The 49,938-nt window shown below is 66.4% G+C and carries 48 protein-coding genes and 2 pseudogenes; 30 read left to right on the top strand and 20 right to left on the bottom strand.

Annotation, left to right across the window (positions count from 1 at the left end; all coding sequences use genetic code 11):
• Positions 1 to 233: pseudogene (locus DPV74_RS11275) on the top strand (hypothetical protein); the annotation flags it as partial.
• 106 nt (positions 234 to 339) lie between these two features.
• On the opposite strand, the gene DPV74_RS11270 reads toward DPV74_RS11275, so the two are convergent.
• A complete protein-coding gene (locus tag DPV74_RS11270; protein WP_119337160.1) occupies positions 340 to 1,704 on the bottom strand; it encodes a polyhydroxyalkanoate depolymerase in 1,365 nt (454 codons plus the stop codon).
• A gap of 277 nt (positions 1,705 to 1,981) precedes the next feature.
• Here DPV74_RS11270 and DPV74_RS11265 point away from each other — a divergent pair, with 277 nt between their 5' ends.
• The 6 genes and pseudogenes from DPV74_RS11265 to DPV74_RS11240 form a co-directional block, all read left to right on the top strand.
• Positions 1,982 to 2,644, top strand: coding sequence for a glutathione S-transferase family protein (locus tag DPV74_RS11265; RefSeq protein ID WP_059693869.1), 663 nt, complete (start codon positions 1,982 to 1,984; stop codon positions 2,642 to 2,644).
• A 237-nt stretch (positions 2,645 to 2,881) separates the two neighbouring features.
• Positions 2,882 to 4,126: a Crp/Fnr family transcriptional regulator gene (locus DPV74_RS11260; RefSeq protein WP_119337159.1), complete on the top strand. Its 1,245-nt coding sequence runs from the start codon at positions 2,882 to 2,884 to the stop codon at positions 4,124 to 4,126.
• A gap of 14 nt (positions 4,127 to 4,140) precedes the next feature.
• Positions 4,141 to 4,905: a flagellar motor protein gene (locus DPV74_RS11255; RefSeq protein ID WP_059693871.1), complete on the top strand. Its 765-nt coding sequence runs from the start codon at positions 4,141 to 4,143 to the stop codon at positions 4,903 to 4,905.
• A 39-nt stretch (positions 4,906 to 4,944) separates the two neighbouring features.
• The gene (locus DPV74_RS11250) at positions 4,945 to 5,613 is read left to right on the top strand and encodes an OmpA family protein (RefSeq protein ID WP_119337158.1); all 669 of its coding nucleotides are present in this window, start codon (positions 4,945 to 4,947) and stop codon (positions 5,611 to 5,613) included.
• A gap of 158 nt (positions 5,614 to 5,771) precedes the next feature.
• Entirely contained in the window at positions 5,772 to 7,634 is a 1,863-nt protein-coding gene (locus DPV74_RS11245) for a methyl-accepting chemotaxis protein (RefSeq protein WP_119337157.1), read from the top strand.
• Positions 7,635 to 7,676: 42 nt separating this feature from the next.
• Positions 7,677 to 7,862: pseudogene (locus tag DPV74_RS11240) on the top strand (IS256 family transposase); the annotation flags it as partial.
• 102 nt (positions 7,863 to 7,964) lie between these two features.
• Here the strand turns inward: DPV74_RS11240 and DPV74_RS11235 are convergent.
• From DPV74_RS11235 to DPV74_RS11225, 3 genes are all read right to left on the bottom strand, one after another.
• The gene (locus tag DPV74_RS11235; RefSeq protein ID WP_119337156.1) at positions 7,965 to 9,206 is read right to left on the bottom strand and encodes an amidohydrolase family protein; all 1,242 of its coding nucleotides are present in this window, start codon (positions 9,204 to 9,206) and stop codon (positions 7,965 to 7,967) included.
• 13 nt (positions 9,207 to 9,219) lie between these two features.
• Positions 9,220 to 10,536, bottom strand: coding sequence for an MFS transporter (locus DPV74_RS11230; protein ID WP_059684561.1), 1,317 nt, complete (start codon positions 10,534 to 10,536; stop codon positions 9,220 to 9,222).
• A 123-nt stretch (positions 10,537 to 10,659) separates the two neighbouring features.
• A complete protein-coding gene (locus tag DPV74_RS11225) occupies positions 10,660 to 11,571 on the bottom strand; it encodes a LysR substrate-binding domain-containing protein (RefSeq protein WP_119337155.1) in 912 nt (303 codons plus the stop codon).
• Positions 11,572 to 11,946: 375 nt separating this feature from the next.
• Here DPV74_RS11225 and DPV74_RS11220 point away from each other — a divergent pair, with 375 nt between their 5' ends.
• The 5 genes from DPV74_RS11220 to DPV74_RS11200 all read left to right on the top strand — a co-directional run bounded on the left by DPV74_RS11220 (position 11,947) and on the right by DPV74_RS11200 (position 14,458).
• On the top strand, positions 11,947 to 12,150 hold the full coding sequence (locus DPV74_RS11220; RefSeq protein ID WP_027790965.1) for a cold-shock protein: 204 nt from the start codon (positions 11,947 to 11,949) through the stop codon (positions 12,148 to 12,150).
• Between the two features lie 280 nt (positions 12,151 to 12,430).
• Complete coding sequence (locus DPV74_RS11215; protein WP_059684558.1) at positions 12,431 to 12,655, top strand: hypothetical protein; 225 nt, start codon at positions 12,431 to 12,433, stop codon at positions 12,653 to 12,655.
• Between the two features lie 319 nt (positions 12,656 to 12,974).
• Complete coding sequence (locus DPV74_RS11210; RefSeq protein WP_027790966.1) at positions 12,975 to 13,385, top strand: TIGR02594 family protein; 411 nt, start codon at positions 12,975 to 12,977, stop codon at positions 13,383 to 13,385.
• 259 nt (positions 13,386 to 13,644) lie between these two features.
• A complete protein-coding gene (locus tag DPV74_RS11205; protein ID WP_027790967.1) occupies positions 13,645 to 14,268 on the top strand; it encodes a LysE family transporter in 624 nt (207 codons plus the stop codon).
• A 7-nt stretch (positions 14,269 to 14,275) separates the two neighbouring features.
• On the top strand, positions 14,276 to 14,458 hold the full coding sequence (locus DPV74_RS11200) for a hypothetical protein (RefSeq protein WP_060173085.1): 183 nt from the start codon (positions 14,276 to 14,278) through the stop codon (positions 14,456 to 14,458).
• A 50-nt stretch (positions 14,459 to 14,508) separates the two neighbouring features.
• On the opposite strand, the gene DPV74_RS11195 is transcribed toward DPV74_RS11200, so the two are convergent.
• The 5 genes from DPV74_RS11195 to DPV74_RS11175 form a co-directional block, all read right to left on the bottom strand.
• A complete protein-coding gene (locus DPV74_RS11195; protein WP_119337154.1) occupies positions 14,509 to 15,945 on the bottom strand; it encodes an efflux transporter outer membrane subunit in 1,437 nt (478 codons plus the stop codon).
• Positions 15,946 to 15,961: 16 nt separating this feature from the next.
• On the bottom strand, positions 15,962 to 17,536 hold the full coding sequence (locus DPV74_RS11190) for a DHA2 family efflux MFS transporter permease subunit (protein ID WP_119337153.1): 1,575 nt from the start codon (positions 17,534 to 17,536) through the stop codon (positions 15,962 to 15,964).
• A 13-nt stretch (positions 17,537 to 17,549) separates the two neighbouring features.
• Positions 17,550 to 18,644: an HlyD family secretion protein gene (locus tag DPV74_RS11185; RefSeq protein WP_059693878.1), complete on the bottom strand. Its 1,095-nt coding sequence runs from the start codon at positions 18,642 to 18,644 to the stop codon at positions 17,550 to 17,552.
• Positions 18,645 to 18,712: 68 nt separating this feature from the next.
• Positions 18,713 to 19,144 (bottom strand): MarR family winged helix-turn-helix transcriptional regulator, encoded by a 432-nt coding sequence (locus DPV74_RS11180; RefSeq protein WP_119337152.1) that lies wholly within the window; start codon positions 19,142 to 19,144, stop codon positions 18,713 to 18,715.
• Between the two features lie 81 nt (positions 19,145 to 19,225).
• Positions 19,226 to 20,146: a LysR family transcriptional regulator gene (locus DPV74_RS11175; protein ID WP_060173088.1), complete on the bottom strand. Its 921-nt coding sequence runs from the start codon at positions 20,144 to 20,146 to the stop codon at positions 19,226 to 19,228.
• Positions 20,147 to 20,237: 91 nt separating this feature from the next.
• On the opposite strand from DPV74_RS11175, the gene DPV74_RS11170 reads away from it, so the two are divergent.
• From DPV74_RS11170 to DPV74_RS11160, 3 genes are all read left to right on the top strand, one after another.
• Positions 20,238 to 20,666 carry a MarR family winged helix-turn-helix transcriptional regulator gene (locus DPV74_RS11170; RefSeq protein ID WP_119337151.1) on the top strand — a complete coding sequence of 143 codons (429 nt, stop codon included), beginning with the start codon at positions 20,238 to 20,240 and terminating at the stop codon, positions 20,664 to 20,666.
• Positions 20,667 to 20,851: 185 nt separating this feature from the next.
• Entirely contained in the window at positions 20,852 to 22,099 is a 1,248-nt protein-coding gene (locus DPV74_RS11165) for an aconitase X (RefSeq protein ID WP_119337150.1), read from the top strand.
• Positions 22,092 to 22,541, top strand: a complete 450-nt coding sequence (locus DPV74_RS11160) for an aconitase X swivel domain-containing protein (protein WP_060083376.1) — start codon at positions 22,092 to 22,094, stop codon at positions 22,539 to 22,541. Before DPV74_RS11165 ends, DPV74_RS11160 begins: the two co-directional genes overlap by 8 nt.
• Before the next feature lie 20 nt (positions 22,542 to 22,561).
• Here DPV74_RS11160 and DPV74_RS11155 read toward each other — a convergent pair whose 3' ends face one another.
• From DPV74_RS11155 to DPV74_RS11145, 3 genes are all read right to left on the bottom strand, one after another.
• Positions 22,562 to 23,149, bottom strand: a complete 588-nt coding sequence (locus tag DPV74_RS11155) for a hypothetical protein (RefSeq protein WP_240439958.1) — start codon at positions 23,147 to 23,149, stop codon at positions 22,562 to 22,564.
• A gap of 11 nt (positions 23,150 to 23,160) precedes the next feature.
• A complete protein-coding gene (locus DPV74_RS11150; protein WP_060173090.1) occupies positions 23,161 to 23,706 on the bottom strand; it encodes a hypothetical protein in 546 nt (181 codons plus the stop codon).
• 97 nt (positions 23,707 to 23,803) lie between these two features.
• Positions 23,804 to 24,886 carry an AraC family transcriptional regulator gene (locus DPV74_RS11145; protein WP_119337149.1) on the bottom strand — a complete coding sequence of 361 codons (1,083 nt, stop codon included), beginning with the start codon at positions 24,884 to 24,886 and terminating at the stop codon, positions 23,804 to 23,806.
• A 75-nt stretch (positions 24,887 to 24,961) separates the two neighbouring features.
• On the opposite strand from DPV74_RS11145, the gene DPV74_RS11140 reads away from it, so the two are divergent.
• Positions 24,962 to 26,995, top strand: coding sequence for an NADPH-dependent 2,4-dienoyl-CoA reductase (locus DPV74_RS11140; RefSeq protein WP_119337148.1), 2,034 nt, complete (start codon positions 24,962 to 24,964; stop codon positions 26,993 to 26,995).
• Positions 26,996 to 27,019: 24 nt separating this feature from the next.
• Here DPV74_RS11140 and DPV74_RS11135 read toward each other — a convergent pair whose 3' ends face one another.
• Positions 27,020 to 27,430, bottom strand: coding sequence for a DUF2471 family protein (locus DPV74_RS11135; protein WP_027790981.1), 411 nt, complete (start codon positions 27,428 to 27,430; stop codon positions 27,020 to 27,022).
• A gap of 138 nt (positions 27,431 to 27,568) precedes the next feature.
• A complete protein-coding gene (locus DPV74_RS11130) occupies positions 27,569 to 28,462 on the bottom strand; it encodes a LysR family transcriptional regulator (RefSeq protein WP_021157299.1) in 894 nt (297 codons plus the stop codon).
• A gap of 86 nt (positions 28,463 to 28,548) precedes the next feature.
• Between DPV74_RS11130 and DPV74_RS11125 the strand changes: the two genes are divergently transcribed.
• A complete protein-coding gene (locus tag DPV74_RS11125) occupies positions 28,549 to 29,334 on the top strand; it encodes an NAD(P)H-dependent oxidoreductase (RefSeq protein WP_027790982.1) in 786 nt (261 codons plus the stop codon).
• Between the two features lie 205 nt (positions 29,335 to 29,539).
• Here the strand turns inward: DPV74_RS11125 and catC are convergent, their stop codons facing one another.
• The 3 genes from catC to DPV74_RS11110 are packed head-to-tail and all read right to left on the bottom strand — an operon-like array spanning position 29,540 to position 31,942.
• On the bottom strand, positions 29,540 to 29,830 hold the full coding sequence (gene catC, locus DPV74_RS11120; RefSeq protein ID WP_027790983.1) for a muconolactone Delta-isomerase: 291 nt from the start codon (positions 29,828 to 29,830) through the stop codon (positions 29,540 to 29,542).
• A 43-nt stretch (positions 29,831 to 29,873) separates the two neighbouring features.
• Positions 29,874 to 30,776, bottom strand: coding sequence for a catechol 1,2-dioxygenase (gene catA, locus DPV74_RS11115; protein WP_027790984.1), 903 nt, complete (start codon positions 30,774 to 30,776; stop codon positions 29,874 to 29,876).
• 32 nt (positions 30,777 to 30,808) lie between these two features.
• Positions 30,809 to 31,942 carry a muconate/chloromuconate family cycloisomerase gene (locus DPV74_RS11110; protein WP_027790985.1) on the bottom strand — a complete coding sequence of 378 codons (1,134 nt, stop codon included), beginning with the start codon at positions 31,940 to 31,942 and terminating at the stop codon, positions 30,809 to 30,811.
• 91 nt (positions 31,943 to 32,033) lie between these two features.
• Between DPV74_RS11110 and DPV74_RS11105 the strand changes: the two genes are divergently transcribed.
• Positions 32,034 to 32,924: a LysR family transcriptional regulator gene (locus DPV74_RS11105; protein WP_021157296.1), complete on the top strand. Its 891-nt coding sequence runs from the start codon at positions 32,034 to 32,036 to the stop codon at positions 32,922 to 32,924.
• Positions 32,925 to 33,166: 242 nt separating this feature from the next.
• Here DPV74_RS11105 and andR read toward each other — a convergent pair whose 3' ends face one another.
• Positions 33,167 to 34,126, bottom strand: coding sequence for an anthranilate 1,2-dioxygenase regulatory protein AndR (andR, locus tag DPV74_RS11100; RefSeq protein ID WP_027790986.1), 960 nt, complete (start codon positions 34,124 to 34,126; stop codon positions 33,167 to 33,169).
• A 213-nt stretch (positions 34,127 to 34,339) separates the two neighbouring features.
• Here andR and andAc point away from each other — a divergent pair, with 213 nt between their 5' ends.
• The 5 genes from andAc to DPV74_RS11075 all read left to right on the top strand — a co-directional run bounded on the left by andAc (position 34,340) and on the right by DPV74_RS11075 (position 39,151).
• Positions 34,340 to 35,611, top strand: coding sequence for an anthranilate 1,2-dioxygenase large subunit AndAc (andAc, locus tag DPV74_RS11095; protein WP_119337161.1), 1,272 nt, complete (start codon positions 34,340 to 34,342; stop codon positions 35,609 to 35,611).
• A 17-nt stretch (positions 35,612 to 35,628) separates the two neighbouring features.
• A complete protein-coding gene (gene andAd, locus DPV74_RS11090) occupies positions 35,629 to 36,114 on the top strand; it encodes an anthranilate 1,2-dioxygenase small subunit AndAd (protein WP_034196026.1) in 486 nt (161 codons plus the stop codon).
• A gap of 20 nt (positions 36,115 to 36,134) precedes the next feature.
• Complete coding sequence (gene andAb / locus DPV74_RS11085) at positions 36,135 to 36,461, top strand: anthranilate 1,2-dioxygenase ferredoxin subunit AndAb (RefSeq protein ID WP_006479527.1); 327 nt, start codon at positions 36,135 to 36,137, stop codon at positions 36,459 to 36,461.
• Positions 36,451 to 37,671, top strand: coding sequence for an anthranilate 1,2-dioxygenase system ferredoxin--NAD(+) reductase (gene andAa / locus DPV74_RS11080; protein WP_119337147.1), 1,221 nt, complete (start codon positions 36,451 to 36,453; stop codon positions 37,669 to 37,671). The genes andAb and andAa overlap by 11 nt, the downstream gene beginning before the upstream one ends.
• A gap of 193 nt (positions 37,672 to 37,864) precedes the next feature.
• The gene (locus DPV74_RS11075) at positions 37,865 to 39,151 is read left to right on the top strand and encodes a DUF445 domain-containing protein (RefSeq protein ID WP_059684715.1); all 1,287 of its coding nucleotides are present in this window, start codon (positions 37,865 to 37,867) and stop codon (positions 39,149 to 39,151) included.
• A gap of 56 nt (positions 39,152 to 39,207) precedes the next feature.
• On the opposite strand, the gene DPV74_RS11070 is transcribed toward DPV74_RS11075, so the two are convergent.
• Positions 39,208 to 39,507 (bottom strand): addiction module antidote protein, encoded by a 300-nt coding sequence (locus DPV74_RS11070; RefSeq protein ID WP_119337146.1) that lies wholly within the window; start codon positions 39,505 to 39,507, stop codon positions 39,208 to 39,210.
• 3 nt (positions 39,508 to 39,510) lie between these two features.
• Positions 39,511 to 39,828: a type II toxin-antitoxin system RelE/ParE family toxin gene (locus DPV74_RS11065; RefSeq protein WP_162923015.1), complete on the bottom strand. Its 318-nt coding sequence runs from the start codon at positions 39,826 to 39,828 to the stop codon at positions 39,511 to 39,513.
• A gap of 360 nt (positions 39,829 to 40,188) precedes the next feature.
• Here DPV74_RS11065 and DPV74_RS11060 point away from each other — a divergent pair, with 360 nt between their 5' ends.
• The 7 genes from DPV74_RS11060 to DPV74_RS11030 form a co-directional block, all read left to right on the top strand.
• Positions 40,189 to 41,829, top strand: coding sequence for an acetolactate synthase large subunit (locus tag DPV74_RS11060; RefSeq protein ID WP_027790992.1), 1,641 nt, complete (start codon positions 40,189 to 40,191; stop codon positions 41,827 to 41,829).
• 29 nt (positions 41,830 to 41,858) lie between these two features.
• Positions 41,859 to 43,292 (top strand): aldehyde dehydrogenase family protein, encoded by a 1,434-nt coding sequence (locus tag DPV74_RS11055; RefSeq protein ID WP_119337144.1) that lies wholly within the window; start codon positions 41,859 to 41,861, stop codon positions 43,290 to 43,292.
• A gap of 255 nt (positions 43,293 to 43,547) precedes the next feature.
• Positions 43,548 to 45,131 carry a Na+/H+ antiporter gene (locus DPV74_RS11050; RefSeq protein WP_119337143.1) on the top strand — a complete coding sequence of 528 codons (1,584 nt, stop codon included), beginning with the start codon at positions 43,548 to 43,550 and terminating at the stop codon, positions 45,129 to 45,131.
• Positions 45,132 to 45,615: 484 nt separating this feature from the next.
• A complete protein-coding gene (locus DPV74_RS11045; RefSeq protein ID WP_119337142.1) occupies positions 45,616 to 46,749 on the top strand; it encodes a hybrid sensor histidine kinase/response regulator in 1,134 nt (377 codons plus the stop codon).
• A gap of 123 nt (positions 46,750 to 46,872) precedes the next feature.
• The gene (locus DPV74_RS11040; protein WP_060194941.1) at positions 46,873 to 48,549 is read left to right on the top strand and encodes a methyl-accepting chemotaxis protein; all 1,677 of its coding nucleotides are present in this window, start codon (positions 46,873 to 46,875) and stop codon (positions 48,547 to 48,549) included.
• Positions 48,549 to 49,061, top strand: coding sequence for a chemotaxis protein CheW (locus DPV74_RS11035; RefSeq protein ID WP_217445240.1), 513 nt, complete (start codon positions 48,549 to 48,551; stop codon positions 49,059 to 49,061). The genes DPV74_RS11040 and DPV74_RS11035 overlap by 1 nt, the downstream gene beginning before the upstream one ends.
• On the top strand, positions 49,058 to 49,938 hold an 881-nt coding region (locus DPV74_RS11030; protein WP_162923014.1), incomplete at its 3' end, for a protein-glutamate O-methyltransferase CheR. The genes DPV74_RS11035 and DPV74_RS11030, both read left to right, overlap by 4 nt.

Below are 49,938 nucleotides of genomic sequence, written 5' to 3'. Positions count from 1 at the left end.
CGGCCTCCGCTGCTGCTGCATCCGGCACCGCGCCGGCGAAGAGCGCGGCCGCGACGACTGCGGCGGCAGCGCCGGGCGGCGGCCCGGGCAAGGTGTGGGTCAACGACAGCACGAAGGTCTATCACTGCTCGACCGACAAGTATTACGGCAAGACGAAGCACGGCAGCTACATGTCGGAAGCCGATGCGAAGGCGAAGGGCTACCACGCGTCGCACGGCAAGGCCTGTTCGTAACGCAGGCCGACGCGCGAGCCCGCTTCCTCGCGCGTCGTCCGCACGCTGCGGCCACTCACGCCCCGCCAACCCCGGCGGGGCGATTCGTTTTCAGCGCCGTCCGGTTTCAGCGGGCTTGATCCGACGCCGCGGCGGTCGTATCGGTCGCGCCGTCGTGCGCCGCTGCGCGTGCATCGAGCAGCGCGCGCAGCGTCACGTAGTGCGTGCCGTCCGCGTCGCCTTCCGCGCCCGCGGTGCGATCGTACGGCTCGTTGTCATGGATCGTCGCGCGCACGATCGGATAGATCTGCGTTTCCCAGCGGCTGCCGTTGAACACGCCGTAGTGGCCCGCCCCGGTCTGCACGTGGTGCGTCTTCAGGTACGACGGCAATCCCGAACACAGCTCCTGCGCGGCGACCGTCTGGCCGACCGCGCAGATATCGTCCTTCTCGCCCTCGATCGTCAACAGCGCGGTGCGATGAATCGCCGCCGGCTCGACGAGCCGGTCGCCGACCGTCAGCTCGCCGCGCGCGAGCGCGTATTGCTGGAACACCTTCTCGACCGTTTCCAGATAGAACTCCGCGGTGAGATCGGCGGTGGCGAAGTATTCGTCGTAGAAGTGCCGCAGCGTGTCGGCTTTCGCCGGGTCGCCTTTCGCGCGCTCGTAATACAGGTCGGCAAACGACGCCGCGTGGCGATCGGGATTCATCGACATGAACGCGCCGACCTGCACGAAACCCGGATACACGCATCGCTGCGCGCCGACGAAGCCCGCCGGCACGACGCTGATCAGGTTCCGCGCGAACCATTCGATCGGCTGGCTCGTCGCGAGCGCGTTGACCTTGGTCGGATTCACGCGGCAGTCGATCGGCCCCGCCATCAGCGTCAGGCTCGCGGGCTGCGCCGGATCGCCGCCGGCGGCCATCAGCGCAACCGCCGCGAGCGCGGCGACGGTCGGCTGGCAGACCGCGAGCACGTGCGCGTCCGGCCCGATCTGGCGGATGAAGTCGATCACGTGCATGACGTATTCGTCGAAGCCGAACCGTCCGGCCGTCAGCGGGATGTCGCGCGGGTTGTGCCAGTCGGTGATGTACACGTCGTGGTCGGCCAGCATCGTATGCACGGTGCCGCGCAACAGCGTCGCGAAATGCCCGGACATCGGCGCGACGATCAGCACGCGCGGCTGGGGCGCGACCGGCAGCGCCTTGCGGAAATGCAGCAGCGTGCCGAACGGGCTGGCTGCGGCGGCTTCATCGACGATCGGCACCGTTTTGCCGTCGACGACGACCGACGCGATGCCGAACGGCGGACGCCGGTGCGAGAACGCGCAGCATTCGAGCAGTTCGCACAGCGCGTCGAGCATGCGGCCGGTCGGCGTCGCGGTGGAGGGCGGCCACAGCGACATCGTCGCGCGGGCGGCCGCGGCCCATGCGCGCGCCGGGCGCACGCATTCGGCAGACCATTGATAGAACGGATAGGCAAGCAGATTCATGGCCTTTGCTCGTTGTGCCGCGTTGCATCGAACGAGGCAAGCCATGTGCCAGCCCGCGGCTGGCACGCGCGTTGCACGCGGTTCGGAAGCGCGGCGCCGCAGGCGGCACGCGAGAACCGGCAGCCGCGTGCGATGCGTTGCGGCGCCGGTCTGGCGCCGCGACAGCGTGCGTTGCCGCGCCGGTTCGGCGAATCCGCGGCACCGGCATGGTGCGGGTGAGCCGCGTGGCGTCCGTTTTCGGTGCAGGGGCACGAACGGTTTTGGACAGGGGAGCGACATGGAAGTCACCGGACAGACGACGCTGACCATCAGCAGCCGCAATTACTCGTCGTGGTCGATGCGCGGCTGGCTGCTCGCGAAGCTGAGCGGGCTCGTGTTCGAGACGGTCAGCGTGCCGATCGATGCCGCGTCGCGCGCGGAGTTGCTGCTGCTGTCGCCGTCGATTCTCGTGCCGTGCCTGACGCACGACGGCAACACGGTGTGGGACACGCTCGCGATCGCCGAATACCTGAACGAGATTCGGCCGCAGGCGCGGCTGCTGCCCGAGGACCGGCGAGCGCGCGCGCATTGCCGATCGATCTGCGGCGAGATGCATTCCGGTTTCAGCGCATTGCGGTCCGCGTTGCCGATGAACCTGCGCGCGCATTTCCCCGGCTTCCGGATCTGGTCGCGCGCGCAGCACGACATCGAGCGGATCGTGACGATCTGGCGCGAGTGCCTGGCCGCGTACGGCGGCCCCTGGCTGTTCGGCGCGGAGATCGGGATTGCCGACGCGATGTATGCGCCGGTCGTCACGCGCTTCCTGACCTACGACGTGAAGCTGGAGCCCGATATCGCCGAGTACTGCATGCAGGTGCTCGCGCATCCGTTCGTGACGGAGTGGATCGATGCGGCGAAGGCGGAGCACGAAGACATCGACGAACTCGACATGGAGTTCTGACGCGCGGGATCGCACGTCGCTTTCAATTGCACTACACGCACCGGCATCGAAACGAACGTTTCGATCCGGCGGCGTAACGCGCAAACGTTTTACCTTGATTTCGGTTCGACGCGAGGACGAATGCCCTAAAGGATGTTGAGCGCGATGACGTAAACGAGTCACGGGGACGACTCGCGATCGCATGCTTCCGACGTGCGACGCGCAGTCCGCAACAATCAGCGCAGCAGGGGAATCGACTTGAATCGTCAGCAATCGTGGACGCGTACGGCGGCGCCCGGGGAAATCATTTATTCCGAGGGTTTTGCGGGCGAGCCCGTCATCTTTCTGATCACCGACGGCAAGGTCGAACTGTCCACGCGATGCGACGACAAGCGTGTGGTCGTCGCGACGCTCGGTCGGGGCGAGTTCTTCGGTGAATCGGCGTTGCTCGCGGCCGAGCCGCGTGCCCATACCGCGAAGGCGCTTTCATTCTGTCAGCTGACGGTCGTGCCGGCCGGCATGCTCGACGAGGAAATCGAGCGTGTGTCGGCGCTGCTGCGTCATATCGTGCGCACGATGATCCGCCGCGTGAAGCGCAAGGACGACCAGCTCGCGACCTATACGCATGCCGACTTCATGCCGGGCGTGCTGTCGTATGCGCATGTGCTGGCGCTGATGGCGGGCGCCGATGCGCGCGAAGCCGGCGACGCGTGGACGCGCCGGCCGATGCAGGCGCATGCGGCCGAAACGTCGGTGCCGCTCGCCGAAGTGATCCGCAAATGCCGCGCGATCGCCGGCCACTCGCGGCCGCACGTGCTCGCGATGCTGCGACGCATGGAGAAGCTCAATCTCGTCACGATCGAAGCAGCGCAGGCGGACCACGCCGGCGGGGCGGCCGATTACGCGGCGTCGTCGGATGCGCGCCAGGTCGTCACGTTCGACGCCGCGCGCGTGATCGATCGCGCGCAACAGGTGGCCGATCACGATCTCGACCTGTCGATCAACAGCGAACTCGAACTCATCGAGCTCGCCGATCTCGAATCGCTGATCGGCGTCGAGAAGTCGATGCTGCTCAACAAGCTGTCGAACGGCGAGATTGCCGACGAAGTGTTCGCGTTCCGCAAATCGAAGGTACTCAGTTACGTCGAGCAGAAGGGCGTCGCGTACTTCTCGCGGCGCAACGCGCGTCGCGGCGGCGACGTGCGCGCGCTGGAGGATCTCGTGTGGATCGACCAGCGCACGCTGTTCGACGTCATCAGCGCGTTCGACACCTACGATCTCGCGAAGCTGATCGCGAATCTCGACGATCGCGCGGTGGCCGACAAGCTGTTCTCCGTGATGACCGAGGCGCGGCGCAACGAGGTGTCTTGGGTGATGCGTCGCGAGCTCAAGCTCGATCCGGTCGAGATCGAGGACATCGAGCGGCGCGTGCTGGATGCCGTGCGTGCGGCGAAGGCGCCGGCGGCGGGCACTGCGCCCGTCGCATCGGCATCGGATGCATGACCAAGGGGGCGCGCATGGATCTGTTGACCCTGGCGGGTGTGGTGCTGGGCGGCGCGGCGATCGTGTTCGGCTTCGCGCTCGAAGGCGGGCATTTCCCGATGCTGTTCCAGTTCGAGGCGCTCGTCATCGTGCTCGGCGGCACGCTCGGCGCGGTGATGATCCAGAACACCTGGGCACGCTTCTTCGACGCGGTGAAACAGTTGCGGCTCGCGTTCGTGCGGGCGCGCGAGGTCGATCGCAAGAACCTGTCCGACCTGCTCGAATGGGGCGACCGCGCGAAGCTCGACGGGCTGCTCGCGTTCGAATCGATGGACGTGAGCGGCATCCATCCGTTCGCGCGCCGCGGGCTCGAACTGCTGGCGAACGGCGTATCGACCGCCGTGCTCGAGGACGCGTTGCAGCGCGAACTCGATGCCTACGAACGCAGCCGCCTGGCGGCCGCGCGCGTGTGGCAGCAGGCGGGCGGATATGCGCCGACGTTCGGCATTCTCGGGTCGGTGCTCGGGCTCGTGCAGGTGACGAGCCACATGCTCGAACCGGCGCAGCTCGGGCCGGGCATCGCGGTCGCGTTCATCGCGACGCTGTACGGGCTGGCGTTCGCGAACCTCGTGTTCCTGCCGCTTTACGGCAAGCTGCGTGCGCAGATCGACAGCGAGCTGCGGTTTCGCAAGCTGTATCTCGACGGTTTCCTGGCGATATCGCGCAAGGAATCGCCGCATACGATCGAAACGCGCCTGGCCGGCGACGTGCGCGGGCGCGCGGCGGAATCGCTTGCGTGACGAGCGTGTGTCGGACGACCAACCGGGATTTCCAATCGCATGACTGCTCGAACTGACGGTGCCTCCGCGGCCGATCGCGACGACCACGAAGTCGAAGGCGCGCAGTCCGGCCGCTGGCTGATTTCGTACGCGGATCTCATTACGACGCTGATGGTGCTGTTCCTCGCGTTGTACGTGCTCCAGCTCGCGAAATACAACGCGCTCGACGCGCGGTACCAGACGCTTGCGCGGCAGGCTGGTGGTGCCGCGAGCGTTGCCGATGCGGCTACGCCCGATCGTGCGCCGCCGTGGCTCGCGTTGCTCGATTCGTTGAAGTCGAACGGCCGGATTTCGCTGGTGAAGGCGCCGCATGGTGTCGAGATCGGCATCGACGCGAAGATCCTGTTCAACGTCGGCGATGCGCGCTTGCTGCCTGATTCGTCGCCGGTGCTGAACCAGATTGCGCAGGCGCTGAGCGAGCACGCGACCGGCGACATCCTCGTCGAAGGGCATACCGACAGCCTGCCGATCGCGAACGCGAAATACGAATCGAACTGGGAGCTGTCGTCGGCGCGTGCGGGGAGCGTCGTGCGCTACCTGACCGAACGCGGCGTGGCGCCGCATCGCCTGGCGGCGATCGGGCGGGCCGATACGCAGCCGCTCGTGGCCGGCGACGATGCGGCTTCGCGGGCGCGGAATCGGCGCGTCACGATCTTCGTCGCATACTGATTTGCGCTGATCGCGAGTCGACAGGCGGCCGGCTATGCCCGCCTGATAACAACATAACGAATCTCGCATGATGAACATCTGAAATCCGCGATGCGGTTCCGCGCGTGCGTGCCGATAACCCAAACTGGCTCAGACCGAGCGGTTACCGAGGGTTCCCCATGCACTTCTGGCGCAAGCTTTCCATTCAGAACAAGCTGATTCTCAGCATGACGAGTTGCCTGCTCGTGTTCGTCGCGATCTCGAGCGGACTCAGCATCCGTCTGATCGGCAACGCGGTGCGCGATCGCGTCGTCCGCGAGGAGCTGCCGACGGCCGTGAACGGCATCCGCGCCGACGTGCAGCGGCAGATGGCCGGGCCGATCGCCGCGTCGCGGATTCTCGCGCGCGACGCGTTCCTGCTGCAATGGGAAGCCGACGGCGAACCCGACGCCGGCACACGCAACTGGATCCAGCTCGCGAAGAACGTGAAGGACGAGCAGAAGGCCGCGTCGGTGCAGTGGGTGTCCGTGAAGAGCGGCAACTACTACAACGAATCCGGCCTGCAGCGGAAGGTGACCGACAAGGATCAGTGGCTGACCGGCTTCCTGTCGTCCGGCAAGGCGTTCGACGTGAACATGGATCGCGAGGTGACGGTCGGCGGCTACATGATGTTCATCAACAGCCGCGTCGAGCTCGACGGCGCGCCGATCGGCGCGGCCAGCATGAGCCTGTCCGTCGATGCGCTCGCGAAGGGGATCGCCGCCTACCGGATCGGCGAGACCGGGTTCGCGTATCTCGTGCGTCCCGACGGCGCGATCATGATGCATCGCGATTCGTCGCTGATCGACGGCAAGCATTTCATGAAGGACCAGCAGGGGTTGCCCGGCGATGCGTCGTCGACGCTGCTGGCCGGCAAGCCGTATGCGTACCTGAGCTACGACGGCGACGGCGGCGCGCGCTTCATCGCGACGTCGTTCATTCCGGAACTGAACGCGTATGTCGTCGTCGAGGTGCCGCAGGCCGAACTGCTCGGGCCGGTGACGCGCGCGATCCGCAGCGCGGCGCTGGTCGCGGCGGTGGTGGGCCTCGCGGTCGCGCTGCTCGTGATCTGGCTGGTGGGCCGCGCGATTGCCGCGCCGATCCGCCGCGCGGCGACGCTGCTGTCGGAGATCGCCAGCGGCCAGGGCGACCTCACGCGCCGGATGACGGTCGAGAGCCAGGACGAAATCGGGCAGTTGTCGGATGCGTTCAACCGGTTTGTGTCGTCGCTGTCGACGCTGGTGCACAGCATTCGCGCGGCGTCCGCGTCGATTGCCACGGGTTCGGCGCAGATTGCGTCGGGGAATGCTGACCTGAGCGAACGTACCGAAGGGCAGTCGAGCAACCTGGAGCGGACCGCTTCGTCGATGGAAGAGATCACGGCCGTGGTGCGCAACAACACCGAGACGGCCACGACGGCCGCGAAGATGATCAACGGCGCGTCGGTTACGGCGGCGCGCGGCGGCCAGGTGGTGGGTGAGGTCGTGACGACGATGGAGCAGATCAGCGACGCGTCGCAGCGGATCTCCGAGATCATCGTGATGATCGACAGCATTTCGTTCCAGACGAACATTCTCGCGCTGAATGCGGCCGTCGAGGCGGCGCGGGCGGGGGAGCAGGGGCGCGGGTTTGCGGTGGTGGCTTCGGAAGTGCGGAATCTGGCGCAGCGCAGCGCGCAGGCGGCCAAGGAGATCAAGGCGCTGATCGAGCATAGCGCGGGCACGGTGAATACCGGATCGCGGCTGGTCAGCGAGGCGGGGAAGGTGATGAGCGATGTCGTGTCGCAGGTGCAGGGCGTGAGCGCGATGATGAGCGAGATCGCCGAAGCCAGCCTGGAGCAGAGCGCCGGGATCGATCAGATCGGCGATGCGGTGCAGTCTTTGGATCAGATGACGCAGCAGAATGCGGCTTTGGTCGAGGAAAGCGCAGCGGCGGCGGCGAGCTTGAAACAGCAGGCGGCGGAACTGACGAGGCTCGTGTCGGCTTTCAAGGTGGATGAGTAAGGGCTGACTCGCGATTTAGAATGGAGCGTTTCTGAGGGACGGCTGCCGTGGGTTGAGCCGGGCAAAGGCTTGAACCTGGACTCGGAACTGATCAAGCAACTGGTGCCCGGAACGCTGGATCGGGCAACGATCAACGAGCAGCTCGCGGCGCTCAAGAAGGCGATCTTCGAGCGTGCTGGGGGGGAACCGATCCACCACTTGGGCTACGAGAAGGGCGAAGCCAAGCCGTGAACGCCGCGCCTCACACCCACTGCCACCTTCAATAACTGTCACGGTCGCACGGCCCGCGAGGCTGCACTGCGCTTGCCGAAATAGCCGCACGGCGCCACATCAACGCCCGCTGTCACGCCGCTTCACGATCGTTCCCCGCTGCAATACATACTCGACCCGTGCTCCCTCATCGGCCACAACCCCGATATCCTCGAGCGGATTCCCATCGAGCACGGCGAGGTCGGCGATCGCACCCACGGCCACCACCCCAAGCTGCCCCGGCATATTCACGATCTCCGCCGCCACCGTAGTCGCTGACCTGAGCGCTTCCAGATTCCCGAGCACCTCCGCCCGAATCCGGAACTCACCGGACTGAAACGCGTGCATCTCGCCGAGCAGGTCCGACCCGAACCCCATCTTCACGCCGGCTTTCGCATAGATCTCAAGCGACTCGCGTCCTTTCTGCTGCACGGAAGCGACTTTCGCCACCGAGTCGGCCGGCATCCCAAACTCAGCCCCATGTTTCGCCAGCGCGTCATAAGTCACCAGCGTAGGCACTACAAACGCCCCCCGCTCATGCATGAGCGCCGCAGCCGCTTCATCCACGAGATTCCCATGCTCGATCGTCCGCACACCGCATCGCACCGCCCGCGCAATCGCCCGCCCCGTATATGCGTGCGCCATCACGTAGGTATTCGCAGCCTCAGCCTCATCGACGATGGCTCGAATCTCATCCTCCGAATACTGCGTGTTCGCAATCGGATCAGTCGGCGAAGCCACGCCACCTGACGCCATGATCTTGATCTGCGTCGCGCCTTTCTGAATCTCCTCACGCACGGCGAGCCGTACCCCTTCGACCCCATCGACAACCCGCGCAATCGCCCCCGTCCTGAAACAGCAAGAGCAGGGCTCCAGCAAATCTCCCCGAGGACGAAAATCCCCATGTCCACCGGTTTGCGACAACGCTTTCCCCGACGGAAAAATCCGTGGCCCCGGAATCAGTCCCGTCTCGACCGCCTGCATCAAACTCCAATCCGCGCCCCCCGCATCCCGCACGCTGGTAAACCCACGCGACAACATCGCATCGAGAATCGGCAGCGACCGGATCGCCGCGAGAATATTCGGCTGCGTCGCATTCGCGCCAAGGTTTGCGTTCGAAGCCAGCACATGCACATGGCAATCGATGAACCCCGGCATCACGGTCTTGCCGCGCACGTCGATCACCTGCGCATTCGGAAAATCCACCGGCCGATCGGTGACTTCGACGATCCGCTCGCCTTCGATCACGACATGATGATGTTCGAGCAACACGCCTCGTTCGAGGTCGAGCACGTTGCCGCCTTGAAGCACGGTAATGGTCATGGGAGAAATGTCCTTATCGAGTCGTTGAGGCCGCGCGCTTCGCATCCTTCACGAAGCGCGTGCCGACGAAACTGACGGCCGCCGCGAGCATCACGTAGAACGCGGGCGCCATGTTGCTGCCGGTGCGGGCGATCAGCCATGTGATCAGGAACGGCGCGAACCCGCCAAAGATCGTCACCGCGAAGTTGTACGCAACGGAAAGCCCGGTCGACAGCACCTTGGTCGGGAACAGCTCCGCGAACGCAGCGAGGATCGGCCCGGTATAAGTCGCAATCAGTACGCCGAACACGGCCTGGAACACGATCAGCGACGTGAACCCGGGCGCATGGTTGATCCACGCGAACATCGGCCACGCCAGCACGAGGATCGCGAGCGCTGAGCCGGACAGGAACACGCGCCGTCCCCACACGTCGGCGAGCCGACCGACGATCGGCGAGCAGCACATGATCATCAGTCCGCCGACCATGCCGGCCGCGAAGCCGGTCGATTGCGGCAGATGCAGCGTGCGCACGGAATACGTCGGCATGTAGAACAGCAGCACGTAGGTGCAGACCGTCCACAGAATGACCATCGAAAAACTCGCGAAGGTTTCGCGCGGGTAGGTCGACAGCACCTCCTTCAGCGGCGAGCTTTCCTTCGCCTGCGATTCGACGGCGCTGAACGCGGGCGTCTCGTCGATATGACTGCGGATGAAGTAACCGACCGGCCCGACGATGATCCCGAGCAGGAACGGCAGCCGCCAGCCCCAGCTGTGCAGCGCCTGCGTATCAAGCGACGTGGTAACGAACGTACCGGTCGCCGCGCCGAGCAGCACCGCGAAGCCGATGCTCGACTGGATCCAGCTGGAGTAATACGCGCGCTTCTCCGGCGGCGCGTATTCGGTGAGGAACGCGGTGGCACCGCCCATCTCGCCGCCGGCCGAGAAACCTTGCAGCAGCCGCGCGACGACGATCAGGATCGGCGCGGCGATGCCGGCCTGTTCGTAGGTCGGCGCGATCCCGATGAGCGCGGTGCCGGCCGCCATCAGCAGGATCGTGAGCGACAGCGCGGCCTTGCGTCCGACCTTGTCCGCATACACGCCGAGCACGATTCCGCCCACCGGCCGCATGAAGAAGCCGACGCCGAACGTCGCGACGGTCAGCAGCACGGACGTCAGTTCGTTGCCGGTCGGGAAGAACAGCTTCGCGATGATCACCGCGAAGAAGCTGTAGACGGTGAAGTCGAACCATTCGAGGCCGTTGCCGATCACGGTCGCGACGATGGCGCGGCGGCGTTGCTGCACGGCCGCATCAACGGCAGGCGCGGCGCGCGGGGAAAGCGTTCCTTGCATGGTCTCTTCCTTTGTCAGAAGCCGGGACGGCTGCCCCGCGTGAATCTCATGCTAAGGACAGCCGGATTTTTTTCTGAAACGAAAGATTCGCATGCACGCATGCGCTGTACGCATGCATTGCGCTCAGGACGCGGTCTGCTTCTCCGCCTGTTCGAACAGCCAACGCGTGAACAGGCGGGCGGCGTGGTTCTGCGCGCGGTCGTTGGGCGAGATCACGTAATAGCCGCCGCCGTGGCTTGCGGACGCGTCCGTCACGCGCACGAGCAGCCCGGCTTCGATGCATGCGTCGATCATGTAGCGCCAGCCGAGCGATACGCCCTGGCTGAGAATCGTCATCTGCACGATCTGCGGATACGAATTGATTGTGATGTCCTGCGGCTGCGCCTTTTGCCGGTCGACGTCGTTCATGTCGAACCATTCGGACCACGACATCCATTGACGCTGCCCGTCTTCGAGGCGCAGAAGCGTTTCGTTCGCGAGGTCGGCCGCGTTCAGCGTGCGGTCGGCCAGATAACCCGGCGCGCAGACGGGAAACACTTCCTCGTCGAAGAGCTTGCGCGCGGTGTATTCGGCCGGTGCCTGCTGGCGCACGTAGTAGACGCCGACGTCGAATTCCGCCGGCGACATCGACGCAAGGCCGTCGCGCACGATCAGGCGCAGCTTGACGTTCGGATACGCGGCGCGGAAGTCTGGCAGCCGCGGCGTCAGCCAAAGCACCGCAACGCCGGACGAGCACGCGATCGTCAGCTCGAGATCGCCGTACGGTTTCATCACGTCGTGCGTGGCTTCCGCGCATTGGGTGAGCAGATGGTGGACCTGCGCCGCGTATTGCTCGCCGGCGATCGTCAGCCGCAGCGAGCGATGCTCGCGGACGAACAGCGAGCGGCCGAGGAATTCTTCCAGTTGTTGAATCTGACGGCTGATCGCGCTTTGGGTCAGGTGCAGTTCGGCGGCGGCTTTCGTGAAGCTCGCATGTCGCACGGCGGCTTCGAACGCGACCAGGCACTGTAGAGGCGGAAGAGGCGTGATGCGCATGGCAGGCGGGTAGTCGGAGGGGGCTGCCGACATGATACGGACTGAGCGAACGGAAATCACAAGGAGAGAAGGGCGTTGCCGATCAGCGTATTCGTCCGGAGATTGTGCGCAACGCGCGCCCGGCCGGGTAAGGCGCGCAGCCGGTTGGGGCCACATCGATTCGCCCGAAAGGCGGATCGCGAGGTAAAACAGTTACAAGTTAGCAGTTGACGCGCGCCAGCCCGGCGGTTAGTGTACGCATCGAAGTCCAAGAAGTCCGATTGCTGTTCATCAATTGCTCGCTTTCCACAGCGGTATTCGTTGTCCTCTCCCTCCTTGACGCTTCACGCGCTCTTCAACGGCGCAAATCTCTCTATTTTTTCTCAAGGAATCTTCATGGATACCGGTATCGTCAAGTGGTTCAACGACAGCAAGGGTTTTGGCTTCATCACGCCGGATAACGGCGGTGACGACCTGTTTGCCCACTTCTCCGAAATTCGTGCCGACGGCTTCAAGACGCTGGCTGAAAATCAGAAAGTGAGCTTCGAAACGAAGCAGGGCCCGAAGGGTCTGCAAGCGGCCAACATCACGCCGCTGTAAAGTTTGAAGGGCCCGGCCTCCCACGACGGACGCCGGGTCGCAGCGACACCCCCACGGAGCTTCGTCTCCTGAAGTTGGCGCGATTGCTCTTAGCTGCATCTGTTCATTCAGCAGCTCGCCAAGCGCCACACGCCTCGTTGCACTTCATTCCCCCCTCCGGCAGCAACGCCTCACTTTCGCTTTCCGAAAGCTTCAGATTCAGCTTGCAATAGCTTTGAATCGGCGCGTCCGTGCATATTGCGCACGGCATGCGCGCACTCGAACATGATTAAAATTAAAAATGCAAAACAAGCAAATTCAACAATACAACGGCTATGCCGTCCAACCCTCGGCGCATCGTTTGCCCGACGGTAGTTTTTCATCCAACCTGGTGCTCGAACGTACCGACAGCACACCCGCGGAAGGCCGCTACCAGTTCTATTCGCTCGATTACTTCGCAAGCGAAGCACAGGCACTGCGGCACTCGGCCCGCTGGGCACGTCGCTGGATCGACACACGCGGTTAAAGGTAACGCCGCGGTACCCGACACCCAACGCAGATGAGTCACCCGGGCGCGCACGACAAGGCGCGTCCAACCCTCGCGCGATCGATTCGTCAGGCTTCGATTCGATCGGCGCGCCACGCTCTCCCGGTTCCGAAGCTGGCCTGTCGCCGAGCATGGTCGGCAGGCACTTGAACGCGCCCGTGCAACGCGAGGCCACGCGTACAGTTGCTCGTCGCCTCGCGTCATTCGTGCGAAGATTGATTGCACATCACACTCGCCCGAGAACGACGTGACCCCATTCAACCCCGAGAGCAAACCGGACACCGCCCACCCGCCCTGGATGCCCGTCGCGATGGCGGAACTCGGCATCCGCCGCCATCCGCCCGGCAGCATCAATCCGCGCATCGTCGAATACAACAACCAGACGAACCTGGTCGGCTACGACGACAAGATTTCCTGGTGCTCGTCGTTCGTCAACTGGTGCATGACGCACGCCGGCATTCGCGGGACGGGCTCCGCGCTCGCGCGTTCGTGGCTCGAATGGGGCCGGCCGCTGGAGCGCCCTGTGTACGGCTGCATCGCGATCCTGACGCGCGACGATCCCGCGAGCTGGAAAGGGCATGTCGGTTTCTACCTGCGTCACGACGACGAGCACGTACATCTGTTTGGCGGCAATCAACTGGAAGAGGTGCGCGAACTCGCGTACCCGTTGAACGAAGTGATCGGCTACCGCTGGCCCGACGCTGTCTGACCAACCGCCGCAGCGCAAACAAAACGTCGAACATCGCCTTTCCAGCGGCGGCTAATTTGTCGCACGCGCCGCATCGATCCACGCGGAGCACGCCGACGCGCCCGCCCCTGTAATACGCGGTTGCAAGGCCCGCGGCGGCGGCACGAGGGAAAGTATGCGGCTGCCGGCGCACCCCGTTCCAGATCGTCCCGCATGCAACCAGAATCGGCGTGCTAGAGTAAGCCGGCATTCCTCCTCACCCGAATCCTCCCGAACCGCCATGAGCTATCTTCCCCAACTCGCCGCAGTCGGCGGCGTGATGTTGCTGGCGTGCGTCAGCCCCGGCCCCGACCTGATCGCTGTTTCGTCCCATGCGCTCGGCAATCGCCGTGCGGGTTTGCTGGCCGCGTCGGGCATTGCGTCGTCGCATGCCGTGTGGGCGGCGATGGCGATTTTCGGGCTCGGGCTGATCGTCGCGAAGCTCGCGTGGCTGTACGAGGCGATCCGCATCGCCGGTGCGGCTTACCTGATTTACCTGGGCATCAGGACGCTGTCGGGCCTGCGCCAGTCGGCACGGCAGGCTGAAGCGGCAAGCCAGCCGATCGTTCGCGGCGGCGTGCATGCATACCGGAAAGGGCTGCTGGTCGGCCTGACCAACCCGAAAGCCGCGGCGTTCTTCGGCAGCCTGTTCGTCACGCTGCTGCCCGCGCATGCGCCGGCATGGGTGCATGGCGCGACGCTGGCCGTGGTCGTCGCCGTATCGCTGACATGGTTTTGCACGGTGGCCGTGCTGTTCTCGACGAACCGCGTGCAGACGGGTTACGCGAGACTGCGCAAGCCGATCGATGCGGTGATGGGGACGATCCTGTTGGGGCTCGGCGCGAAGCTGGCGCTGGATCGATAACGCTGCGATGAACGTGCTCGGCCCGATCCTCATCGGGCTCCTGCTGGCGGCGGGAGTGTTCGCTGCGATCCGGTTCTGGCACAAGCTCATCACGCGTATCGTCACCGTCATCGCGGGGCTGGGCATTGCGTGGCTGGCGGTTTACCTGATCGCGTTGTCGTCGGTCAGATGTCTTGGGTCGTGCGGTTGACGAGCGGGACGCCGGCAAGTGTTGAAGCCGGCGTCGTATCATGATCACGTTCAGTTCTTCGCCACCGCCTCCACCGTCGGCCCACCCGTAGCGTCGCTCCTGCTCCACCCGCCCCCTAGCGACCGATAAAGCGCGACCGCCGCCAGCGCATGCTCGCGCCTGACCTGGTTGAGCGAATCCGAATCCCGCAGATACACCTCCTGCGCCGACAGCACGTCCAGAAAATCCGTCGCGCCACCCTTGTAGAGCTGATTCGCCAGCCCGAGCGCCTTGTCCGACGCAGCGAGCGCACTATCGAGCCGCCGCGTCGCCTCATCGGCGCTGACGAGATTCGCACGTGCATCCTCGACTTCCCGCAACGCCTGCAGCATCGTCTGCCGCAACCCGAGTTCCGACTCGCGCATCCGGCTTTCGCTCTGCGAGATATCGGCCGTAATCCGCCCTGCATTGAAGATCGGGCTCGTCGCGCTCAACGCCGCGCTGAACAGGTTGTCGGTCAACGTCGGCAACCCGAGATAGGAAGCCGCGAGAATCCCGTCCGTCAGGTTCAACGAGAACTTCGGATACCGCTCGGCCTTCGCCACGCCGACTTGCGCCGCCCGCCGCTCGACCTGCGCATACGCAGTCAGCACATCGGGCCGCCGCAGCAACGCCTGCGAAGGCAACGTACCGGGCGCGCCAGCCGGCGGCGCGGGAATGTCGCCTGCCTGCGCGAGCACGAGCCGATCGACCGATTCCGGCGTGCGCCCCGAATACACGGCAATGAGATTGAGCTGATGCGAGATCTGCGCCTGCGTCGGCGGAATCCGCGCTTCGAGCGCGTCGAGCTGGTTCTGCGCACGCGTGACGTCGAGTTCCGTCGACAGCCCGAACGCCTGTCGCTTGCGCGTGAGTTCGAGCGCATGCTGCCGGATCTTCGCGTTGTCCTGAAGGATCTTCAGTTCCTGCTGTGCCCAGCGCAGATCGACATACGCGGACGCCGCATCCGCTGCGAGCGCGAGCCGCATCGCATCTTCCGCATGCTTCTGGCCGACGAGTTCCGCCTGCGCGGCGAGCAGGTCGAGCCGTTCGCCGCCGAACACGTCGGGCGACCAGCTCAGCGCGAGCCCCGCGCCGGCCTGCCGCACATAGCCGAGCGGCGGCGGCGTGTTCTGGCGTGCGTCGGCCGCATGCGCGGTCGCGTCGAGTTCGGGCAGCAGCACCGCACGCTTCTGCACGGTCAGCGCCTGCGCCTGCTTCACGCGTTCGGCGGCGGCCTGCAGATCGAGGTTGCCGTCGAGCACAACCGCGATCAGCCGGTCGAGCACGGGATCGTGGAATTGTGCCCACCAGGCGGCGGCGTCGATGTCCGCGCGCGGCACGTCGGTATCCCATGCGGCGGGTGCGAGCGTCTGGACGGATTCGGACAGCGCCGGATGCTGCGCGGGCTGCACCGCGCACCCGGCGGCAAATGCGCTGACAGCCAGCGCGACGAGTAGCTTTTTCATGATGATGACCCTGGCCTCAGTGCGCGTCCGGCGGCGGCGCGTTCAACGTAATGGGTTTGGAAAACACGACGGCAAACAGCGCGACGACGAAACACAGCGACAGCACGTAATACGCATCCGCATAAGTGAGCGTCAGCGCCTCGCGATAGACCAGCCGATGCAGGTTCGCGAGCCCGGCCTGCGCGGTATTCAGCGTATTGCCTGCGACGGAGCCCCAGTACGCGGCCTGTCGATCGAGCAGCGATGCGATCTGCGGCTCGCCGGCGCTCACGTGCTCGTTCAGCCGCAGGTAGTGAAAATTCAGCCGGTCGTTGAGCATCGTCGCGCTCACCGCGATGCCGATCGCCCCGCCGAGATTGCGCATCAGGTTGAACAGGCCGCTCGCCGATTTCAGCCGCGACTGCGGCAGCGAGCCGAGCGCCATCGTCACGATCGGCGGCACGCTGAACTGCTGGCCGATGCCGCGCAGCGCCTGCGGCAGCAGCAATTCGCGCCAGCCCCAGTCGTGCGTGATCGGCGTGTACAGGTAGCAGCCGAGCCCGAAACAGATCAGCCCGAACACGAGCAGCGCACGCAGGCTGAAGAAGCGCGCGGCGAACGCATACGCGCAGAGCGCGACCAACTGGAACGCACCGACCGACAGCAGCGCGATGCCGATCTGCAGCGAGCTGAATGCGCGCACCTGCGCGAGAAACAGCGGCGTCAGGAACACGGTCACGAAGATCCCGATGCCGGTCACGAACGACAGCAGGCTGCCGATCCCGAAGTTGCGCACGGCGAGCGCGCGCAGGTCGACGATCGGATCTTTCGCGGTCAGCGCATGCACGAGGAACAGGAAGCCGCAGATGCCGGAGATCCACGCGCAGATCACGATCGCGTCGTCGCCGAACCAGTTCTTGCGCGGGCCTTCCTCCAGCACGTATTCGAGGCAGCCGAGGAAACCCGACATCAGCACGATGCCGAGGTAGTCGCCGCGTTTGATGAGGCTCAGGTCGGGTTCGTCGATATGCACGTAGCGCGGCACGAGTGCGGCCACCGCGATGCCCGGTACGAGGTTCAGGTAGAACAGCCAGTGCCACGACCATTGATCGGTGATCCAGCCGCCGATCACGGGGCCGATGGCCGGGGCGAGCGACGCGAGCGCGCCGATGGTCGTCGACGCGATCAGCCGCTGCCGGCCCGGGAACAGCACGAACGCGGTGGTGAACACGGTCGGGATCATCGCGGCGCCGAGCGCGCCCTGCAGCCCGCGAAACAGGATCATCGAGTTGATGTCCCACGCGAGCCCGCACAGCATGCTCGTGATCGTGAAGCCGACGGCCGACGCGACGAACAGCCAGCGCGTCGACATCACCTTCGACAGCCAGCCCGACATCGGGATCACGATGATCTCGGCGATCAGGTAGGCCGTCTGCACCCACGACAGTTCGTCCTGGCTGGCGGACAGGCCGCCGCCGATGTCGCGCAGCGACGACGCGACGATCTGGATGTCGAGCGTCGCCATGAAGAAGCCGACGCACATCAGCGCGAAGGCGAAGACGCGCTGCTTCGTCGGTTGCGACGCCGGGTCGCCGGAAAACGCGGTGGTCATCGTCGTCTCCCGTTCAGTTCGCGCGACCGGTATGCACGGTCACGACCGCGGACAGGCCCGGGCGCAGCACGTGCTCGAGGCCCGGCTGCGGATCGAGATGCACGCGCACGGGCACGCGCTGGACGATCTTCGTGAAGTTGCCGGTCGCGTTCTCGGGCGGCAGCACGCTGAAGGTCGCGCCGGTCGCGGGCGCGAGGCTGTCGACGCGGCCGTGCAGGCGCGTGCTCGACGCATCGAGCGACACGTCGACGCGATCGCCCGCGTGCATCTTGCGAAGCTGGTCTTCCTTGAAGTTCGCGTCGATCCACAGTCCGGAAGCCGGCACGATCGTCAGCAGCGGCACGCCGACGTTCGCGAGCATCCCGACGCGGCCCGTGCGATTGCCGACGTAACCGTCGACCGGCGAGCGGATCGTCGTGTATTCGACGTTGAGCGCGGCGACGCGCTGCGCGGCAAGCGCGGTGTTCACGCGCGCCCGAGCGTCGGCGAGCTGCGCGCCGAGCACGTCGAGCTGCCGCTTCGACGCGAGCAGCGCGGCGTCGCTGCGTTCGACGGCGGCGCCGGCCTTCGAGTAATCGGCGTCCGCGCGTTCGACGATCTGGTTCGACACCGCGTCGGATTTCACGAGCTCGCGGTAGCGCACACGATCCGATGCGGCGCGTGTCAGCTCGGCCGACGAAGCGTTCTTGTCCGCTGCGTGCTGTCCGATCACCGCATATTGCAGTTGCTGCTTCGCCTCGAGTTCGGTCACGGCGGAGCGCGCGCTGTCGACTTCGGCGCTGGCCTGCGCGAGCTTCGCGTCGTAGTCGCGCGCATCGAGCTGCACGAGCACGTCGCCGGCCTTCACGCGCTGGTTGTCGGTCACGAGGATCTTGTCGACGAAGCCGTTGACCTTCGGCGCGAGCACCGTCACGTCGCCGCCGACATAGGCATCGTCGGTGCTTTCCTGGAAGCGCAGCACGAACAGCCAGTCGAGCGCGGCGGCGGCCACGACGACGATGACGGCACCCACCGCGATGCGCATCCACGGCACGCGGCGCTGTTGCTTCGCGGGTTGGTCGGTTGTGGCTGCTTCGCGTGACGCGGCAGCGGCTTGGGTCGTTTCCATCGATTCACCTATGTATATGCACGTATCAAAACGAAAGACGGCGTGCCGTCCGTCGGGGAAGTCGTCAATCAGCGTTCCGGCAGGTTGTGCGTGATCCGGAACAATTCGTCTCTGAGGCGGGCCGCCTGCGCCGACCCGAAACACTGCTCGAATGCCTCCTGCGCGGCGAGCCAGTGCACGTGCGCATCTGCGACCTTGGTTTCGCCGTGCTCGGTGAGTGCGAACGTCTGGCCGCGGCACGGCGGCTCGATCCGGCCCGCCACCAGCGCCGCGCCGACGAGCGGCTTGAGCGCGCGCAGCAGCGCGGTGCGTTCGATCACCAGCACGCTCGACAAGGTCGCCATCGTCAGGCCGGGCTGGTCGCGCAGCAGCGCGAGAATGCTGTATTGCGACGGCGTGACGCCCGCGCGCGACAGATAGCGCTCGTAGAACTGCGAGATTCGCCGGGCGGCTTGCCGGACCGCGAAGCAATCGTCATCGGTGAGCGTTGTCTTGTGCATGTGCACATGTTAGGTGGCAATACGGCGTGAAGCGAGCGGAGGCGCGGGATCAGATTGTTGTCACGGCTGTACCAATCGGCGTCAGGCGGCCGCCGGAACGATCCAGCCTTCGCGGTCGCAGTAGGCGGCCGTGTAGTCGATGAACGCCTTGACCTTCGCGGGCAGCAGCGCGCGGTTCGCGTACGCGAGCTTGATCTCGACGAAGGCATCGACGAGATCGGCGTCCGGCAGCAGCTGCACGAGCGCGCCCGACGCGAGTTCGTCCCCGACGAGCGTTTTCGGCACGACGCCGATGCCGAAGTCGTGCATCACCATTTCGCGGTTGAAGACGGGGCTGTTCGACGAGATGTCGAAGCGGAACGGCACGGTCAGCGTGTCGCCGTCGATGCGGAACGACAAGGCGGGCCGCCGCAGCGACGGCGACATCGGCACGAACGGATGGTCGGCCAGATCGGCCGGCGTTTGGGGATGCGAATGCGCGCGCAGGTACGCGGGTGTCGCGACGATCACGACCGGAATGCGTTCGACCAGCCGCACGACGGTCGTTTCGCTCGTCAGCATGTACGGCACGACGATGCCGATGTCGTAGCCTTCGCCGACGAGATCGACCGGGCGCTCGGTCAGCGTCACGTCGAGGCGCACCTTCGGGTGCGCGGCCTTGAAGCCGGCGATCAGCGGCACCAGCCGGTTCAGCGCGGCCGTCGTGTGCGCGACGAGCCGCAACAGGCCTTCGGGCTCGCGCGTCGGCGACTGCGCTTCCGCTTCGAGCGAGTCGAGCTCGTCCAGCACGGCCGCGCAGCGCTCGTAGATGCGCTCGGCGGTTTCGGTCAGCGACACCTGGCGCGTGGTCCGGTGCAGCAGCCGGCTGCCGAAGCGCGCTTCGAGATCCGCGACCGCGCGCGACACGACAGGCCGGGCGAGGCCGAGCATGTCGGCTGCGCGCGTGAAGCTGCGCAGCTCCACCACCGACCGGAAGATCCTCAGCTTGTCGATGTAGTCCATGTCCGTCTCCTTGACGCGAGGGCCGGCCGCCGGCCTGGTTACGGCGGAGTGTACATTGACTTTATGCATATGCACATATAAATTGCGAGGCATGAACGACACCTCGATTGCCCAGGCGTGCAACTGTCTCGCGCTGCGTCAGGCGGCGCGCTTCGTCACGCAACTGTACGAACGCCATCTGGCCCCGGTTGGCGTCACGCCCGCCCAGTTCTCGATCATGTCGAACCTGACGCGCAGGCCCGGCCTGCTGATGAGCGAACTCGCCGATAGCCTCGTGATGGACCGCACGACGCTGCTGCGCGCGCTGAAGCCGCTGCAGCGCGACGGCTTCGTCGCGACGGCCGCGTCCGAGCACGATGCACGTGCGCATGCGTTGAGCCTCACGAAGCCGGGCGAGCGCACGTTCGCGCGGGCGCTGATTGCGTGGCAGGCCGCGCAGGACGAATTCGAGACGCAGTTCGGACGCGACCGCGCGAAGGCGCTGCGCGACGAGCTGTTCAGCGTGACCGCGGAACGCTAGACGAACCGGCGGCAAACTGGAGCGTAATTCGAGCCATTGTCCACTTCGGTGACGCTATATGGCTGAAATTGGTTTTTTAAACTGTCCGGATCGGAGCATATCTGGACAGTTTTTATTTCCAGTTGTAGAGTCCCCTGACGGATTTCACGGGCCGGCGCCGTCGGCACGCGTCAGAGGAGCAACCGATGCTGCAGTTGAGTGACCGCGACAGCGCCATGCTGCGCGGGGATTACGGCGATGGCGTCGCGCGCGCGATGCGGATCGTCGCACGCACGGCGCAGGTGATGTCCGCGCCGCACCTGATCGACATCACGTCCGCGCATATCGACGGCTGCCTGTACCACGGCCAGACGAGCCTCGACTTCGTCGAATATTTCGTCGATACCGGCGCGAAGGTCGCGGTGCCGACCACGCTGAACGTCGGGTCGCTCGACCTGATCCATCCCGAGCTGTACCACGGCGACCGCACGATCCAGCGCGACGCGCAGCGCCTGATGGACGCGCATCTGCAACTCGGCTGCGAATCGAGCTTCACGTGCGCGCCGTATCAACTGAAGAACCGTCCCGCGAAAGGCGAGCAGATCGCGTGGGCCGAATCGAACGCGATCGTGTTCGCGAACTCGGTGCTCGGCGCGCGCACGAGCCGGTATGGCGATTTTCTCGACCTGGCTGCCGCGATCACCGGGCGCGCGCCGTATGCGGGGCTGCATGTCGAAGCGAACCGCGCCGCGCGGATCGTGTTCAACGCGCCGGACTTCAACCGCCTGCCGTCGCGCGACATTTATTTCGCCGCGCTCGGTCTGCTGATCGGCAGGATCGCGGGCGCGGTCGTGCCGGCGATCGTCGGGCTGCCGGCGGATACCACCGAAGACGAACTCAAGGCGCTGGGCGCGGCGGCCGCATCGAGCGGCGCCGTCGCGCTGTTCCATGCGGTGGGCATCACACCCGAGGCGCCGACGCTCGACGCCGCGTTGCACGGGCAGGCGGCGCAACGCACGGTCGACGTCGCGATGGCCGACCTCGACGAGATTCGCCGCACGCTGAACCACGGCGCGGCCGGCGACGCACTCGTCGCGGTGGCGCTCGGCACACCGCATTTCTCGCTGGCCGAATTCCGCACGCTCGGCACCTTGCTCGACGCGTTCGACGGCAAGCCGGCCTGCGATTTCTACGTGAACACGAGCCGCTTCATCTTGTGGGAGCTGGAGGAGGCCGGACTCGCGGAAAAATTCGCCGCGCGCGGCATTCAGATCGTCGTCGACACCTGCACGTACATCACGCCTGTGATGAAGCAACTGTCAGGGCTGGTGATGACCAATTCGGGGAAATGGGCGTCGTATGCGCCCGCGAACATCGGCGTGACGGTCGCGTACGGCAGCATGCGCGAATGCGTGCGGTCGGCGTTCGAAGGAAAGGTGCGATTCGATGACTGAAACGACGGGCAAGGGCTTGACGGGCGACACGCTCGTGCCGGGCAGCGCATGCGCGCACGCGTTCGTGCTCGACAAGCCGCTCAGTTTCTGGGGCGGCTACGATTCGGGCGCGGGAAAGATCGTCGATCGCGGGCATCCGCAGGCCGGTGCGAGCCTCGCCGGCAAGGTGATGGTGATGCCGCACGCGAAGGGTTCGAGTTCGAGCAGCAGCGTGCTCGCGGAAGCCGTGCGCAACGGCACGGGGCCGGTCGGGATCGTGCTGAAGGAGCGCGACCTGATCATCTCGATCGGCGCGATCGTGGCGGCCGAGCTGTATGCGATCGCGGTGCCGGTGGTGTGCGTGACCGATGATGTGTACGACGCGATCGTCGCCGCGACTGGCGAGGTGCGGATCGAGGCGGGCGAGGGGGACGGTGGGGCGCGGATCGTCGTCGGCTGCTGACGCGTCGCGTGCGTATCGCGTCAGAGAAAACGGATGTTCGGCGTATCGTCGTTCGCGAGCGACAGCGCCTGCCTTGCGGCGTTCATCTCGCGCTTGCCGCCGGGCTGCCTGAGCCGCCGGATCTCGGGCCACACGATCACGCCGAACACGGTGCGCAGGACCGTGCTCAGCAGGAAGAACCCGATCGCGCCCCCGGCGAACCATGCGAACGTGTCGAGCATCCCGTCGAGGCTGCGCGACACCGCGGACATGATGCCGAGAATGAAGACGGAGGCGACCAGCAGGAATAGCGTCGCGAACACATCGATACGGGCCGCGGCGACTTTCGCGGGTCGAACCAGATACACCGAGGCGTCGGTCGCGTTGTGGATGCCGTAGATGGCCGGGCGATCCGGGCCTTCGGCGTACACCACCTCCAGCCGATCGCCCGCGACGAGGAACAGGCTGCGCGTGGCGCTGGTCACGAGCGTGAGCGGCGCGTCGAACGTGTCGAGCTGCAGCGCGATCTCCTCGATGCCTTGCGTCGTCCAGCCGAGATTGTTGCTCCAGACCTGCGTAGTGATCGTCTTCTGGCTGACGGACGTCACGCGGCCGGATGCGATTTGCATGGTGCGACCGGTCATCCGTTGCTCCGTTCCATCGTGAACCCGGCGGGTTCGTACCGCCACTTTTCCTGCGCCTCGCGACGCTGAGGCCGGAACACCAGATCGGACAGCCCCGCGATCGCGAGCAGGATGCCCAGCAGGCTGATGATGCTCGCGAGCAAGGCCAGGGCGCCGACGAACGCCCAGCCCGATCTGAACACGGCGGCGCCGATCAGCAGGCTCAGCACGAAGACGATCGACGCCCATGTGAGCAGCGTCAGGTTGCGGCTCTTTTGTCCGAGCGCATCGTAAGGCGCGATCGCCAGGTCGCTGCTTCTGAGCCACGCGATCCGGTGACGGCCGCGATCGTTGAAGATGCACGCGCGCACGGCCATCCCGGGCTTCAATCGATCGATCTGCTTGAACGCCTCTGCGTCGAAATCGTCGGCGGCGATGAAGTAGCAGGCGTTCTGCATCGTCAGGCGATAAAGCGGCGCCTTCCTGATGTCGGCCGCGATCCGGACGAGGTTCGTATCGATACGGTCGATCGTTGACTCGATCAGCGTGGTGTGATTGGGCATGGGGCGGGAGAGTGCGCCGGTCGGCGCCGCTTGGGCGTGGGATTGATCATACCGATGAAATCGCGGGCCGGCACCTCGTGCCGGTCGCGGCCCTGCATCAGTCGCGTGCCGTGCCCGCAGCCGCCTCCCGATAGGCGCTCGGCGTCTGCCCGGCCCAGCGCCGGAACGCGCGCGTGAAATTCGCCGGGTCGGTGAATTGCAGCCGCTCGGCGATCGTCTTCAGGTCGAGATCCGACGCGGCGAGCAACTGCTTCGCGTCGCGAAACCGCGCTTCGTCGAGCAACTGCCGATAGCTCGACCCGGCTTCCTCGAGCCGGCGCCGCAGCGTGCGTGTCGACACGAGCAGCGCATCGGCGAGCGTCCCCGGCCCCGGGTAATCGCCGGCCCCGCGTGCCAGCTCCGCACGCACGCGTTCGACCAGATCGCCTTCCTCCTGGCGCACCTGCGCATACTCACGCTCCACCTGCACGAGCGCCTGCCGGTGCGCGACTTCGTCGGCGAGCGGCAGCGGCCAGTCGAGCACGTCGTGCGCGATCCACAGCGCGTTGGCCGCGCAGCCGAATTCGACCGGCGGCAACTGGTCGCGATAGCGTGCGAAATAGGGCGGCTCCGGCCACGTGAATTGCAGCGCGATCGACGGCGACGCGCGCCCGGCCCATTGCGAGATGTTCTGCGCGAGCCCGGTCAGCACGAATTCGAACATCACGTGATGCTGCAGCACGGGGCTCGCCTGCACGCCGTGCAGTTCGAGCGTCGCGCCGCGTTCGTCTTCTTCATAGGTCAGGCGATATTGGCGGTTGCGCATCCGGAAGTAGCGCTGCGTGACGGATAGCGCCTCGCGGATGTCCCGCGCGGTCAGGGTCGCGTAGCCGAGAAAGCCGTGCACGGTCGGCTTCAGCAGCAGCCCGAACGCGAGCCCGATGCCCGGATCGCCGCCGATCTCGATCGCATTGAGCACGAGCCGCCCCCATTGCGACGGCGCGACGCGCGCGTCCGGTTCGGCCAGCACCGCATCGCGCAGGCCCGTGCCGGCGCGCACGGCGGCCAGGTCGACACCGCGCGCGGCCAGCGCCCGCAGCAGCAGGCGCGTGTAGGCGACCGGAATCGTCGGCCGGCGCAGCCCGAGGCGGTCCTTGGCGAGAGGGGAGGTCATGTCGTTTTGGCCGAAAATGACAAGCATTATGGCTGTTTGCCCCCTCACGTTCAAGGCGGCGTGCGCCTACGATGTCACGCATCGCTTACTGGCACGATCATCATGACGACACCCTTTCCCCACCTGCTCGCGCCGCTCGATCTCGGCTTCACGACGCTGAAGAACCGCGTCTTGATGGGCTCGATGCACACGGGCCTCGAGGACAGCCGCAAGACGCTGCCGCGGCTCGCCGAATATTTCGCCGAACGCGCGCGCGGCGGCGTGGGCCTGATCGTGACGGGCGGCTTCGCGCCGAACGTGGCCGGCTGGACCAAGCCGTTCGGCGGCACGCTGATGACGTCGGCCGCCGCGCGGCGCCATCGCGAGATCACCGGCGCCGTGCACGCAGAGGATGGCAAGATCGCGCTGCAGATCCTCCATACGGGCCGCTACGGTTATCACCCGTTCGCGGTCGCGCCGTCGAAGATCAAGTCGCCGATTTCGCCGTTCGCGCCGCACGAACTGAGCGCGCGCGGGGTCGAGCGGCAGATCCGCGCGTTCGTCCGTTGCGCGAAGCTCGCGCGTGAAGCCGGTTACGACGGCGTCGAGATCATGGGCTCCGAAGGCTACCTGATCAACCAGTTCATCTCGATGCATACGAACAAGCGCACCGACCAGTGGGGCGGGTCGTACGAGAACCGCATCCGGCTGCCGATCGAGATCATCGAACGCACGCGCGAAGCGGTCGGCCGCGATTTCATCCTGATCTACCGGCTGTCGATGCTCGACCTGATTCCGGACGGCAGCGACTGGAGCGAAACCGTGCAGCTCGCGAAGGCCGTCGAGCGCGCGGGCGCGACCATCATCAACACGGGGATCGGCTGGCACGAGGCGCGCGTGCCGACGATCGCGACGTCGGTGCCGCGCGGCGCGTTCGCGTGGGTGACGAAGAAGATGAAGGGCGAGGTCGGCATTCCGCTCGTGACCACCAACCGGATCAATCGCCCCGAAGTGGCCGAGCAGATCCTCGCGGACGGCTGCGCGGACATGGTGTCGATGGCGCGCCCGCTGCTCGCGGATGCCGAGTTCGTGATCAAGGCCGCACAGGGCCGCGCCGACGAGATCAACACCTGTATCGGCTGCAACCAGGCGTGTCTCGATCACGCGTTCAAGAACAGGATCGCGTCGTGCCTGCTGAATCCGCGTGCATGCCACGAGACGGAGCTGAAATACACGCCCGCGCTGCAGCCGAAGCGCATCGCGGTGGTGGGCGCGGGGCCGGCCGGGCTCGCGTGCTCGACCGTGCTCGCGCAGCGCGGCCATCGGGTCGACCTGTTCGACGGCGCGGCCGAGATCGGCGGCCAGTTCAACATGGCCAAGCGGATTCCGGGCAAGGAGGAGTTTCACGAAGCGCTGAGCTACTTCGGCCGCCAGGTCGAGCTGACCGGCGTGAACCTGCACCTGAACCGCCGCGTCGACGCAAGCGACCTGATCGCGGGCGGCTACGACGAAATCGTGCTCGCAACGGGCGTCGCGCCTCGCGACCCAAAGATTCCGGGGCAGGACGGGCCGAACGTGCTCAGCTACATCGACGTGCTCGCGGGCAGGCAGCCGGTCGGTCGGCGTGTCGCGGTGGTCGGGGCGGGCGGGATCGGCTTCGATGTCGCCGAGTATCTGGTGCAGGACGGCGAATCGCCGGCGCTCGATCTGGACGAGTGGAAGGCCGGGTGGGGCGTGACCGACCCGGCCGCGACGCGTGGCGGCGTGACGCGTGCGCAGGTCACGGCGCCGGCGCGTGAAGTGACGCTGCTGCAGCGCAAGGCCGCGCCGCTCGGCAAGGGGCTCGGCAAGACGACCGGCTGGATTCACCGCGCGACGCTGAAGATGAAGCAGGTGAAGATGATCGGCGGCGTGAACTACGAATTGATCGATGCGCGCGGGCTGCACGTGTCGTACGGCGAGCAGCGCACCGATCACGAGCTGATCGAAGCCGACACGATCGTGCTCTGCACGGGGCAGGAGCCGCAGCGCGCGTTGCTCGCGCCGTTGCAGGCGGCCGGGCGTTCCGTGCACCTGATCGGCGGCGCGGAACTGGCCGCCGAACTCGACGCGAAGCGCGCGATCGATCAGGGTGCGCGCCTCGCGGCGCGGCTGTAACGGGACGGCCGCGCGTCGCCGCCGTCACTCCATCTCGGCGTGTTGCGTCTCGCGCTCTTCCGCTTCCAGCATCGCCTTGACGATCAGATAAACGGCGGGCAAATCGTCGTCGTCGCGCTTCCAGTCGACGGCTTCCTCGACGTCCGCGGCGACCATCCGGCTGTCGCGCAGCCGGATGAAGGCGTCGACGACCGTTGGATCGTTGCGGTTCAGGAAGCCGGAGTTCGAGAACGCCAGTTCTTCGACATTCAGCAGCGCCTGCCAGCTCATCGTGCGGACGGCGGCCGGATGGCTGCGGCGCCGCAAGCCGAGCGCCCGCTGCGCGGGGCCGCCGACGACACGCTGAAGATCGACGACCGCCTGCCGCGCGGCACGCTCGAAGTGGACGGGATTGAAGCCGGGTTGCTCGGGATCGAATGCGGATGACTGGAACATGGTCGCCTCACTAAAGACCGTCTCGGGGGACGGAATTCGGGTCAAATGACGCAGAAACACTGTAAATATATACAGTGATCGGCGCACTTTCAAGCCCCCGATGACAGCAGATGGCAGCCGTCCGGCAACCGGGCCGTGTCAGACCGCCGCCGCGATGGTCTCCCGCAGCCACCGGTGCGCCGGATCGCGATGCACGCGCTCGTGCCACAGCATCGACATTTCATAGCCGGGCACCTCGACCGGTGCGTCCACCACACGCAACGCAGGCACGTCGCGCACCAGTCGCTCGGGCAGCATCGCGACGAGATCGGTGCTCGCGACCGCCGACATCACGAACAGGAAGTGCGGCACGGACAGCACGACGCGCCGCACGGCCCCGACCTTTGCGAGCGCTTCGTCCGTCACGCCGAAGAAGCCGCCGCCATCGGGCGACACGATCACGTGTTCGAGCGTGCCGAACTGCGCGAGCGTCGGGCGCCGCTTCAGCTTCGGATGCCCGGCGCGGCCGATGAGCACATAACGCTCGACGAACAGCGGCAGGCGCCGCATGCCGGCCGGCGACCCTTCCGTCGTATGAAAGGCGAGGTCGATGCCGTTTCGTTCGGCATCTTGCTCGATGCGCGGCGGCGCGAGTTCGACGACGGCGAGCCGCGTACCGGGCGCGGCCGAGCGCAGCGTGTGCAGCGCGGGCAGCACGATCGTCGATTCGCCGTAGTCGGTCGCGGCCACGCGCCACGTGTTCGTCGCGGTCGCCGGATCGAACGGTGTGGCCGGAACCACCGCGCGCTCGACGGCTTCGAGCGCATCGCGCAACGGCTCGCGCAGCGTTTCCGCGCGCGCGGTCGGCCGCATCCCGCGCGGCCCCGGCAACAGCAGTGGATCGCCGAACAGGTCGCGCAGTTTTTGCAACTGCACGCTCACCGACGGCTGCGACATGTTCAGTTTCTCGGCCGCGCGCGTGACGTTGTGCTCGGCGAGCAGCACGTCCAGCGTGACGAGCAGGTTCAGGTCGAGTCGTCTTAGATTATTCATGGCTATACCTGGAATATCAGGAATTCATTTCAAATATACCTTCGACGGCGGCATCCTGTGGTCATTCAATCAAAGGAGTGACGAACATGAATGTGCTGATCGTTTATGCCCATCCCGAACCGCGTTCGCTGAATGGCGCGCTGCGCGACTTTGCCGTCGAGCATCTCGAAGCAGCCGGCCACGCGGTGCAGGTGACGGATCTGTATGCGATGAACTGGAAGGCGGCGTTCGACGCGAACGACGTGACCGGTCGCGCACCCGACGCGCGGTTCGATCCGTCGCTCGACTCGAAGCACGCATTCGCGGCCGGCACGCAAAGCGAAGATATCGCGCGCGAGCAGGAGAAGCTGAAGTGGGCCGACGCGGTGATCCTGCAGTTTCCGCTGTGGTGGTTCTCGATGCCGGCGATCATGAAGGGCTGGGTCGAGCGTGTGTATGCGTACGGTTTTGCGTATGGCGTCGGCGAGCATTCGGAGACGCGCTGGGGCAACCGCTACGGCGAAGGGGCGCTGGCCGGCAAGCGGGCGATGCTGATCGTCACGGCAGGCGGGTGGGAATCGCACTACAGCCCGCGCGGCATCAACGGGCCGATCGACGACGTGCTGTTTCCGATCCAGCACGGGATCTTGTATTACCCGGGGTTCGACGTGCTGCCGCCGTTCGTGATCTACCGGACGGGCAAGATGAACGACGCGCGCTTCGACGAAACGCGTGCGGCGCTCGGCAAGCGCCTCGATGCGTTGTGGACCGCGCAGCCGATTCCGTTCCGGCGACAGAACGCGGGCGATTACGAGATTCCGGCGTTGACGCTGAAGGAGGAGATCGTGCCGGGGACGGTGGGGTTTGCCGCGCATCTGGCGCACGCGTATTGATGACGCAGGCGGGCCCGCTCGGGAAAGCGGCGCGCGGGCATATCGACACCTGCGCGCGAATCGAACCGTTTCCGGAGATCGGCGCGACGGATGCGCGGAAGCCGGCCGCGCGGCAACCCGATCCACCCCGGCGGATGACGAAACGAAACGGGCGGCCCGCGATGCAATCGCGGGCCGCCCGTCTTGCCGGAACTCGATCGCCTGCTTACCGATCGTCTTCCCGCACCGAAGACGGATGCCGGCACAGCGCGCGCACTTCCATCTCCATATACGGGAACAGCGGCAACTGGCTCAGCAGGTCATGCAGTTGCTGCACGCTCTCGACGTCGAAGATGCTGACGTTCGCATACTGCCCGGCGATCCGCCACAGATGACGCCAGACACCTTCGTTCATCAGCCGCTGGCACATCGCCTTTTCTTCCGCCTTCAGCGTGGCCGCCTTGACCGGATCCATGTCCGTCGGCAGACGGACGGTCATTTCCACATGAAACAGCATCCTGCACTCCTTGCGTTGTCGATTCGTCGAACGGGAAGGCCGCTCACGCCTGCGCGCGGGCTCGCTCGACTTCGCTTGCCGGCACGTCCTGCTTTTCCTTGAGCAGCGAGAAATCGAAGTCGATCAGCGCGAACTGCCCGTCGACGCCGTACGGCTTGCCTTCCGCGCCTTCGGCCTGCTTCACTGCCGGGATCAGCCCGTCGCGCGTTGCGAATGCGAAGTCGTCCCACAGGTGCGGATCGCCTTCGATGTTGATCTGCGTCGTCAGCTTACGATAACCGTCCGCCGAAACGAAGAAGTGAATGTGCGCCGGACGATGGCCGTGGCGGCCGAGCTGGTCGAGCAGTTGCTCGGTCTTGCCGCCCGGCGGCACGCTGTAGCCGACCGGCACCACGCTGCGGAAGCTGTAGCGGCCTTCCGCGTCGGTGCGGATCGAACGGCGCAGGTTGAACGCGGGCTGCGACTGGTCGAAGTACGAGTAGTTGCCGAGATGGTTCGCATGCCACACCTCGACGAGCGCGTTCGCGATCGGCGCGCCGTCTTGGCCGAGCACCTTGCCGCGCATCACGAGCGTCTGGCCCGGATCGGTGCCGTCGTCGAGGCGCGCATGGCCGACCGATTCCGGCGCGCCGGCAACGTACAGCGGCCCCTCGATCGTGCGCGGCGTGCCGCCCTCGATGCCGGCCTTCGCTTCGGCTTCGTCCATCCGCACGTCGAGGAAGCGCTCGAGGCCGAGGCCCGCGGCGATCAGGCCGAGCTCCTTGCCCGCTTCGTTCAGGTAGTTGAGCGCGGTCCAGAATTCGCTCGGCTGCACGTCGAAATCCTCGATCGTGTAGCACAGGTCCTTCATGATCCGGTTGACGATCGCGCGCACGCGCGGGTTGCCGGGCTTCTCCGCGGCGTCGTCGAACGTCTTCAGCAGGGCGTCGATGGCTTGCTTGTCCATGTGTGTCTCCGGTTTCGGTTGTCGTGTGGGGATCAGCGGGCGTCGCGCTTCATGCGTTCGATGCGGGCCCAGTCGAAGGTGATGCCGAGGCCGGGCGTTGCCGGCAGGTGCAGCTTGAAATCCTCGTAGCGCAGCGGCTCGACGAGGATTTCCTCGGTGAGCAGCAGTGGGCCGAACAGCTCGGTGCCCCATTTCAGCGAGTCGAACGTACTGAACAGTTGCGCGGACGCCATCGTGCCGGCCGCGCCCTCGAGCATCGTGCCGCCGTACAGCTCGATGCCGGCCGCCGCCGCGATCGACGCGACGCTCGCCGCGCCCTGCAGGCCGCCCGATTGCGCGATCTTCACCGCGAACACGTCGGCCGCGCGATCCTGCGCGAGCGCGAACGCATCGACGGGGCCGTGCAGCGCCTCGTCGGCCATGATCGGCACCTGCGCGAGCTGCGTGAGGCGTTTCAGCCCCGCGCGGTTGGTCGCGGCGATCGGCTGCTCGACGAGGCTCACGCCCGCTTCCGCGAGCCGTGCGCCGGCCCAGATCGCGTCGGTTTCGCTCCATGCCTGGTTCACGTCGACACGCACGTCGCCGCGCTCGCCGAGCGCGCGCTTGATCGCGACGACGTGTGCGACGTCGCTGGCGACCGCGTTCGAGCCGATCTTCAGCTTGAACGCGCGGTGGCGGCGCGCGTCGAGCATCGCTTCGGCTTCCGCGATGTCGCGCTGCGTGTCGCCGCTCGCGAGCGTCCATGCGACGTCCACCGCGTCGGCCCGGCGGCCGCCGAACAGTTCCGACAGCGGCACGCCGAGGCGGCGCGCCTGCGCGTCGAACAACGCGGTCTCGATCGCGCACTTCGCGAAGCGGTTGCCCTGGAACAGCTTGCGGGCGCGCGCCATCGCGGCGCCCGGGCGGGTCGCGTCCATGCCCTGCAGCAACGGCGCGAAGTAGGTGTCGATGTTGACCTTGATGCTTTCGGGGCTCTCCTCGCCGTAGGCGAGGCCGCCGATGGTCGTCGCCTCGCCGACGCCTTCGATACCGTCCGTGCATCGAACGCGAACCAGCACGAGGGTCTGGCAATTCATCGTGGCGACCGACAATTTGTGGGGCCTGATCGTCGGCACGTCGACCAGCAAAGTCTCGATGCGTTCGATGGTGGCGGCAGTTGCTATCATGCGATTCCTCCTGTTGGTGCACATGGTAGGAATTCCCGCCCCGCGTCGTCCAACACTCTTTCCGACTACTTCCATACCTTTGAGGCATGAAATGGAATTGCGCCAGCTCCGCTACTTCATCGCCGTCGCCGAGGAAATGAACATCACGCGGGCGGCCGAGCGGTTGCACATGACGCAGCCGCCGCTGAGCCGCCAGCTCCAGGCGATCGAGGACGAGATCGGGTTGCCGCTGTTCGAGCGCGGCGCGCGGCCGCTGAAGCTGACGGATGCGGGGCGCGTGTTCTACGCGCAGGCGAAGCGCCTCGTCGACCAGGCCGACGAGCTCGGCCCGCTGACGCGGCGGCTCGCGCAGCTGTCGGAGCGGATCGTGATCGGCTTCGTGCCGTCGACGCTGTACGGCGCGCTGCCGGACGTGATCCGCGCGTTTCGCGAGGCGCAGCCCGACGTCGAACTGTCGCTGATCGAAATGTTCACGCTCGAACAGCTCGGCGCGCTGAAGGGCGGGCGGATCGACGTCGGGTTCGGCCGCCTGCGGTTCGACGACGACCAGCTGGTGCGCGAGGCGCTGATCGAGGAAAAGCTGATCGCCGCGCTGCCGGTCGGGCATCCGCTCGCCGATCCCGATCGGCCTCTCGCGCTCGCGGATATCGCGAACGAGACGCTGATCGTCTATCCGAGCACGCCGCGGCCGAGCTTCGCCGATCAGCAGCTGTCGGCGCTGCGCGACGGCGCGCTGGTGCCGGCGGCCGTGCACGAGGTGCGCGAGCTGCAGACGGCGCTCGGGCTCGTGGCCGCGCAGGTCGGCGTGTCGCTGGTGCCGGAGAGCGTGGAGGGCGTGCGCGTGAAGGGTGTGGTCTACCGGCGGTTGCCGGAGCCGGCCGCGACGTCGCCGATCATCATGAGCCGCCGGCTGCACGGCGAAAGCGCCGCCACGGCCGCGTTCTGCGCGATTGCGCGGGAGATGATCGGGGCATCGGCCTGACGGGCGTCGCCGCCTTCAAGTATCGCAACTAACGGTCTGTTTTGGCGTGCGCCGGTGGATGCGGAGGGGGGCGTAATGTCACGCGCGTCGATGCAAGTGCCGCGCTGGTTTTGCGGGTCGCAGGCCACAAGCCACAAGCCACAAGCCACAAGCCACAAGCCACAAGCCACAAGCCACAAGCCACAAGCCACAAGCCACAAGCCACAAGCCACATGCCACCGGCCGCGCCAGCGAACGCGTCGCTATCGCTTCACGTCGAGCGTTTCCGACGGAGACTCGCCGAATTTTTCCCGATAGGCGATCGCGAACCGGCCAAGGTGCGTAAACCCGCAATCGAGCGCGACATCGGCGATCCGCCGGTCGGACGCCGCGCCGCGCAGCAGCTCGCGCGCATGGTCGAGCCGCGTCGCGCGCAGGTATTGCATCGGGCTCATTCCCCGGAACTGCAGGAACGCGTCGCGCAGCGTCCGTTCCGGCACGTTGGCGGCCTGGACGATATCGGCGAGTTGCAGCGGCTGCGCGTAGTGCGCGTCCACGAATTCCTGCGCGCGCCGCAGGAAGCCCGGCGCGGGGTCGCGGTGCGAGGCGTGCAGCACGGACGGCGGGTGGCCTTCGATCAGCAGATCGATCAGCAGGTGCTCGAGCTGCGACGCGACGCGCGGGTTCGCGTTTGCGCGCTCGAGCAGCTCGGGCGAGCGGGCGACGAGCATCAGTTGCTGGCGCCACGCGGTGAGCGCGGCGTCGCTGACATGCAGCACCGGGTCGAGCGTCGCGCGCGGGTCGCCCGTCAGCGAGCCGACCGTGGCCGCGTCGATGCGCAGCACGAACTGCTCGCAATCGGCCGACAGCACCGCGTCGAAGCGCTCGCCGGGCGCGCACAGCACGCCGGTCTGGCCGTCGACGCCGAGCTGCCGCCCCATCGCGCGCACCTCGGCCTGGCCGGACAGGCAGAACATCAGCAGGTAGTAGCCGTCGACCGCGTCGACCTGCACGCGCATCGCGTCGCCGAATGCGATCGTGCCGATCCCGAGCCCGCCGAGCCGGACGAAATCCATGTGCGACGCGCCATGCGTGCGGCCGTTCGGCAGCAGCGCATGCGGCTGCATCACGCGCGAGATCCGCTCGCGCGTCTCGTCGAGATCGCGGGATTCGAACAGCCGGTGCGCGCGCAGCGCGAGCGGCTCGAACGACGTTGGGGACATGGGCCTCAGCCTTTGTATGAGCGACGCGCGCTTCGATCCGATGAATGGGTCGCGATCGTGCGCAGGGTCGTGTGTGCCGTCATGCTAGCTCAGAAATCCGCCGAAAGTGGATATTGCGCCGCCGCAATCGCACTTTCCGGATAGACGGGGAATATTAGCCTTTCAAAAATGGACTCCATCTTGTTAATGAAACGGAACCACAAGGAGTCCGACATGGAGCAGACAGAATCGCCCGTCGTGTTCGCCGCGCGCGACGACGCGTCCGACGTGAGCTTTCCGCACGACGACGGCTCGCGCGTGCCGTACAAGGTGTTCAGCTCGCAGGCCGTCTACGAACGCGAGCAGGAACGCATCTTTCGCGGCCCGACGTGGAACTTCGTCGCGCTGGAAGCGGAAATCCCGAACGCCGGCGATTTCAAGAGCACGTTCGTCGGCGATACGCCGGTGGTCGTCACGCGCACGGAGGACGGCGCGCTTTCCGCGTGGGTGAACCGCTGCGCGCACCGCGGCGCGCAGGTGTGCCGCAAGTCGCGCGGCAACGCGAGCTCGCATACGTGCGTGTATCACCAGTGGAGCTTCGACAATACGGGCAACCTGCTGGGTGTGCCGTTCCGGCGCGGCCAGAAGGGGATGTCCGGGATGCCGGCCGACTTCGACCCGAAGCAGCACGGGCTGCGCAAGCTGCGTGTCGACAGCTATCGCGGGCTCGTGTTCGCCACCTTCAGCGACGACGTGATGCCGCTGCCCGACTATCTCGGCGAGCAGATGCGCCCGTGGATCGACCGGATCTTCCACAAGCCGATCGAGTATCTCGGCTGCACGCGCCAGTATTCGAAGTCGAACTGGAAGCTGTACATGGAGAACGTGAAGGACCCGTATCACGCGAGCATGCTGCACCTGTTCCATACGACCTTCAACATCTTCCGCGTCGGGATGAAGGCGCGCTCGATTCCGGATGCGAACCACGGGCTGCACAGCATCATCACGGTGACGAAGACGGGCGACGATACGTCGGCCGCGTACAAGCAGCAGAACATTCGCTCGTTCGACGAAGGTTTCCATCTGGAAGACGAATCGATTCTCGATCTCGTGTCGGAATACGACGAGGACTGCACGAACCATATCCAGCCGATCTTCCCGCAGCTCGTGATCCAGCAGATCCACAACACGCTGGTCGCCCGCCAGATCCTGCCGAAGGGCCCCGACAACTTCGAGCTGATCTTCCACTTCTTCGGCTACGCGGACGATACGCCCGAGCTGCGCGCGCTGCGTATCAAGCAGGCGAACCTCGTCGGGCCGGCCGGCTACATCTCGATGGAGGACACGGAGGCGACCGAGCTCGTGCAGCGCGGCACGGTGCGCGACGGCGACGCGACGTCGGTGATCGAGATGTCGCGCGGCAATCCGGACCAGCAGGACACGGTGATCACCGAAAGCCTGATCCGCAAGTTCTGGGTCGGCTACCAGAAGCTGATGGGCTATTGAAGCGGGAGCGCGGAACGATGGAAAACCTGACGGAAGACATGAAGACGTGGTTCGAGATTTACATGCTCCAGAACCGCTATATCGGGCACCTCGACAACAACCGGCTCGAGGAATGGCCGACGATGTTCACCGAGGACTGCACGTACGAAATCGTGCCGAAGGAAAACGCCGACCTCGGGCTGCCGGTCGGGATCGTCCACTGCACGAACCAGCGGATGCTGCGCGACCGCGTGGTGTCGCTGCGGCACGCGAACATCTACGAAGAGCATACGTACCGGCACATGACGTCGGGCCTGACGATCGTCGCGGAACGTGACGGCGAGATCGACACCGAGAGCAACTACGTCGTCGTGCAGACGCGCAGCAACGGCGAGTCGAACGTGTACCAGGCCGGCAAGTACTACGACACGGTCGTGCGCACGCCGGACGGGCTGCGCTACAAGACCAAGCGGGTGATCTACGACACGTCGCGCGTGCAGACGCTGCTCGCGACCCCGATCTGATACGGAAGCAAGGAACAGTCATGACTGAAGCAACGCTCGCCGAGTGGCACCCGCTCGGCGCTTTCGACGAATTCTCCGAAGACGAACCGGCGGCGCGCGTCGCCGGCCAGAAGCCGATCGCCGTGTTCCGGATCGGCGACGAACTGTTCGCGATGCACGATCTCTGCACGCACGGCCATGCGCGGCTGTCCGAGGGGTATGTGGAGGACGGCTGCGTCGAATGTCCGCTGCACCAGGGGCTGATCGACATTCGCACGGGCGCGCCGAAATGCGCGCCGATCACGGAGCCGGTGCGTACCTATCCGATCCGGATCGTCGACGGGCAGGTGGAAGTCAATGTCGGCTGATCCGTTCGTGATCGTCGGCGCCGGCCACGCGGCGCGGCGCACGGCCGAAGCGGTGCGCGAGCGCGACGCCGCGGCGCGCATCGTGATGATCGGCGCGGAACGCGAGCTGCCTTACGACCGGCCCGCGCTGTCGAAGGATGCGCTGCTCAGCGAGGGCGGCGAGCAGCGTGCGTTCGTGCGCGATGCCGCGTGGTACGACGCGCAGCGCATCGAGCTGCGGCTCGGCACGCGCGTCGAGGCGATCGAGCGCGATGCATTGCGCGTGCGGCTCGACGACGGCACGACGCTGTCTTATGCGCGGCTCGTGCTGGCGACGGGCTCGCGGGTGCGTACGTTCGGCGGCGAGATCGACGAAGGCGTCACGCCGCATTACGTCCGTACGGTCGACGATGCGCGTGCGTTGCGCGCGCAGCTCGCGCCGGGGCGCCGCGTGGCGGTGCTCGGAGGCGGTTTCATCGGCCTCGAGGTCGCGGCGGCGGCGCGCCAGCTCGGTTGCGACGTGACGGTGATCGATCCGGCGCCGCGCCTGCTGCAGCGCGCGTTGCCGGAAGTCGTCGGCGCGTATGCGCATCGGCTGCACGACGCACGCGGGGTGGTCTTCCGGATGGCGACGCTGCCGCGCGCGATCCGTCGCGCGCCGGGTGGCGGCACGATCGTCGAGACCGATCGTGGCGACGTGCCGGCCGATCTCGTCGTGGTCGGTATCGGGGTGGTGCCGAATGTCGAGCTCGCGCACGCAGCGGGGCTCGATGTCGACAACGGGATTCGCGTCGACGCGGGCTGCCGTACGGTCGATCCCGCGATCTTCGCGGCGGGCGAGGTGACGATGCACTTCAATCCGTTGCTCGGGCGTCACGTGCGGATCGAATCGTGGCAGGTGGCCGAAAACCAGCCGGCCGTCGCGGCGGCGAACCTGCTCGGTGCCGACGAAACCTATGCCGAGCTGCCGTGGTTGTGGTCCGATCAGTACGACTGCAACCTGCAGATGCTCGGGTTGTTCGGCAGCGAACGCACGATCGTCGTGCGCGGCGACCCGGCGAACGGGCCGTTCACGGTGTTCGGGCTGGGGGACGACGGCAGGATCGTCGCGGTGGCCGCGGCGAACCAGGGCCGCGACATCGGCGCATCGCGCCGGCTGATCGCGGCGGGGGCGGTGCCCGATCCGGTGAAGCTCGCCGATCCGACGGTGAATCTGAAGACGTTCCTGTAACGGCGGCAGGCGCGGCGGACGGATGGCGTCGGCGACGACGTCTCCGGCCGCGCGCTTGCCGGACGATTGCGCGACGCGGCGGGTGACGTCATGCTCGGCGGCGATCGCGCGGGGCCGTCGCGTTTCATGCCGCGCGTTTGTCGGCCGGTGCGAAATCGGGGATATTAGCGGCATCGCCGATTCGCCTGCCGCCATGACGCCAGACAAAGCCCTCGAACTGAAACGCAGCAAGCGCCGCGCGCTGTGGCTGCTGCTGGCCGCCGTCGCGGTGTTCGTCACGACGATCCTGCTGCCGCGTGGCCCGTGGGTCGACGGCTTCAAGGCCGTGGCCGAAGCCGCGATGGTCGGCGCGCTTGCCGACTGGTTCGCGGTCGTCGCGCTGTTCCGCCGTGTACCGATCCCGTTCGTATCGCGTCATACCGAGATCATTCCGAAGAACAAGGACAAGATCGCCGACAACCTCGCGGTGTTCGTGCGAGAGAAGTTCCTCGGCCCCGACGCGCTCGCCGCGCAGATCCGCCAGCACGATCCCGCGCAGAAACTCGGCGCGTGGCTCGGCGAGCCGGCAAACACTGACGCGCTCGGCGGCTATGTGACGAAGCTGATGAGTTTCGCGCTCGACATGACCGACGATGCGCGGATCCAGTCGTTCGTCCACGATGCGTTTCGCGCGGTGATCGACCGGGTCGACCTGTCGCAATCGGCCGGCGCGATCCTCGACACGCTGACGAAGGACGGCCGCCACCAGGTGCTGCTCGACGACGCGATCGAACAGGTGGTCGACGTGCTCGACAAGGAAGAAAACCGCGAGGTGATCGCGGGTTTCATCGTCGAATGGCTGAAGACGCAGTACCCGAAGGTCGAGAAGATCATGCCGACGCAGTGGTTCGGCGAGAACGGCGCGCGGATGCTCGCGAGCGCGGTGAGCCGCGTGCTGGAAGGCGTGGCGGCGGACCCCGAGCACGAGCTGCGGCAGCGCTTCGACCGGACGGTCGTGCGGCTGACCGAGCGGTTGAAGCACGATCCCGCGTTCATCGCGAAGGGCGAGGAGATCAAGCGTTACGTTCGCGACGGCGCCGCGTTCAACGAGTATGTCCGCGACTTGTGGGATCAGTTGCGCGCGTGGCTGAAGGCCGATCTCGCGCGCCCCGATTCGGCGCTGCACCGGCAGGCGGCGACGCTCGGCGGCTGGCTCGGTGCGCGGCTGGCGGAGAGTCCGGCATTGCGTGCATCGCTGAACGAGCATGTCGAGAAGGCCGTGCACGAGATGGCGCCGGATTTCGCGGATTTCCTGATGCGCCATATCCGCGACACGGTGCGCAACTGGGATGCGCGCGAGATGTCGCGGCAGATCGAGCTGAACATCGGCAAGGACCTGCAATACATCCGCATCAACGGCACGCTGGTCGGCGGGCTGATCGGGCTTGGGTTGTATCTGGTGTCGCTGGTGCCGCGCTGGGCGGCCGGCTGGCTGCACTGACGCGGCCACGGGTATCGCGGGAGAGCGCGGAGGGTGCGACGGGCCGCGCCCGCGCGTCATGCAGGCGCTTTCGCGCCGTGCAGTTGCAGGCCGAGCGCCTTGATGACCTTCAGGATGGTGCCGAAGCTGGGGTTGCCGTCGTGCGACAGCGCCTTGTACAGCCCTTCGCGCGACAGGCCCGCGTCGCGCGCGACCTGCGACATGCCGCGTGCGCGTGCGATCACGCCGAGCGCGTGCGCGATGAAGGCCGGATCGTCGCCGGCTTCCTGCAGGCACGCTTCGAAGTAATCGGCCATGTCGTCTTCGGTCTTCAGATGGTCGGCCGAATCCCACGGCCGGGTGCTGATCTTGTTCATCGATTACTCCATGTCGAGGTGCGCGAGCATCGCGTGCGCGGCGCGTATGTCGGCCTGTTGCGTCGATGTATCGCCGCCGCCGAGCAGGATGACCCAGATCGTTCCGCGCCGGACGTAGTAGACGCGATAGCCGGGGCCGTGGTCGATCCGCATTTCGACGACCGGCGAGCCCGCGGATTTCCAGTCGCCCGGATTGCCCATCGACAGGCGGTCGATGCGTGCCTGGATGCGGCGCTTCGCGACGCGATCGCGCAGGCCGGCAAACCATGCGTCGAAGACGTCGGTGGTCCGGATGCTGAACGTAGGCGCACTGTAGGGCATTGATTGCGGTATGTCAACCATGGTTCACAGGTGGGTCTAGCCGGGTCGGGTTATTCGGTAGCCGCTACATTAGGGCTGCCCGCTTCGTTTGCGTGCCAAATGGCCGTTCGGCCGAAGTCGGAGTTCTGCGAATCCGTCTACAATCAATCACGTCTTTGCCGCCCGTGCGCGCTTGCCGCGCGCGGGCGGATCCGTTTGTCCTCCGCTATCCGGAGGCGCCGCCGCGCATCGCTCGTTGCGCGGCGGGCAGTGCCGTGGTTTGTGTCCAGTAGGTAAAGCGTCCGCGTGCCGTAGGCCGGCGCGCGTTCTGAACGCTGCGTGTCCGTAGGCCGGGCAGGCGGCATCAACCGAGAGTCCCCCATGAAAGCATCGGATCTGTTCGTGAAGGCGCTGGAAGCCGAAGGCGTCGAGTACGTGTTCGGCATTCCCGGCGAAGAAAACCTCGATCTGCTCGAATCGCTGCGGCGATCGAAGATCAAGCTCGTGCTGACCCGGCACGAGCAGGCGGCCGGGTTCATGGCCGCCACCTACGGCCGCCTGACGGGCCGTACCGGCGTGTGTATCGCCACGCTCGGGCCCGGCGCGACGAACTTCGTGACGGCCGCCGCGTATGCGCAGCTCGGCGGCATGCCGATGCTGATGATCACCGGGCAGAAGCCGATCAAGTCCAGCAAGCAGGGCCACTTCCAGATCGTCGACGTGGTCGACATGATGCAGCCGCTCACGAAGTTCACGCGGCAGATCGTGTCGATCGGCAACATCCCGTCGGCCGTGCGCGAGGCGTTCCGCCGCGCGGAGGAGGAGCGTCCGGGCGCCGCGCACCTCGAGCTGCCGGAAGACATCGCGCACGAGGAGGGCGACGGCAAGCCGATCCCGCGCAGCTACAGCCGGCGGCCGGTGGCGGAGGAAAAGGCGATCGCGCATGCGGTCGACGCGATCCAGGCCGCGCGCCATCCGCTGCTGATGATCGGTGCGGGCGGCAACCGCAAGACCACCTGCAAGATGCTGCTCGAATTCGTCGACAAGACGGGCATCCCGTTCTTCACGACGCAGATGGGCAAGGGCGTGATCGACGAGACGCACCCGCTGTGGCTCGGCAACGCGACGCTGTCCGACGGCGACTTCGTCCACCGCGCGATCGAGCATGCGGACTGCATCATCAACGTCGGCCACGACGTGATCGAGAAGCCGCCGTTCTTCATGCGTACCGACGACAAGACCGTGATCCACGTGAACTTTCTCGGCGCGCAGGTCGATCCCGTCTACTTCCCGCAGATCGAGGTGGTCGGCGACATCGCGAACGCGGTGTGGCAGATGAAGGAGGCGCTCGCGCCGCAGCCGCACTGGGATTTCTCGCGCTTCACGATGATCAAGGCGCATTTCGACGCCCATCTGGAGAAGGGCCAGCACGATCCGCGCTTCCCGATGTACCCGGTGCGGATCGTCAACGATCTTTACAACGCGCTGCCGGTCGACGGCATCGTCTGTCTCGACAACGGGATGTACAAGATCTGGTTCGCGCGTTACTGGCGCGCGCACGAGCCGAATTCCCTGTTGCTCGACAACGCGCTCGCGTCGATGGGCGCCGGCCTGCCGTCGGCGATCGCGACGAAGATCGTGCACCCGCAGCGCAAGGTGATCGCCGTGTGCGGCGACGGCGGCTTCATGATGAATTCGCAGGAGCTCGAAACGGCGGTGCGGCTGAAGCTCGACCTCGTCGTGATGATCCTGCGCGACGATGCCTTCGGGATGATCCGCTGGAAGCAGGAGAACATGAATTTCCCCGATTTCGCGATGACGCTGCAGAACCCCGATTTCGTGTCGTATGCGCAAAGCTACGGCGCGCACGGGCACCGCGTCGAATCGGCCGACGATCTCGAGCCGCTGCTGCGCGAGTGTTTCTCGACGCCGGGCGTGCACGTGATCGACGTGCCGATCGACTATTCGGACAACGAGCGCGTGCTGAACCGCGAGATCAAGCGCCTGTCGGCGCAACTCTGAATGTCCCGTCCACAGGAAGGAGTCGTTCCATGTTGAAGGAAACCTATCCGTACTACCTCGCCAACGAAGCCGTCTACGCGAACACCGATCTGGACGTGACGGACAAGTTCAGCGGCAAGGTCGCGACGCGCGTCGCGCTGGCCGACGCGAAGGCCATCGACGCGGCGATCGGTGCCGCGGTCGACGCCGCGAAGCCGATGCGCGAGCTGCCTGCCTACAAGCGGCAGGCCGTGCTCGACCATTGCGTCGCGCGTTTTCGCGAGCGCTTCGACGAGCTGGCCGAGGCGCTGTGCATCGAGGCCGGCAAGCCGATCAACGATTCGAAGGGCGAAGTGACGCGGCTGATCGACACGTTCCGCGTGGCGTCCGAGGAGTCGGTGCGCATCGACGGCGAGATCATCAACCTCGAGATCTCCGCGCGCGCGCAGGGCTATACGGGCTACACGAAGCGCGTGCCGGTCGGCCCGTGCTCGTTCATCTCGCCGTTCAACTTCCCGCTGAACCTCGCCGCGCACAAGGTCGCGCCCGCGCTCGCGGCCGGCTGTCCGTTCGTGCTGAAGCCCGCGAGCCGCACGCCGGTCGGCGCGCTGATCATCGGCGAGGTACTCGCCGAAACCGACTTGCCGAAGGGCGCATTCTCGGTGCTGCCCGCGCATCGCGACGGCGCCGACCTGTTCACGACCGACGAGCGTTTCAAGCTGCTGTCGTTCACGGGGTCGCCGGCCGTCGGCTGGGCGCTGAAGGAGAAGGCCGGCAAGAAGAAAGTCGTGCTGGAGCTCGGCGGCAACGCGGCCGCGATCGTCGATGCGGATCAACGCGACCGGCTCGACTACGTGGTCGAGCGCCTCGCGTTCGGCGCGTACTACCAGTCGGGCCAGAGCTGCATCGGCGTGCAGCGGATCCTCGTCCATGCCGATCTGTATGACGCGCTGCGCGAGAAGCTGATTGCGAAGACGCGTTCGCTGAAGATGGGCGATCCGAAGGATCCGTCGACGTTCGTCGGGCCGATGATTTCCGAATCCGAATCGCGCCGGCTGTCGGGATGGATGGACGCGGCCGTCGCGGCGGGCGCGAAGATCGTTGCGGGCGGCAAGGTCGACGGCGCGATGTTCGAAGCGACGCTGCTGGAAAACGTCGGGCACGAGCAGGACCTGTACCGGAAGGAGGCGTTCGGCCCCGTCGCGATCCTCGAGAAGTTCGACCGGTTCGACGATGCGCTCGCCCGCGTGAACGACAGCGACTTCGGGCTGCAGGCCGGCGTGTTCACCGATTCGCTCACGCGTGCGCAGCGCGCGTGGGACGAGCTGGAGGTCGGCGGCGTCGTGATCAACGACGTGCCGTCGTTCCGCGTCGACAACATGCCGTACGGGGGCGTGAAGGATTCGGGCCTCGGCCGCGAAGGGATCCGCTACGCGATCGAGGACATGACCGAGCCGCGGCTGATGGTCGTGCGGCGCCGGTAACGCGGGGCGGGATGCGCGGTGCCGCGACGGCACGCGGGCGGGCGCAAGGCCGGCCCGCGTGCCGTTTTTCATGGCGTCGCGCGCAGCGGGCCGGCGCCGGGCCCCGCCGGGCCCGTATCGTGCCCGAGTGGCGTCGCGTGGCGGGCTGCCGGAACGCGCTCGACTACGGGACTCGCCTCGTGATGTAATCGCGCGAAACTGCCGACCGGGGTACGACGCCGGAAAGCGCGAATTCATTCTTCATGAGGTCGATTCATGTCTCCCGTCTCGGCATTCAAACTGGTTTTGTTGTCATTTCTCGCGATCGTCGCGCTCGAATGCGTCGCCAAGCGGCTGCGGCTGCCGCCCGCGGCCGCGCTGCTGATCGGCGGCATCGGCATCGCGTTCATCCCCGGCCTGCCGCCGATCGATCTCGATCCCGAACTGGTGCTGCTGGTGTTCCTGCCGCCGCTGCTGATGGACGGCGCGTACTTCTCGGTGTGGGAGGAGTTCAAGCGCAACGTCGGCGGCATCCTGCTGCTGGCGATCGGCGCGGTCGTGTTCACGACGTTCGCGGTCGGCTTCGCCGTGCACTGGGTGGCACCGTCGCTGCCGTGGGCCGCGTGCTTCGCGCTCGGCGCGATCGTGTCGCCGCCCGACGCCGTTGCGGCGAAGGCCGTGCTCGAACGCGTCGCGCTGCCGCGCCGGCTGATGGTGCTGCTCGAAGGCGAGAGCCTGCTGAACGATGCGGCCGGCCTCGTGCTGTTCCGCTTCGCGGTCGCGGCCGCGCTCACCGGCGCGTTCAGCCTCGAGCACGCGGTCGTGCGCTTCGCGGAGCTCGGGCTCGGCGGCGTGGCGATCGGCTTCGCGGTCGGCAAGCTCGTCGTGTGGTTCCTGAAGCAGCTCGACGACGACTATCTCGTGATCACCGTCGCGGTGATCACCGGCTGGATCGCCTATATCGCGGGCGAAATGGTCGAGGTATCCGGCGTGATCGCCACCGTCACGGCCGGCATGATCGTCGGCTGGCATCAGCACGAGGTGTTCTCGGCGGCCGTGCGCACGCGCGGCACCGCGTTCTGGCAGGTCATCGTGTTCCTGCTCGAAGCGATGGTGTTCGTGTTGATCGGGCTGTCGCTGCGCGGCGCGATCCACCGGCTCGGCGGCTTCGAGCAGGTGCTCGCGACGATGGTGCCGCCGATGTTCGCGGTGCTGGCGGCGGTGATCGTGTCGCGCTTCGTGTGGATCTACGCGGTCGAGGCGCTGAAGTGGCCGGTGCGCGGGATCGCGCGGCGCGGCGAGGCACCGGACTGGAAGGCCGCGACGATCATGAGCTGGGCCGGGATGCGCGGCGTCGTCACGCTGGCGATCGCGCTGTCGCTGCCCGAGGCGATGCCCGGCCGCGACGTGATCCTGGTCGCGTCGTTCGCGGTGATCCTCGTCACCGTGCTGCTGCAGGGCACGACGATCGGGCCGCTGATCCGGCTGCTGCGCCTGCCGCAGCGCGAAGAGCGCGCGGCGCACCACCTGACCGAGCCGCAGACGTGGGCGTACGTCGAGGCCGCGCAACTCGCGGCGATCCAGCCGCTCGTGCGCGACGAGAACGGGGTCGTGATCCATCCGCGCCTGCTCGAGCAGTACACGTATCGCGCGGAATTGACCGAACGGGCGAAGGACGAGCCGGCGTACCCGGCGGAAGTGCGCACCGCGCACTACGACGTCGTGCTGGCCGCGATCAGGGCCGGGCGCGCCGAATTGTTGCGCCTGCACCGTTCGGGCCGCATCCACGACGAAATGCTGCATGCGCTCGAACGCGACCTCGACCTGCAGGAAGTGTCCGCGCAGCACGCGCGCGGATAAGGCTGCACGGCACCGTCATGCCGTCATCCGGCGGCCGGTGCCGGCCGACCGGAAGCGCGCATGGGCAGATCGTTGCCCGGCGCGCTTTTTTTCTTCCTCGCGCCCGCCGATTCGGCGCATTTCCATCCGGCCCCAAATGAAGCGGACAACCAGCCTTGCAGCGCATGCAAACCTTATGGCGCCGGTCTCGCAAACGTTATCGTCTTTCGAATCCGGAAATGATCTGATTTAACTGATTCCGTCTCTTTCTGCATATTTGGCAAAACTAAACCGGAAGGAGATAGATGCTGTGTTCTAATTTCATTTAGAATCAGCCGGTTATGTTTATTGAGAGAAAGGATGCGGAGGTAATGCGGCCGCCAACGGGGAGAAATCGGCGTCCGGAGCCCTGCAAGGCCAATGCCGACAGGCCAAATCGGCGGAATCGGGCGGTTTTTTCAACCGCCGAATTAAGATAGCGTCCCAAGTCTGATAAACAACTCCTATGAAAGAATCGATTGGAGAATCGGCGTTTGAAACTGTATTTATGAAAGAATCGAGCGTTGATAATGCCTCGGATTGTCTTGAATCGGGGTTATCGGTCCTTCTCGTCGACGATCAACCGTTCGTCGGCGAGGTGATCCGCCGCGCGCTGCGCAGCGAACACGACATCGACCTGCACGTGTGCACCGACGCGCACCGGGCGATGGCGGTCGCGCGCGACGTGAAGCCGACGGTCATCCTGCAGGATCTCGTGATGCCGGAGATCGACGGCCTCGATCTCGTCCGTGCGTGGCGCGCGGACGCCGGCACGGCTCGCGTGCCGATCATCGTGCTGTCCGCGAAGGAGGAGCCGATCGTCAAGCGCGAGGCGTTCATCGCTGGCGCGAACGACTATCTGGTGAAGCTCCCCGACGCGATGGAGCTGGCCGCACGGATCCGCTATCACTCGAATTCGTACCTGATGTCCCGGCAGCGCGACGAGGCGCTCGACTTCCTGTCGCACGACATGCGTTCGCCACAGACGTCGATCCTCGCGCTGCTCGACGTCTACCGCGCCGAGCACGGCGAGATGCCGGCGATCATGGAACGCATTGCCGGCCATGCGCGGCGCGCGCTCGCGCTTGCCGACGGCTTCATCCACCTGACCCGCGCGCGGTCCGAGCGCCGCGCGCACGAGGTCGTGAGCCTCAACGAGATCGTGCTCGACGCCGTCGACCAGCTGTGGGAGAAGGCGGCCGGGCTCGGCAGCCGGGTCACCGCGCACGTGCCCGATACCGAGTGCGTGACGATGGGCGACCGCATGATGCTGATGCGCGCGGTCGCGAACCTGATCGACAACGGGCTGAAGTACGGCCCGGCCGGCACGGACGTGCACTGCACGCTGAGCGGCGAGGACGGTGCATGGCTGATCGGCGTCGAGGATACCGGCGCGGGAATCGCGCCGGAGCAGCGCACGGCCGCGACCGAGTCGTTCGTGCAGCTCGAGACTGCGCATGGCGCGGCGCGCGGCGGCTTCGGCCTCGGGCTCGCGTTCGTCCGCGCGACGGCGGCGCGGCATCGCGGCCAGATCCTGATGCGCAATACGGCGCGCGGCTTCATGGTCGCGCTTCGGCTGCCGGCGCAAGCGGAGCGGTGATTTCGCGGCGCGGCCTGCCGGCGCCGCGCCGCCTGCAAGCCCTGATGCGCTCGTGGCGCGCCGTCCGGCGCGCAGGCGGGCGCGGATTTTTTCAACGCTGATATTAGAAAGCCCATAACGAACATGGCCACCGTGACGCCCCGCGCGACCAATGAAAGCCTGCATCCGACGATCGGCGCTGCCCGGCTGACGCTCGGCAATCGCATCCTGCTCAGCTTCGGCGTGCTGTTCGTGCTGATGCTGGTGACAGCCGGCGTGTCCTACGAGCGATTGCGTGCGATCAACAGCGAAGCCGTCAGCATCGAGCGCGATTCGCTGCCCGGCGTCTACCTCGCGTCGTCGCTGCGCGGCGCAGTGAATGAATCGTTCATGCTGCTGCAGCAGGCGACGTTCGTCGAGACCGATCCCGAAAGCGTCCAGCGCGATCTCGCGAAGATCGCCGAAGTGGCGAAGGACATCGATTCGTTGTCGGTCGAGTACCAGAACTCGATATTTCGCGACGACGACCGGCAGCGCTTCGCGACCTTCCGGGGCACCTACGACCACTACCTGCCGCTGCTGAACGAAGCGGTGCAGCGGCACCGTCAATCGCACGACGACGCGGTCGCCGGGTACGTGAAGGTGCAGCCCGCATGGGCCGAGGTCGTGCGCAATGCGAATATTCTCGTGCAGGAAAACCGCAAGTTCGCCGATCAGTCGGCGAAGCTGATCCGTGAATCCGTGCAGGACACCGAGGTGGTGCTCGCGACCGCACTGGCGATCATGCTGCTGTCGGCGCTCGGGTTCGGCTACATGCTGTACCGTTCGGTCACCGTCCCGATGGCGCGGCTCGTCGAGGTGCACGACGTGATGCGTACCGGCAACCTGACGCGCCGCCTCGACCTGCGCCGCCGCGACGAATTCGGCACGCTCGAGACGGGCTTCAACCGGATGGCCGACGAACTGACCGAGCTCGTCGCGCGTGCGCAGCAGTCGTCGCTGCAGGTGACGACGTCGGTCGCCGAGATCGCGGCGACGTCGCGCGAGCAGCAGGCGACCGCGAACGAAACCGCGGCGACGACGACCGAGATCGGCGCGACCTCGCGCGAAATCTTCGCGACGTCGCGCGACCTGGTGCGCACGATGAACGAAGTGGCCGGCGTGGCGGAGCAGTCGGCCACACTCGCGGGCGTGAGCCAGAGCGGGCTCACGCGGATGGGCGAGACGATGCGCAGCGTGATGGACGCGGCCGGCTCGGTGAACGCGAAGCTCGCGATCCTCAACGAGAAGGCGCTGAACATCAACCAGGTGGTCGCGACCATCACCAAGGTGGCCGACCAGACCAACCTGCTGTCGCTGAACGCCGCGATCGAGGCCGAGAAGGCCGGCGAATACGGCCGCGGCTTCGCGGTCGTCGCGACCGAGATCCGCCGCCTCGCCGACCAGACGGCGGTCGCGACCTACGATATCGAGCAGACGGTGAAGGAGATCCAGTCGGCGGTATCGGCGGGCGTGATGGGGATGGACAAGTTCTCCGAGGAAGTGCGCCGGGGGATGCTCGACGTGCAGCAGGTCGGCGGGCAGCTGTCGCAGATCATCGCCGAGGTGCAGACGCTCTCGCCGCGCTTCCAGATGGTCAACGAAGGGATGCAGACGCAGGCGAACGGCGCGGAGCAGATCACGCAGGCGCTGTCGCAGCTGTCGGAGGCCGCGCAGCAGACGGCCGAGTCGCTGCGCCAGTCGTCGCAGGCGATCGACGACCTGACGCTCGTCGCGAACCAGTTGCGCACCAGCGTGTCGCGCTTCAAGGTCGACGCGTGATGCGCGCGGACACGCAGAACGGCGCGCATGCGCTGTTCCTGATGTTCGAGCTCGACGGTGAACGCTATGCGCTCGACGCGGCCGGCATCGACGAGGTGCTGCCGCTCGCGGTCACGAAGGCCGTGCCCGGCGCACCCGAATGGATTGCCGGGCTGCTGATGCGCGGCGGCCAGCCGGTGCCGGTGATCGACGTGCCGATGCTGGCGCTCGGGCGCCGCGCCCATGCGCTGCGCTCGACGCGGCTCGTGATGGTCCGCTACCGGGCGCACGAGGCGGGCGGCGAGCGCACGATCGGGCTGATCGTCGAGCGTGCGACGCAGACGATGCGGATCGATCGCGCGGCGTTTCGCGCGAGCGGCATCTCGACCGCGCGCACGCGCTGGCTCGGGCCCGTCGCGAATACGCCCGACGGCGTCGTGCAGCAGGTATCGGTTGCCGACCTGATCGACGACGTTGCACGCCTGTATCTGTTCGACGACGGCCTGCCGGGCCACGGGGGAGAGTCCGCATGAAAGAGTCCGAATCGCGATTTCGCGGCTGGCTGCTGCGCGAGACCGGCATCGACCCCGATTCGCTCGGCAACGATTTCCTGACCCGCGCGCTGACGGAGCGCGTGCACGCGCTGCAGGCGGACGGCGAGCGCCTGTCGTCGGCGGCGCGGCCGCCCGTGACGCAGGACGCGCTCGACGCCTACTGGCAGCAGCTCAACGCATCGGCCGACGAACGGCGTGCGCTGATCGAGCTGTTCGTCGTGCCCGAGACCTGGTTCTTCCGCGACCGCGAAGCCTTCGCGACGCTCGCGCGGCTCGCGGCCGACCGGCTCGCGGCGATGCCCGGCCGCGTGATCCGCGTGCTGAGCGCGCCGTGCTCGACGGGCGAGGAACCGTTTTCGGCGGCGATGGCGCTGCTCGACGCGGGGCTCGACCCGGCCAGTTTCACGATCGACGCGATCGACCTCAGCACGCGCGCGATCGAGCAGGCGCGGCTCGGCTGTTACGGGCGCAACGCGTTTCGCGGCACCGCGACGGAGTTTCGCGCGCGGCACTTCACGCCGACCCGCGAGGGCTGGCTGCTCGACGAGCGCGTGCGCGCCTGTGTGCAGTTCAGTCAGGCGAACCTCGTCGAACCGGCGGCGGACACGGGCCTTCGCTACGATTTCGTGTTCTGCCGCAACGTGCTGATCTACTTCGATCGCGACGCGCAGGATCGCGTGATCCGCGCGCTCGGCGAGCGTCTTGCCGACGACGGCGTGCTGTTCGTCGGGCCGGCCGAAACGGGGGTCGCGATGCGGCACGGGATGCGCTCGGCGCGCGTGCCGCTCGCATTCGCGTTTCATCGCGAGCCCGCCGGCGCGGCGCCCGATGCCTATGCGGCCCGGCCGGCGGCGCC

Source organism: Burkholderia sp. HAN2018 (assembly GCF_024704855.1).
Classification (GTDB): domain Bacteria; phylum Pseudomonadota; class Gammaproteobacteria; order Burkholderiales; family Burkholderiaceae; genus Burkholderia; species Burkholderia cepacia.
The sequence above is the reverse complement of the archived record's forward strand: the minus strand, read 5'-3'. Positions and strand labels throughout refer to the sequence as shown.

Excerpts from the sequence above, each read along its gene's own strand:
- andAd (WP_034196026.1), top strand. The coding sequence starts at position 35,629 with ATGGAAAACCTGACGGAAGACATGAAGACGTGGTTCGAGATTTACATG.
- andAb (WP_006479527.1), top strand. The coding sequence starts at position 36,135 with ATGACTGAAGCAACGCTCGCCGAGTGGCACCCGCTCGGCGCTTTCGAC.
- DPV74_RS11205 (WP_027790967.1), top strand. The coding sequence starts at position 13,645 with ATGAGCTATCTTCCCCAACTCGCCGCAGTCGGCGGCGTGATGTTGCTG.
- DPV74_RS11200 (WP_060173085.1), top strand. The coding sequence starts at position 14,276 with ATGAACGTGCTCGGCCCGATCCTCATCGGGCTCCTGCTGGCGGCGGGA.
- DPV74_RS11045 (WP_119337142.1), top strand. The coding sequence starts at position 45,616 with ATGAAAGAATCGATTGGAGAATCGGCGTTTGAAACTGTATTTATGAAA.
- DPV74_RS11225 (WP_119337155.1), bottom strand. The coding sequence starts at position 11,571 with ATGCGCATCACGCCTCTTCCGCCTCTACAGTGCCTGGTCGCGTTCGAA.
- DPV74_RS11105 (WP_021157296.1), top strand. The coding sequence starts at position 32,034 with ATGGAATTGCGCCAGCTCCGCTACTTCATCGCCGTCGCCGAGGAAATG.
- DPV74_RS11050 (WP_119337143.1), top strand. The coding sequence starts at position 43,548 with ATGTCTCCCGTCTCGGCATTCAAACTGGTTTTGTTGTCATTTCTCGCG.
- DPV74_RS11230 (WP_059684561.1), bottom strand. The coding sequence starts at position 10,536 with ATGCAAGGAACGCTTTCCCCGCGCGCCGCGCCTGCCGTTGATGCGGCC.
- DPV74_RS11270 (WP_119337160.1), bottom strand. The coding sequence starts at position 1,704 with ATGAATCTGCTTGCCTATCCGTTCTATCAATGGTCTGCCGAATGCGTG.
- andR (WP_027790986.1), bottom strand. The coding sequence starts at position 34,126 with ATGTCCCCAACGTCGTTCGAGCCGCTCGCGCTGCGCGCGCACCGGCTG.
- DPV74_RS11065 (WP_162923015.1), bottom strand. The coding sequence starts at position 39,828 with ATGCCCTACAGTGCGCCTACGTTCAGCATCCGGACCACCGACGTCTTC.
- DPV74_RS11180 (WP_119337152.1), bottom strand. The coding sequence starts at position 19,144 with ATGCACAAGACAACGCTCACCGATGACGATTGCTTCGCGGTCCGGCAA.
- catC (WP_027790983.1), bottom strand. The coding sequence starts at position 29,830 with ATGCTGTTTCATGTGGAAATGACCGTCCGTCTGCCGACGGACATGGAT.
- DPV74_RS11195 (WP_119337154.1), bottom strand. The coding sequence starts at position 15,945 with ATGAAAAAGCTACTCGTCGCGCTGGCTGTCAGCGCATTTGCCGCCGGG.
- DPV74_RS11185 (WP_059693878.1), bottom strand. The coding sequence starts at position 18,644 with ATGGAAACGACCCAAGCCGCTGCCGCGTCACGCGAAGCAGCCACAACC.
- DPV74_RS11125 (WP_027790982.1), top strand. The coding sequence starts at position 28,549 with ATGAATGTGCTGATCGTTTATGCCCATCCCGAACCGCGTTCGCTGAAT.
- DPV74_RS11130 (WP_021157299.1), bottom strand. The coding sequence starts at position 28,462 with ATGAATAATCTAAGACGACTCGACCTGAACCTGCTCGTCACGCTGGAC.
- DPV74_RS11035 (WP_217445240.1), top strand. The coding sequence starts at position 48,549 with ATGCGCGCGGACACGCAGAACGGCGCGCATGCGCTGTTCCTGATGTTC.
- DPV74_RS11040 (WP_060194941.1), top strand. The coding sequence starts at position 46,873 with ATGGCCACCGTGACGCCCCGCGCGACCAATGAAAGCCTGCATCCGACG.
- DPV74_RS11140 (WP_119337148.1), top strand. The coding sequence starts at position 24,962 with ATGACGACACCCTTTCCCCACCTGCTCGCGCCGCTCGATCTCGGCTTC.
- DPV74_RS11190 (WP_119337153.1), bottom strand. The coding sequence starts at position 17,536 with ATGACCACCGCGTTTTCCGGCGACCCGGCGTCGCAACCGACGAAGCAG.
- DPV74_RS11075 (WP_059684715.1), top strand. The coding sequence starts at position 37,865 with ATGACGCCAGACAAAGCCCTCGAACTGAAACGCAGCAAGCGCCGCGCG.
- DPV74_RS11110 (WP_027790985.1), bottom strand. The coding sequence starts at position 31,942 with ATGATAGCAACTGCCGCCACCATCGAACGCATCGAGACTTTGCTGGTC.
- DPV74_RS11235 (WP_119337156.1), bottom strand. The coding sequence starts at position 9,206 with ATGACCATTACCGTGCTTCAAGGCGGCAACGTGCTCGACCTCGAACGA.
- DPV74_RS11210 (WP_027790966.1), top strand. The coding sequence starts at position 12,975 with ATGCCCGTCGCGATGGCGGAACTCGGCATCCGCCGCCATCCGCCCGGC.
- DPV74_RS11220 (WP_027790965.1), top strand. The coding sequence starts at position 11,947 with ATGGATACCGGTATCGTCAAGTGGTTCAACGACAGCAAGGGTTTTGGC.
- DPV74_RS11265 (WP_059693869.1), top strand. The coding sequence starts at position 1,982 with ATGGAAGTCACCGGACAGACGACGCTGACCATCAGCAGCCGCAATTAC.
- DPV74_RS11055 (WP_119337144.1), top strand. The coding sequence starts at position 41,859 with ATGTTGAAGGAAACCTATCCGTACTACCTCGCCAACGAAGCCGTCTAC.
- DPV74_RS11160 (WP_060083376.1), top strand. The coding sequence starts at position 22,092 with ATGACTGAAACGACGGGCAAGGGCTTGACGGGCGACACGCTCGTGCCG.
- DPV74_RS11215 (WP_059684558.1), top strand. The coding sequence starts at position 12,431 with ATGCAAAACAAGCAAATTCAACAATACAACGGCTATGCCGTCCAACCC.
- andAa (WP_119337147.1), top strand. The coding sequence starts at position 36,451 with ATGTCGGCTGATCCGTTCGTGATCGTCGGCGCCGGCCACGCGGCGCGG.
- catA (WP_027790984.1), bottom strand. The coding sequence starts at position 30,776 with ATGGACAAGCAAGCCATCGACGCCCTGCTGAAGACGTTCGACGACGCC.
- DPV74_RS11170 (WP_119337151.1), top strand. The coding sequence starts at position 20,238 with ATGAACGACACCTCGATTGCCCAGGCGTGCAACTGTCTCGCGCTGCGT.
- andAc (WP_119337161.1), top strand. The coding sequence starts at position 34,340 with ATGGAGCAGACAGAATCGCCCGTCGTGTTCGCCGCGCGCGACGACGCG.
- DPV74_RS11155 (WP_240439958.1), bottom strand. The coding sequence starts at position 23,149 with ATGCAAATCGCATCCGGCCGCGTGACGTCCGTCAGCCAGAAGACGATC.
- DPV74_RS11175 (WP_060173088.1), bottom strand. The coding sequence starts at position 20,146 with ATGGACTACATCGACAAGCTGAGGATCTTCCGGTCGGTGGTGGAGCTG.
- DPV74_RS11245 (WP_119337157.1), top strand. The coding sequence starts at position 5,772 with ATGCACTTCTGGCGCAAGCTTTCCATTCAGAACAAGCTGATTCTCAGC.
- DPV74_RS11165 (WP_119337150.1), top strand. The coding sequence starts at position 20,852 with ATGCTGCAGTTGAGTGACCGCGACAGCGCCATGCTGCGCGGGGATTAC.
- DPV74_RS11145 (WP_119337149.1), bottom strand. The coding sequence starts at position 24,886 with ATGCTTGTCATTTTCGGCCAAAACGACATGACCTCCCCTCTCGCCAAG.
- DPV74_RS11255 (WP_059693871.1), top strand. The coding sequence starts at position 4,141 with ATGGATCTGTTGACCCTGGCGGGTGTGGTGCTGGGCGGCGCGGCGATC.
- DPV74_RS11070 (WP_119337146.1), bottom strand. The coding sequence starts at position 39,507 with ATGAACAAGATCAGCACCCGGCCGTGGGATTCGGCCGACCATCTGAAG.
- DPV74_RS11250 (WP_119337158.1), top strand. The coding sequence starts at position 4,945 with ATGACTGCTCGAACTGACGGTGCCTCCGCGGCCGATCGCGACGACCAC.
- DPV74_RS11150 (WP_060173090.1), bottom strand. The coding sequence starts at position 23,706 with ATGCCCAATCACACCACGCTGATCGAGTCAACGATCGACCGTATCGAT.
- DPV74_RS11060 (WP_027790992.1), top strand. The coding sequence starts at position 40,189 with ATGAAAGCATCGGATCTGTTCGTGAAGGCGCTGGAAGCCGAAGGCGTC.
- DPV74_RS11135 (WP_027790981.1), bottom strand. The coding sequence starts at position 27,430 with ATGTTCCAGTCATCCGCATTCGATCCCGAGCAACCCGGCTTCAATCCC.